This window comes from Leptolyngbya sp. FACHB-261 (genome assembly GCF_014696065.1).
GTDB lineage: Bacteria > Cyanobacteriota > Cyanobacteriia > FACHB-261 > FACHB-261 > FACHB-261.
The window spans coordinates 344,341-402,011 of the sequence record NZ_JACJPL010000027.1 but is presented as its reverse complement, the minus strand read 5'-3'; the positions used below and the strand labels follow the sequence as shown (position 1 = coordinate 402,011).

Annotated in this window: 49 protein-coding genes (2 of these 49 only partly in view); 26 read left to right on the top strand and 23 right to left on the bottom strand. The window is 51.8% G+C overall.

The genetic code is table 11. The features are described from left to right. Window positions 1–1,280, top strand: the 3' portion of a protein-coding gene (locus tag H6F94_RS21470) for a glycosyltransferase family 4 protein (RefSeq protein ID WP_190804287.1). It extends 103 nt beyond the left edge of the window; 1,280 of the gene's 1,383 nt are visible here — the last part of the coding sequence; the start codon falls outside the window, past its left edge; the stop codon is at window positions 1,278–1,280. Between the two features lie 28 nt (window positions 1,281–1,308). On the opposite strand, the gene H6F94_RS21465 is transcribed toward H6F94_RS21470, so the two are convergent. The 7 genes from H6F94_RS21465 to H6F94_RS21435 all read right to left on the bottom strand — a co-directional run bounded on the left by H6F94_RS21465 (window position 1,309) and on the right by H6F94_RS21435 (window position 8,482). Next, the gene (locus H6F94_RS21465; protein WP_190804286.1) at window positions 1,309–2,091 is read right to left on the bottom strand and encodes an ABC transporter permease; all 783 of its coding nucleotides are present in this window, start codon (window positions 2,089–2,091) and stop codon (window positions 1,309–1,311) included. A gap of 172 nt (window positions 2,092–2,263) precedes the next feature. After that, complete coding sequence (locus H6F94_RS21460) at window positions 2,264–3,052, bottom strand: ABC transporter permease (RefSeq protein ID WP_190804285.1); 789 nt, start codon at window positions 3,050–3,052, stop codon at window positions 2,264–2,266. Further along, a complete protein-coding gene (locus H6F94_RS21455; RefSeq protein ID WP_190804284.1) occupies window positions 3,049–4,032 on the bottom strand; it encodes an ABC transporter ATP-binding protein in 984 nt (327 codons plus the stop codon). The genes H6F94_RS21460 and H6F94_RS21455 overlap by 4 nt, the downstream gene beginning before the upstream one ends. A gap of 228 nt (window positions 4,033–4,260) precedes the next feature. After that, window positions 4,261–5,685 carry a type I glutamate--ammonia ligase gene (gene glnA, locus H6F94_RS21450; RefSeq protein ID WP_190804283.1) on the bottom strand — a complete coding sequence of 475 codons (1,425 nt, stop codon included), beginning with the start codon at window positions 5,683–5,685 and terminating at the stop codon, window positions 4,261–4,263. 193 nt (window positions 5,686–5,878) lie between these two features. After that, window positions 5,879–7,603 carry an ABC transporter ATP-binding protein gene (locus H6F94_RS21445; RefSeq protein ID WP_190804282.1) on the bottom strand — a complete coding sequence of 575 codons (1,725 nt, stop codon included), beginning with the start codon at window positions 7,601–7,603 and terminating at the stop codon, window positions 5,879–5,881. Between the two features lie 97 nt (window positions 7,604–7,700). Then, window positions 7,701–7,946 (bottom strand): hypothetical protein, encoded by a 246-nt coding sequence (locus H6F94_RS21440; protein ID WP_190804281.1) that lies wholly within the window; start codon window positions 7,944–7,946, stop codon window positions 7,701–7,703. A 155-nt stretch (window positions 7,947–8,101) separates the two neighbouring features. Then, the gene (locus H6F94_RS21435) at window positions 8,102–8,482 is read right to left on the bottom strand and encodes a hypothetical protein (RefSeq protein WP_199320574.1); all 381 of its coding nucleotides are present in this window, start codon (window positions 8,480–8,482) and stop codon (window positions 8,102–8,104) included. 99 nt (window positions 8,483–8,581) lie between these two features. Here H6F94_RS21435 and H6F94_RS21430 point away from each other — a divergent pair, with 99 nt between their 5' ends. The 5 genes from H6F94_RS21430 (at window position 8,582) to H6F94_RS21410 (ending at window position 14,598) form a co-directional block, all read left to right on the top strand. Beyond that, a complete protein-coding gene (locus H6F94_RS21430; RefSeq protein ID WP_190804280.1) occupies window positions 8,582–10,297 on the top strand; it encodes an FAD-dependent oxidoreductase in 1,716 nt (571 codons plus the stop codon). A gap of 85 nt (window positions 10,298–10,382) precedes the next feature. Beyond that, a complete protein-coding gene (locus H6F94_RS21425; RefSeq protein ID WP_190804279.1) occupies window positions 10,383–11,234 on the top strand; it encodes a DUF3153 domain-containing protein in 852 nt (283 codons plus the stop codon). A gap of 147 nt (window positions 11,235–11,381) precedes the next feature. Further along, window positions 11,382–11,804, top strand: coding sequence for a hypothetical protein (locus H6F94_RS21420; RefSeq protein WP_190804278.1), 423 nt, complete (start codon window positions 11,382–11,384; stop codon window positions 11,802–11,804). Window positions 11,805–11,860: 56 nt separating this feature from the next. After that, window positions 11,861–12,682 carry a thiazole synthase gene (locus H6F94_RS21415; RefSeq protein ID WP_190804277.1) on the top strand — a complete coding sequence of 274 codons (822 nt, stop codon included), beginning with the start codon at window positions 11,861–11,863 and terminating at the stop codon, window positions 12,680–12,682. A 164-nt stretch (window positions 12,683–12,846) separates the two neighbouring features. Further along, window positions 12,847–14,598, top strand: coding sequence for a serine/threonine protein kinase (locus tag H6F94_RS21410; RefSeq protein ID WP_190804276.1), 1,752 nt, complete (start codon window positions 12,847–12,849; stop codon window positions 14,596–14,598). Window positions 14,599–14,643: 45 nt separating this feature from the next. Here the strand turns inward: H6F94_RS21410 and H6F94_RS21405 are convergent, their stop codons facing one another. The 4 genes from H6F94_RS21405 to H6F94_RS21390 form a co-directional block, all read right to left on the bottom strand. Continuing rightward, on the bottom strand, window positions 14,644–15,249 hold the full coding sequence (locus tag H6F94_RS21405) for a PadR family transcriptional regulator (RefSeq protein WP_190804275.1): 606 nt from the start codon (window positions 15,247–15,249) through the stop codon (window positions 14,644–14,646). 145 nt (window positions 15,250–15,394) lie between these two features. Beyond that, window positions 15,395–15,763, bottom strand: a complete 369-nt coding sequence (locus tag H6F94_RS21400; protein WP_190804274.1) for an MGMT family protein — start codon at window positions 15,761–15,763, stop codon at window positions 15,395–15,397. Between the two features lie 55 nt (window positions 15,764–15,818). Further along, complete coding sequence (locus tag H6F94_RS21395) at window positions 15,819–16,370, bottom strand: DUF2808 domain-containing protein (RefSeq protein WP_242041312.1); 552 nt, start codon at window positions 16,368–16,370, stop codon at window positions 15,819–15,821. 289 nt (window positions 16,371–16,659) lie between these two features. Next, the gene (locus H6F94_RS21390; protein WP_190804273.1) at window positions 16,660–16,935 is read right to left on the bottom strand and encodes a hypothetical protein; all 276 of its coding nucleotides are present in this window, start codon (window positions 16,933–16,935) and stop codon (window positions 16,660–16,662) included. 601 nt (window positions 16,936–17,536) lie between these two features. On the opposite strand from H6F94_RS21390, the gene H6F94_RS21385 reads away from it, so the two are divergent. The 5 genes from H6F94_RS21385 to H6F94_RS21365 all read left to right on the top strand — a co-directional run bounded on the left by H6F94_RS21385 (window position 17,537) and on the right by H6F94_RS21365 (window position 22,748). Further along, on the top strand, window positions 17,537–20,626 hold the full coding sequence (locus tag H6F94_RS21385) for a response regulator (protein WP_190804272.1): 3,090 nt from the start codon (window positions 17,537–17,539) through the stop codon (window positions 20,624–20,626). Between the two features lie 133 nt (window positions 20,627–20,759). After that, window positions 20,760–21,533 (top strand): serine O-acetyltransferase, encoded by a 774-nt coding sequence (gene cysE / locus H6F94_RS21380; RefSeq protein WP_242041311.1) that lies wholly within the window; start codon window positions 20,760–20,762, stop codon window positions 21,531–21,533. A gap of 220 nt (window positions 21,534–21,753) precedes the next feature. Then, on the top strand, window positions 21,754–22,026 hold the full coding sequence (locus H6F94_RS21375; RefSeq protein WP_190804271.1) for a hypothetical protein: 273 nt from the start codon (window positions 21,754–21,756) through the stop codon (window positions 22,024–22,026). A 121-nt stretch (window positions 22,027–22,147) separates the two neighbouring features. Beyond that, window positions 22,148–22,369 carry a DUF2949 domain-containing protein gene (locus H6F94_RS21370; RefSeq protein ID WP_199320572.1) on the top strand — a complete coding sequence of 74 codons (222 nt, stop codon included), beginning with the start codon at window positions 22,148–22,150 and terminating at the stop codon, window positions 22,367–22,369. After that, window positions 22,344–22,748: an EVE domain-containing protein gene (locus H6F94_RS21365; protein WP_190804269.1), complete on the top strand. Its 405-nt coding sequence runs from the start codon at window positions 22,344–22,346 to the stop codon at window positions 22,746–22,748. Before H6F94_RS21370 ends, H6F94_RS21365 begins: the two co-directional genes overlap by 26 nt. A gap of 117 nt (window positions 22,749–22,865) precedes the next feature. Here the strand turns inward: H6F94_RS21365 and H6F94_RS21360 are convergent, their stop codons facing one another. The 5 genes from H6F94_RS21360 to H6F94_RS21340 form a co-directional block, all read right to left on the bottom strand. After that, entirely contained in the window at window positions 22,866–23,060 is a 195-nt protein-coding gene (locus H6F94_RS21360) for a hypothetical protein (protein WP_199320571.1), read from the bottom strand. A gap of 247 nt (window positions 23,061–23,307) precedes the next feature. Beyond that, window positions 23,308–24,483 (bottom strand): molybdopterin-synthase adenylyltransferase MoeB, encoded by a 1,176-nt coding sequence (moeB, locus tag H6F94_RS21355; protein WP_190804268.1) that lies wholly within the window; start codon window positions 24,481–24,483, stop codon window positions 23,308–23,310. 39 nt (window positions 24,484–24,522) lie between these two features. After that, on the bottom strand, window positions 24,523–24,987 hold the full coding sequence (locus H6F94_RS21350; RefSeq protein ID WP_190804267.1) for a M67 family metallopeptidase: 465 nt from the start codon (window positions 24,985–24,987) through the stop codon (window positions 24,523–24,525). Between the two features lie 255 nt (window positions 24,988–25,242). Continuing rightward, window positions 25,243–25,677, bottom strand: a complete 435-nt coding sequence (locus H6F94_RS21345; protein ID WP_190804266.1) for a hypothetical protein — start codon at window positions 25,675–25,677, stop codon at window positions 25,243–25,245. Between the two features lie 75 nt (window positions 25,678–25,752). After that, window positions 25,753–26,526, bottom strand: a complete 774-nt coding sequence (locus H6F94_RS21340; RefSeq protein ID WP_190804265.1) for an SDR family oxidoreductase — start codon at window positions 26,524–26,526, stop codon at window positions 25,753–25,755. A gap of 108 nt (window positions 26,527–26,634) precedes the next feature. Between H6F94_RS21340 and pdxH the strand changes: the two genes are divergently transcribed. Continuing rightward, window positions 26,635–27,279, top strand: a complete 645-nt coding sequence (gene pdxH, locus H6F94_RS21335; protein ID WP_190804264.1) for a pyridoxamine 5'-phosphate oxidase — start codon at window positions 26,635–26,637, stop codon at window positions 27,277–27,279. Window positions 27,280–27,373: 94 nt separating this feature from the next. On the opposite strand, the gene H6F94_RS21330 is transcribed toward pdxH, so the two are convergent. Further along, window positions 27,374–28,540, bottom strand: a complete 1,167-nt coding sequence (locus tag H6F94_RS21330) for an MFS transporter (protein WP_190804263.1) — start codon at window positions 28,538–28,540, stop codon at window positions 27,374–27,376. A gap of 149 nt (window positions 28,541–28,689) precedes the next feature. On the opposite strand from H6F94_RS21330, the gene relB reads away from it, so the two are divergent. Further along, window positions 28,690–29,247 (top strand): type II toxin-antitoxin system RelB family anti-toxin, encoded by a 558-nt coding sequence (relB, locus tag H6F94_RS21325; protein ID WP_313949366.1) that lies wholly within the window; start codon window positions 28,690–28,692, stop codon window positions 29,245–29,247. A gap of 19 nt (window positions 29,248–29,266) precedes the next feature. Here relB and H6F94_RS21320 read toward each other — a convergent pair whose 3' ends face one another. The 5 genes from H6F94_RS21320 to H6F94_RS21300 all read right to left on the bottom strand — a co-directional run bounded on the left by H6F94_RS21320 (window position 29,267) and on the right by H6F94_RS21300 (window position 33,885). Continuing rightward, window positions 29,267–29,707, bottom strand: a complete 441-nt coding sequence (locus tag H6F94_RS21320; protein ID WP_190804261.1) for a thiol-disulfide oxidoreductase DCC family protein — start codon at window positions 29,705–29,707, stop codon at window positions 29,267–29,269. Window positions 29,708–29,915: 208 nt separating this feature from the next. Then, window positions 29,916–30,767 carry a thioesterase II family protein gene (locus H6F94_RS21315; RefSeq protein ID WP_190804260.1) on the bottom strand — a complete coding sequence of 284 codons (852 nt, stop codon included), beginning with the start codon at window positions 30,765–30,767 and terminating at the stop codon, window positions 29,916–29,918. Then, window positions 30,764–31,465, bottom strand: coding sequence for a DevA family ABC transporter ATP-binding protein (locus H6F94_RS21310; RefSeq protein ID WP_190804259.1), 702 nt, complete (start codon window positions 31,463–31,465; stop codon window positions 30,764–30,766). Before H6F94_RS21310 ends, H6F94_RS21315 begins: the two co-directional genes overlap by 4 nt. Before the next feature lie 26 nt (window positions 31,466–31,491). After that, window positions 31,492–32,643, bottom strand: coding sequence for an ABC transporter permease DevC (gene devC / locus H6F94_RS21305; RefSeq protein WP_190804258.1), 1,152 nt, complete (start codon window positions 32,641–32,643; stop codon window positions 31,492–31,494). Window positions 32,644–32,679: 36 nt separating this feature from the next. Further along, on the bottom strand, window positions 32,680–33,885 hold the full coding sequence (locus H6F94_RS21300) for an ABC exporter membrane fusion protein (protein ID WP_190804257.1): 1,206 nt from the start codon (window positions 33,883–33,885) through the stop codon (window positions 32,680–32,682). A gap of 1,057 nt (window positions 33,886–34,942) precedes the next feature. Here H6F94_RS21300 and H6F94_RS21295 point away from each other — a divergent pair. The 12 genes from H6F94_RS21295 (at window position 34,943) to H6F94_RS33325 (ending at window position 55,290) form a co-directional block, all read left to right on the top strand. Beyond that, complete coding sequence (locus H6F94_RS21295) at window positions 34,943–36,793, top strand: fatty acyl-AMP ligase (protein ID WP_190804256.1); 1,851 nt, start codon at window positions 34,943–34,945, stop codon at window positions 36,791–36,793. 206 nt (window positions 36,794–36,999) lie between these two features. Beyond that, a complete protein-coding gene (locus H6F94_RS21290; RefSeq protein WP_313949347.1) occupies window positions 37,000–37,845 on the top strand; it encodes a helix-turn-helix domain-containing protein in 846 nt (281 codons plus the stop codon). A gap of 458 nt (window positions 37,846–38,303) precedes the next feature. Continuing rightward, window positions 38,304–38,648 (top strand): acyl carrier protein, encoded by a 345-nt coding sequence (locus tag H6F94_RS21285; RefSeq protein WP_199320570.1) that lies wholly within the window; start codon window positions 38,304–38,306, stop codon window positions 38,646–38,648. Between the two features lie 62 nt (window positions 38,649–38,710). After that, window positions 38,711–40,099: a hypothetical protein gene (locus tag H6F94_RS21280; RefSeq protein ID WP_190804255.1), complete on the top strand. Its 1,389-nt coding sequence runs from the start codon at window positions 38,711–38,713 to the stop codon at window positions 40,097–40,099. A gap of 210 nt (window positions 40,100–40,309) precedes the next feature. Beyond that, window positions 40,310–41,677 (top strand): hypothetical protein, encoded by a 1,368-nt coding sequence (locus H6F94_RS21275; protein ID WP_199320569.1) that lies wholly within the window; start codon window positions 40,310–40,312, stop codon window positions 41,675–41,677. A 62-nt stretch (window positions 41,678–41,739) separates the two neighbouring features. Then, complete coding sequence (locus H6F94_RS21270; RefSeq protein ID WP_190804254.1) at window positions 41,740–47,694, top strand: type I polyketide synthase; 5,955 nt, start codon at window positions 41,740–41,742, stop codon at window positions 47,692–47,694. Between the two features lie 97 nt (window positions 47,695–47,791). Beyond that, entirely contained in the window at window positions 47,792–49,045 is a 1,254-nt protein-coding gene (locus tag H6F94_RS21265; protein ID WP_190804253.1) for a glycosyltransferase, read from the top strand. Window positions 49,046–49,230: 185 nt separating this feature from the next. Then, window positions 49,231–50,058 carry a class I SAM-dependent methyltransferase gene (locus H6F94_RS21260; protein WP_199320568.1) on the top strand — a complete coding sequence of 276 codons (828 nt, stop codon included), beginning with the start codon at window positions 49,231–49,233 and terminating at the stop codon, window positions 50,056–50,058. Between the two features lie 4 nt (window positions 50,059–50,062). Further along, window positions 50,063–51,313: a beta-ketoacyl-ACP synthase II gene (gene fabF, locus H6F94_RS21255; RefSeq protein ID WP_190804252.1), complete on the top strand. Its 1,251-nt coding sequence runs from the start codon at window positions 50,063–50,065 to the stop codon at window positions 51,311–51,313. A gap of 94 nt (window positions 51,314–51,407) precedes the next feature. Next, window positions 51,408–51,941, top strand: a complete 534-nt coding sequence (gene fabZ, locus H6F94_RS21250) for a 3-hydroxyacyl-ACP dehydratase FabZ (protein ID WP_524537855.1) — start codon at window positions 51,408–51,410, stop codon at window positions 51,939–51,941. A gap of 21 nt (window positions 51,942–51,962) precedes the next feature. Continuing rightward, window positions 51,963–52,460, top strand: coding sequence for a hypothetical protein (locus tag H6F94_RS21245; RefSeq protein WP_190804251.1), 498 nt, complete (start codon window positions 51,963–51,965; stop codon window positions 52,458–52,460). A 778-nt stretch (window positions 52,461–53,238) separates the two neighbouring features. Further along, window positions 53,239–55,290: an SBBP repeat-containing protein gene (locus tag H6F94_RS33325; RefSeq protein WP_190804250.1), complete on the top strand. Its 2,052-nt coding sequence runs from the start codon at window positions 53,239–53,241 to the stop codon at window positions 55,288–55,290. Here the strand turns inward: H6F94_RS33325 and H6F94_RS33055 are convergent. Next, window positions 55,284–55,406, bottom strand: coding sequence for a hypothetical protein (locus tag H6F94_RS33055; RefSeq protein ID WP_277878138.1), 123 nt, complete (start codon window positions 55,404–55,406; stop codon window positions 55,284–55,286). The genes H6F94_RS33325 and H6F94_RS33055 overlap by 7 nt on opposite strands. A 535-nt stretch (window positions 55,407–55,941) precedes the next feature. Here H6F94_RS33055 and H6F94_RS33320 point away from each other — a divergent pair. Then, window positions 55,942–57,671: the 5' portion of an SBBP repeat-containing protein gene (locus H6F94_RS33320; RefSeq protein WP_199320567.1), read on the top strand. 340 nt of this gene lie beyond the right edge of the window; the window shows 1,730 of its 2,070 coding nt (coding positions 1–1,730); its start codon is at window positions 55,942–55,944; its stop codon lies off the right edge, out of view.

Here is a 57,671-nt window from a genome sequence, read left to right as displayed (position 1 = left end):
TTCGGGTGATTACGGCGATGCCTAACTATCCCGAGCGTCGTATCTATGAAGATTATCGCGGCAAGCTTTTTAGCACCACTCAACAAAATGGAGTCAAGGTTCAACGCTGCTTCGTCTGGGTGAAACCTCGACCCAGTCTGGTAGATCGACTGCTGTTAGATGGCAGTTTTGTAGTTACTAGCTTTATTCAGGCTCTTAATGGCTGGCGTCCTGATGTCATCTTGACCACAGTACCTCCCCTACCGGTCTGTGTTCCTGCAACGCTGTTGAGCTGGCTCTACCGGGCTCCAGTGGTACTTAGCCTACAAGATATTCTGCCAGAGGCAGCAGTTCAGGTGGGTCTGCTGACCAATAAGACGATGATCCGAGTTTTTGAGGCGTTGGAGCGCTTCGCCTACCGCTCTGCTACAGCTGTCAGTGTGATCTCTGAAGGCTTTGTAGACAACCTGATCGGTAAGCAGGTACCCGAACAAAAGATCACGCTTATCCCCAACTGGGTTGACGTTAACTTCATCCGTCCGCTGCCTCAAGAAGAGAGCCGTTTCCGGCAAACCTACAACTTGGAGAACAAGTTTGTAGTGATGTATTCCGGGAACATTGCTCTAACTCAGGGCTTGAAGACAGTTATCCGAGCAGCCGCTCGTCTCACCCACAAACCAGAGATCGCTTTTGTAATTGTGGGCGAGGGCAAAGCTCTCGCGGAGCTTCAGCGCCTCTGCGAGGAATTTAAGGCAGAGAATGTACTGCTTTTACCCTTCCAGCCACGAGAGCAGCTGCCAGAGATGTTAGCCGCTGCAGATGTTGGCTTGATTGTGCAAAAGCGTAATGTCGTATCTTTCAACATGCCCTCCAAAACTCAGGTTCTCCTGGCAAGCGGGCGGGCGATTATTGCCTCGGTGCCTTTGATGGGCGAGGCTGCACGGGCCGTGCGGCGCAGCCGGGGCGGCATCGTGATCCCGCCAGAAGATCCCGCTGCTCTGGCTGAAGCGGTGTTGTTGCTGCAAAATAACCCCATGCGGTTGGCCGAGCTAGCTCGTGAGGGGCGCGAATTTGCGGTCAATACCTACTCTTTTGAGCAGGCTCTGAGCCGGTACGAGGCGTTGCTGACACGAGTGGCTGCTGGCGAGAAAGCGACAACAGAAGTGGTTCCCTCGGCATCAACCACTATCACCAATCTGGAACTGCCTAGCATTGAGCCTAGCCATGCTGAACTGCCGATCGAGCGCTCTGAGTGGGTGCCAAAGTTTTTGTCGGCCACTCAGGAGAGCAGCGACAGTTGAGCTAGTGCCCATTCTGCCAACAGCAACCCTAACTGGAAGCGCTGGTATAAAAGCGTAGAGCAAATTGCCAGAACCAAGCTGAGGCTAGAAATAACCCCAGAGCGAGTAGGCTAGCGCCAATGATCCAACCTGCTTCAGAGCGCCCCAACATAGCCTCTGCTGGAATTGTGGTTAAAAAAGCCACGGGAATTACAAAGGTAAAAAAGAAGCGGTACGCCGTAGGATAGGCCACCATAGGGAAGCGTCCCGCCTCTAGTAAGCCACGCAAGACTTCGGTGACGTTATAGATTTTGACGAACCAGATGCTGGTTGCGCCCAGCATGAACCACAGGCTGTAAAGACTGATCAGGCCGAATAGCAGCGGCACAGCGCTTAACAAATATGCTTGAGGCGCTAGGCTGAGCTGGGTTCCGGCGTAACCAATCATGACAATGCCAAAAAATAGATCTGGCAGACCCCAGGGAGAGAGGGTGTGGGTTGAGAGCCAGAACTGGCTATTGAGCGGTTTGAGCAGGATGAAGTCGAGGGTGCCCTGCTGCACGTGCTTGACAATTCGGCTCAAGTTTGGGGCCAGAAAAGTATCTGCGAAGCCCTGAAGCGTAGTGAAAATTCCCAGTACCACTAGTGCTTCTTGCCAAGACCAGCCTGAGAAGGTGTAGCCATTGCGATAAAACAAAGACAGAGCAAACAGGCTACCGATCAGGTTACCTAAACTGCTAAGAGCTGCGAAGATGAAGTTCGCTCGGTATTCAAGTTCCGCTGCTAGGGCAGTGGCCCAAAATAGCCGGAGAATGCGCAGGTGACGTCTCATTAACAGAACTCGTACAGTAAAAGTTTGGAATTAAAAATGTTGAATTACTGAGTTGGATTTAAGGGCGTTTTTAGCTTCTAAGGAACGAATCAAACGGTCATCTAGCGACTTTGTTAATGCGCTTTTGATTCACAGCGAGAAGCCAAAAGAACCTAAAATCTCTCCCCAAAGGCTAAGCGCCCATGCCAGAGTAATGCTTTAAACCCTGTCGCCATAGCCAGCGATTGAGCACGAAAAATACGCCCGTCCACGCCAACATAACAAGCAATCCCTGACCAACATTCACAGGTAAACCAACTAGCAAAGAAGCGGGAAAGTTAATCAGGTAAGGGAAGGGTGTCCATTGAATGACATTGCGCACAGCTTGGGGGAAAATCTCTAACGGTGCAATTAAGCCCGAGAGAAATAAATACATTAGAAACCAAAATTCTTCGATAGCACTAGCGCGCTCTGTCCAAAAGGCGAACATCGCCATGGTGTACTGCATGATGAAGCGCATAGTGAATGCCAAACTCACTGCCAAGCAAAAGAGCAGAAAGCCGCTCAAACTGGGTAGCCAGATGGCTTGAGGGTAAAGCACAAAAAAGAAGCCGACCAGGATGATCGCGAAAGGCAAGCGCGCGAAGCGTTCGGCGAAGTGAGACACGAAGTGGTGCCAAGCCGGATCCATCGGTTGCAGTAGGCGAGGCGACAGGCGGCCCTCCACTACTTCCCGCTCAAATTCCCAAACTACCCAAACCACCGAGAACTGCCGTGCTACAAAGGCAGCCAGGAAATAGCGAGCAAAGTCTAGTGGGCCTAGGCCGAAGCGTCCGCCTTGGGCGGCCTCCATCCAGACCCCCATCAAGATGAAGGGCAGCACCCCAGACAGCACCCACAACAGGAGTTCTGCTCGGTACTCGGTCATGTAGGCGTAATAGACCGTACTCAAGACCCGTGCCCTGCGCCAAAAGCTCCTCATGATGCCACCCCCGTCCGAAATACCCGTCCGATCACCTCTTCAATCGGTGGATCCGTTACGGTCAGGTCCAATACCTCTAACTCAGCCAGAATCCGAGAGAGCGTGCGTGTTAATAAATCTCGCTTGATACAGAAGCGCACCGAACGCCCCTCGACGGATTCCAGGTCTCCGTAGGTTAAGAGATCGGCTTTGGCCATAGGCTGGGCCAGCTCAAGCTGAACCTCGCGGTAGGGAGCAAAGCGGTTGAACAGGCTCTCCAAGCTACCGTCATAGATCAGCCGTCCTTCGTGGATCAGCATCACGCGCTGACACAGCGCTGTAATGTCAGCCATGTAGTGGCTGGTTAGTAGAACTGTAGCGCCGTAGCGCTGGTTATACTCGCGTAAGAAATCGCGCACACTCACTTGAGCGTTGACATCCAGCCCCAACGTGGGCTCGTCTAGAAACAACACTGAGGGCTGGTGTAGCAGGGCAGCCAGCAGTTCAGCCTTCATGCGTTCGCCTAGGGAGAGCTTGCGCACAGGCTGGTTGAGCTTACCCGCTAGGCTCAGCATTTCGACCAATTCTCCCACCCGCCGCCGGAAGTCTGAGTCGGGAATGCCGTAAACGGCAGCATTGATTTTTAGAGAGTCAAGAGCGGGCAGATCCCAGATCAGTTGCTGCTTCTGTCCCATGACCAGCGTGATCTTTTGCAGAAACGCAGCTCGACGCTGGAAAGGCACATGCCCAGCCACCTTCACTCGCCCACCGGAGGGATAAATCAAGCCGGTCAGCATCTTCAGCGTGGTGGTTTTGCCCGCGCCATTGGGACCCAAAAAGCCTACAACCTCGCCTGGTTCGATCTGAAACGAGACTCCCTTCACGGCCTCGACTTGTTGGTACTGACGGCGCAGAAAATAGGAGAGGGTACCTGCTAAACCTGGTTCCTTGACTGCAATGGAATAGGCTTTGCGCAAGCCCTCAGCCACAATAATCGACATGCTTTTCCCTTGCTCTTTCCTGAAGTAGATGCAGGTAGATACTCACTCTAAACACTCAGACCCTGAGGTTGAGTTACCTACCAGCTTAAAGACGGATTGAAGTGCCACTCAGAGATTAAAGAATCAGAGATCAAAAAACTGCCCCTGATCCCAGGGGCAGAGATTGTAAGCACAGAACCAAACTGAAACGCAGGACGACCGACTGGCAGTCGGATTAGCGTCGTACTATTAGCAGTCGTAGTACAGAGCGAACTCGTAGGGGTGAGGACGCAGACGCATCGGGTTCACCTCGTTGTCGAGCTTGTACTCGATCCAGGTGTTAATGAAGTCCTCGGTGAAGACGTTGCCCTGGAGCAGGAATTCGTGGTCGGCCCGTAGAGCCTCCAACGCATCTAGTAGAGAGCCAGGAGTGGAGGGCACCTTGGCCAGTTCCTCGGGGGTCAGGTCGTAGATGTCTACGTCCAGAGGCTCACCCGGATGGATCTTGTTCTTGATCCCATCTAGGCCTGCCATCAGCATGGCAGAAAAGGCCAGATAGGGATTGGCGGTGGCGTCGGGGCAACGGAACTCTAGGCGCTTAGCCTTAGGGCTCTTGCCAGACAGGGGAATCCGGATCGAGGCCGAACGGTTGCCCTGAGAATAGGCTAGGTTGACTGGCGCTTCAAACCCAGGCACCAAACGCTTGTAGGAGTTGGTGGTGGGGTTGGTGAAGGCCAGTAGAGCGGGAGCGTGCCGCAGAATGCCGCCGATGTAGTGGAGAGCCATCTCGCTCAGGTCAGCGTAATTGCCTTCCTGGAAGAACAACGGCTGACCATCTTTCCAGATCGACTGGTGCGTGTGCATACCGGAGCCGTTGTCGTTAAACAGTGGCTTGGGCATGAACGTGACCGTCTTACCATAGCGCTTGGCGACGTTCTTGATGCAGTACTTGTAGGTCATCAAGTAGTCGGCAGCCTTGATCAGCTCAGCAAAGCGGAAGCCTAGCTCGCACTGACCACCGGTAGCAACTTCGTGGTGATGCTTTTCAATTGGCACTCCACACTTAGCCATCGTCAGGAGCATCTCGGTGCGGAGGTCCTGGGAAGAATCGGTAGGCGCAACGGGGAAGTAGCCTTCCTTGTAGCGAGGCTTGTAACCTAGGTTGCCACCTGGCTCTTCCCGCCCAGAATTCCAGCGGCCTTCCACTGAGTCGACGATGTAGAAGCCTTGGTGTTCAGTCTGGTCAAACTGAACGTTATCAAAGATGAAAAACTCAGCTTCCGGGCCAACGAAGGCAGTGTCACCAATGCCCGTGGACTTGAGGTAATCGACTGCCTTGGAGGCGATGACGCGGGGGCAACGGCTGTAGGGCTCACCCGTGCGCGGCTCAATAATTGAGCAGATGACGCTTAGGGTTGGCTCTTCCATGAAGGGATCGATCCAGGCCGTGGTCGGGTCCAGGACCATCGACATGTCCGATTCATTGATTGCCTTCCAGCCTCGGATGCTGGAGCCGTCAAAGGGCACGCCATCGGTGAAGGAACTTTCATCGATCTGGTCATAGTAGACCGAGAGGTGTTGCCAGGTGCCTGGCGTATCGATGAACTTCAGATCAATGATTTTGATGCCTTGATCTTTAATCAGACTCAAGATTTCTTGAGGGGTCTGGGCCATGAAATTCTCCTTAATCTCTGGCGCGTGGCGGGTTGACGACAGTTTCCGGTCGTGCCTTGCAAGCTCTGAACCAAGCTGATATCTAAAGCTGTCTGGCCCGCACAGCACCCACTCATCCTAGAGACAGAGCAGAGGCGATTTTGTAGTTTAGAATACCAATTCCGGGGTGAAACTGTTAAATGCCGATACAAAATCACAACTGGAACTGGCGGGCGTGGAACTGAGCGTAACGACCCTCTTGAGCCATCAATTCTTCGTGGTTTCCAGATTCCACCACGTGGCCCCGCTCCAGTACCAGAATGCGGTCAGCGTTGCGCACTGTGGTTAGGCGATGGGCAATCACCAAGACAGTTCGTCCCGGCATTAGGCGGGTCAAGGCTTCTTGCACCAGTGCCTCCGATTCTGCATCCAATGAGGAGGTAGCCTCATCGAGGATCAGAATGCGCGGGTCCAGGAGCACCGCCCGAGCAATGGCGAGGCGTTGACGCTGGCCACCGGAGAGGTTAACGCCCCGTTCGCCCACCCAAGTCTCATAGCTCTGAGGCAAGGCTGAGATGAAGTCGTGAGCATTGGCGATCTGCGCTGCTTCCTGAACTTTTTGCAGGTCGAAGCTGTCCTGACCAAAGGCAATATTTTGCGCGATCGTGCCGGTGAACAAGATTGTTTCCTGGGGCACGATACCGATCTGACGGCGCAGGCTACGTAGGGTCACGCTGCGGACATCGACGCCGTCGATCAGGATCTGACCGGCCTGAGGATCGTAAAAACGCAGGAGCAGATTGACCAGGGTGCTCTTGCCCGCGCCGGAGGAACCGACTAGCGCCACCACTTCGCCTGGCATCACCCGCAAGCTCAGGTTCTCTAAGACGGGCTGACCCAGTGCATAGCTAAAGCCAACCTGACAGAATTCCACCTTGCCAGTAATCGGCGGCAGATCGGGAGCTTGGGGCTGCTCAGTCACAGTGGGCTGAACCTGAAGCAGCTCAATCACCCGATCTGCTGAGGCTTCTGCCTGCTTAAGTTCATTGAAGTTGCTGGTTAGAAGATTAATGGGATCCATCAGCAGGGCAATGCCTGCAATAAAGCCCACAAACTGACTGCCGGTCAGGTTGCCCTGAGCAATTTGCCAACTGCCCAACCAAAACACCAGCAAGGCCCCCATCGCTTCCAAAAAACCCACGACTGGGTACTGAATTGCCTTGACCTGTTCGGCGGAATACTTAGCGCGCCGGTTGCGCTCGGCCTGGTATTTAAAGCGCCGTACCTCATAGTCCTCTGCCGCAAAGGCTCGCACCAACCGCACCCCAGAGAACACTTCGGTGAGCAAGGACGAGAGGTCGGAAATTCGGGACTGGCTGCGGCGTGACAAGGCCAGAAGGCGATTACCAAACCAACCGATTAGCAGACCGATCACCGGTGCCACCAGCAAAGTTGCCAAGGTCAGCTGCCAGTTCAAATAGACCATGTAGGCCAGAACTGCGATCAGTTGCAGTACACAGGGCACGAACTGGTGAAAGAACTTATTGATCACCTCGCCGATCCGGTCCACATCTTCCGTTAGCCGGTAGGACAGGTCGCCCGTTCGCGAGGTTTCAAAATAGTCCAAATTGAGCGTGTGCAGATGGGCGTAAACCCGATTGCGCACATCCATACCAATGCGCAGGGCAGCCTGTGCCATCAGCGAGTCTTGCCCATATTGCAGCAAGCCCCGCACCAGAAACACCAGCACGGTGACTCCTACTAGACGGCTGATCCCCTGTACATCGCCACGGCCCACATAATCGGCAATCAGCTGAGCCAGATGAGCCAGCAGTGGCATTGAGAGGACAAAGCCAATAGTGCAGACCGTCGCCACAGCAATGGTTGCAGTCTGTGGACGAAGATATGCCAGGAGCTGCCAGTAGGTAGAACGCTTCACAGACTCAGTTGCTTGATTTCCTTTTCCCACCCAACGAGTTTAGGGCGAATGGGGAATCTAGTCTGCAAAGGGGGTAGAGGACAAGACCTCAGCCCCACTAATCGTTCCACTCCCCTCGTAGGGGAACGGGTGGGTTAGAGCGGAGTTCGCGGGAGCGATCCCCCTCAAAGCCACCCCCAGTCTGCGATTGGTTTCGTAACCACTGTCGCAGCGCCTGCTCAACTAGCTGTGAGGGGTCATCGCTAAACTCAGCCAGTTCAGCGACTAATTGAGGGTCTAAATCCAGGGAGACCTGGACTCTGCCTGCCGGACCGAATGCGTCTGTCCCACCTGCCGTACTCATAGCTCACCTGTAAAACTTGTCGTGGCAATGTTCCAGTTCGGAACGTTTGGGCGCCATCCTGTCTCAAATGATATCGCGGTCGTTGGCAGCCGTCCGGAGATTAGGGCGTTTCTCTATCTAGAGGCGGATGCCGAACTTAACACCGCGTTTGGAACTTAGGGCTCAAGCATGTCTAAGTCCAGCGCCCGAGAGCCGCCCTGCTCTAGCTGCGTGAGCAGAACATTCAGCTGGTACCACACGAGCAAGGCGATCAAAATCGTGAGGGGAATGGCAACAGCGCAGGCCAGGGTGAAAGTGAAACCAAAAATTTCTAGACCACAAATCAAGAAACCGACGATACCTAGATTGATGCCGATGTAGGGCAGGAGCAGGCGAATGCTACGTAGGTTTGCCAGACTGCGGCTCGATTTACTGCGAGCCCATTCCTGAATGCCAGCTCTGAGCGTGGCCTCAAAGGCTTTACCAGAAGCGAGACCCGCAACGAGCGCAGCTACTAGCAAAAAATAAGGCGGGTCAGGAAGATAGAACACGGTCATTGCCTCGCTGAGGAGAAGGGCGGAGAAGATATAGCCTTAATCCTACAGGGCCATCCCTGGCTCTCGTCCGTATGCAGATTGCCAGTAAGGAAATTCAGCGTGGAGCAAATCTGGGCCGATGTCTTGGTAGTGGGTGGTGGTACAGGCGGCACTGCGGCTGCCCTTCAAGCTGCTCGACGGGGGGCTAACACCGTGTTGGTGAGTGAATTTGCCTGGGCTGGCGGCATGTTGACTGCGGCTGGTGTATCCGCTCCCGATGGCAATGAACTGATGCCTCTGCAAACCGGACTGTGGGGGGCTTTTCTACGGGAGCTAGAGCAACGCCAGCCTGAGGGACTTGACCATGCCTGGGTTAGCTTCTTTACTTACGAGCCTCGGTTAGGAGCTGAGATCTTTGCCGATTGGCTGGCAGCGCTGCCCAACTTACGCTGGCTTCAGGGCGAAACGCCTCTAGCAGTCCTGCGCGAGGACAAGCAGGTGGTTGGGGTGCGCTTCGCCAATCACGAAATCCGGGCGGCAATTACCCTGGATGGTACAGAACTGGGAGATTTACTGGCTTTGGGCGAGGTGCCCCATCGTTGGGGTTGGGAATGGCGAGCGGAATACAACGAGCCCAGTGCGCCGCTTGAACCCTCCGAGCTTACTCAGCGCTACCCGGTTCAGGCTCCCACTTGGGTTGTGGTCTTGCAGGAGTTTGCTGAGCCAGCCCCTGCCATTCCAGCCCCTCCAGGCTATAACCCAGAGCCTTACGCCGAAGCCTGGCAAACGCATGGGCCAGAACGTTTTCTGGACTATGGCCGCTTGCCGGGGCGACGCTTTATGATCAACTGGCCGATCCAGGGCAATGACTACGGCGAGGGGCTCAACCGCTTGCTGGGGTCGCCAGAGGAGCGTCGGGTGTTTAATCAAGAAGCGCAAGCCCACAGCCTCGGGTTTGCCCATTTCATTCAAACTCAGTTGGGGCAAACTGAGTTGGATCGGCGCTATGGTCTAGCAACTGATGCCTTTCCTAGCGGAGCCTTGGCGCTGCATCCTTACTATCGTGAAAGTCGACGGCTGGTGGGCTTAACCACGATCACCGAGCTCGATATTCTGCCACCGCCTAAGCTGCCTACCGATGCCATTGCCTTGGGCAACTATCCTAACGATCATCACTATCCCGGCTTTGACTTGCCGCTCAAGTCCCGCTCCTTGCGTTGGGGCGGGCGTTGGACAGGCTGGCCATTTGCGATTCCTTATCGAGCCTTGGTGCCTGAACGGATCGACGGCTTGCTGGTGTGCGAGAAAAATATCTCGGTTTCGCACATTGCCAACGGTTCAACTCGCTTACAGCCGGTCGTGCTAGGCATTGGGCAGGCAGCGGGCATGGCTGCTGCCTTATGTATCGAGCAGCAGTGTCAGCCGCGTGATCTGTCAGTGCGGTTGCTTCAAGAAGCGCTTGTGACTGAGCCTCAAGCACCAGTGGCCCTGGTTCCCCTATTGGATCTACCGCCCACTCACCCCGATTGGCTGACCTGGCAGCGGCAGTATCTAGATGCCCCTGAGACCTATCCTGCCGATGCCTGTTGCCAACCTGTACCTGCCCCTGTGCCCATTAGCCAGCACAGCCAAACTTGGACGGGGATTGTGCATCAGCGTCCAGACGGCATCTGGCTGGAGAGCCAAGACCTGACCGCTCCTGTGCAGTTAGTGACGCTGTGGCCTGAGGTTCATACTCAGCTCAATACCTGTAAAGAGGGGCAGCCAGTGCAAGTGCAAGGGTTCTTGAATCTCGCTGGGAACTGGCTGCGTCTAGAGTCGCTTCAATTGCTGTAGCTGTAGCTGGGACGGCTAGTTTGACCGGCTAGAACGGCGATCAAAAGGGCATCCGGTATACACTTACCAGGTGTGATCGGCCTTTATGACGGACCCGGTGTACTGGCCGAATTCCCTGGAAGGAGAACTCAGTGTGTCCAGCCGAAGCCTAAAGTCTAATCGCCGCCGCCACAACCCATTGGCTCAGGGATGGCGCTGGCTCAAGCTGACGCCGATTCTGCTGCTGATCCTGTTGAGCTTGCTACTGGGAGGCTGTGTCCAGGCTGACCTGGGCATTGAGTTCTACGGGACGGCGGGCGGCAGGATCGTTGAACATGTGCGTTTGAGCGAACGTCTGATTAACCTCAATGGCAGTAGCGCCCGCCAGCTTTTAGATGATCTGCAAAGCCAGGTGCGTTCGGCCGGAGGTCGCAGTCAGCGCCTGAGTGAGCGTGAGCTGGAATTGACCCTGCCTTTTCGCAATGGTCCTGATCTGAAGGCCAAGTTGGAGCCTCTGTTGGACCGCGCGCTGGCCGGTCTGCTCAGCTCGTCTGGAACCCGCGCTGTTGGCTCGATTGGATCAGTGCCTCGGTCCCATGTGGAGTTGCGCTCGGCTAACTTAATCCTGGCAACGCTTAACCATCTCGACTTTGACTTAGATTTGCGGCAGCTCGGGGTGGCCACGTCAGATGGTGCATTGCTGCTAACGCCAGGAACGTTAGTGGATTTAGAGTTCAAATTGAGCACTCCTTCAGGGGCGCAGAGTGCCCAGTCGGACCAAACTGACTCAGATGGACGTCAGCTTGTTTGGACTCTGACGCCGGGAAGTATGAATCACTTAGAAGCTGACTTCTGGCTTCCCAGCCCGTTGGGGATAGGTGCAGTTGTGATTGCAGGTTTGATGGGTGCCGGATATGCGCTCAAGCGTCGATTAACATCCAATACAGTAGCCGCTTGAGAGAGATCAGCCACTTCAATCACTTCAGTTTTTCTGGCGCTTCAGTTTTTTTGAAGAAAAGCCGAGAAGGGATAGAAGGCTGAACGAGCCTGACTCAACTCAACTGATCAACAGCCCAAGCAATGCCCGTGTGAGGATCCTGGAAGTATGGCGGCTAAGCGTGCAAATCGCAGAAAAAAGCGCGTGCTGGTCAATTGTTGTCACTGTGGCAGCCGTCTATGGCGCTGTCAAAGTGATCGACATCACCTATTTGTAGCCGGTGTTGAACAAATGCAGCAAAAGCTAGGTTTATCGCGCAAAAATGCCTTGCTTTACGCAGCTCAAAACTCGGCTTGGGTGGATCGCAGCCGTTGGATGGAACAATTCTTTTGCCCAGAGCATGGCCACGTCTGGTTGCTGGTCAGTCGGGATGAGAACGGCACTACCACCGCCACCTACCCGCCCCGTGATGTCTGGGCTCAGACCACCGGAACCTTTGACCCGGATCACCCCAATCCAACTGTGGGGGAGTACACCCGCCGGATGAGCCAGGGCACCCACCTAGCCCTAATGCACCGTTATGGCAGCTAATTTGTGCTCAGAATGGAGGTAGCCTCATCTCGTGCGCAAAACGCCACATCATTTCTGTGCAGACTCTAGAAAAAAATACACAGCAAGATACGGCTTTGACCATTGCCGGTCGTAGCTTTACCTCTCGCTTAATGACTGGGACCGGCAAATACCGCAATTTCGACGAGATGCGGGGAGCGCTAACGGCCAGCGGTAGCCAAATCGTGACTGTGGCAGTGCGTCGGGTGCAAACCAGCGCCCCCGGTCACGAGGGCTTAGCGGAAGCACTGGATTGGAGCCACTATTGGCTGTTGCCCAATACCGCAGGCTGCAAAACCGCCGAAGAAGCCGTGCGGGTGGCTCGTTTGGGTCGAGAACTGGCCAAGGTTCTGGGCCAGGAAGACAATAACTTCGTCAAGTTGGAGGTCATCCCGGATGCAAAGTATCTGCTGCCCGACCCGATTGGCACCCTAGAAGCAGCAGAGCAGTTGGTCAAGGAAGGCTTTGCAGTACTGCCCTATATCAACGCAGACCCGCTGCTGGCCAGACGTTTAGAAGAGGCTGGCTGTGTCACGGTCATGCCGTTGGGTTCCCCCATTGGTTCTGGGCAAGGGCTCAACAATGCCGCCAACATTCGTATCATCATCGAGCAAGCAACGGTGCCGGTGGTTGTGGATGCCGGTATTGGGGTGCCTAGTGAAGCTGCGCAGGCGATGGAACTGGGTGCGGATGCGCTGCTGATCAACACTGCCATTGCCCAAGCTCAGGATCCGGCAGCGATGGGTCGAGCCATGGGTCTGGCTTGCGAAGCGGGACGCTTGGCCTATTTGGCAGGGCGGATTCCCGTGAAAACTTACGCCAGTGCCAGTTCGCCCCTATCGGGTACGGTGACGCCGTAGCTCTACCTGGCCATTGCGGGCTCAACCGAACGGTACTCAATTGAACTAGACCGAGGATCCCTTTCCCCAGATTGAGGGATTTTTGGCTGTACGTAGCCATACTATGCGGTGAGTCGCTAATCTATACAGCGGTCTAAGAGGCTCCTACAAGAGCGCTGTTATCTATGCACAGCCTGACCGGCACGACACTGCAAAATGGCAAATACCAGATCGAGCAGGTGCTCGGCTTGGGAGGGTTTGGCATTACTTACCGGGCGCTGCACACCTATCTAGGTCAGACGGTAGTAATCAAAACGCTCAATGCTGTCTTAAGCAGCCATGCGCAAGTCGCCGGGTTTCAGCGCAAATTTCTCGAAGAAGCTCGCCGTCTGGCGAGGTGTTTCCATCCCAACATCGTCCGGGTCAGTGACTTCTTCGAGGAGAATGGCCAGTCCTTCATGGTGATGGACTACATTCCGGGTCCAACGCTTGAAGCGGTCGTGCAAGAGAAAGGCCCTTTGTCGGAGGCCGATGCAATTCACTACGTCCGGCAGATTGGCTCTGCCTTGAGCGCAATTCATGCGCAGGGAATGCTACACCGGGATGTAAAGCCGCAAAATATTCTGCTGCATCAGGTGACTCAGGATGTTGTCCTGATCGACTTTGGCATCGCCCGCGAATTTACGCCTGGAGTGACTCAGACTCAAACCAGTGCTCTATCTGAGGGTTATGCGCCTCCTGAGCAATATGTACCACAGGCTCGCCGGACCCCGGCCCTGGATATTTACGGCTTGGCAGCGACGCTGTATTTTTTGGTGACAGCGAAAGTCCCGCCGCCTGCCACGCTGCGCACGCAGATACCCTTGTCTGCCCCCAGCGACTTGCAACCCCAGTTGAGCCCTCAGCTGAACCATGCGGTTCTGCGAGGGATGCAATTGGCGGCTGAGACCAGACCGCAGCAGGTCAAAGACTGGTTGGCACTTTTGAGCCCATTGGCTGGAGTCACTTCTTCTGTGACGGTGCCGGTAGCCTTGGCCCAACCTCGTCCGCCGTCCGTGCCTGTCAGCTCTCAAACACCTACTCCAGCAGCTCAACTCGCTTCCCAGTCGACAATTTCCCAGGTGTCGCCTCAGAAGACTCGGGTCATCGCTCAACTCAATACTGTTCCTAGCCAGCAGACTCGGCAACAGAGTGGGCGAGCTGTCTGGATTGGGCTGGGGGTGCTGAGTGCTGTAGTGCTGGGGTCGGGCTTAGCCGTTCTATCAAGCCGTTCGCCTGAGCCTGAGCCGGTGGCTGAAGCCCCAGTGGTAACACAACCTTCGGTCTCTGCGCCTGTGGCTGAGCCGGAACCTGAGCCATCTGCTCCGGTAGAAGCTCCAGCGGCAGAGTTGCCCCCAGCTGAACCAGCCCAGCCGGAACCGCCAGAACCGTCGCCCTCGCCAGAGGCTACCGCTTCTAGCCCACCGCCAGAACCTAGCCCAACCGCTGAACCGGCTGAACCAATCAAGACAACGAGCAATGCAACGGGCAGCATTGCTCCCTTTCCTACCGGGACTGCCCGCGACCAAGTCCGCCAAGCTCTGGGCCGTCCTAGCCAGACTTTTAGGCGAGGCAGTTGGCCCAATACGACAGCTGACTTGTTTGAGGTGATTCCCAATCAGTTAACTCTGGCATATCTCTACGACCGCAATACGCTACAGGTCAGGCAGAGTGAAGCTTCCTTTGGCAACGGCGTAAACATGGAACAGATGCAGTCGGCTCTGACCCAAATGCTGGGCTCGACCCCTTCGTCTAGTGTCCTCAATGCTTTAGAGGCTGTGAAGGCTCGCCAGCGCAAGTCCTACCGTTTCAGGGCTGGCGGCAAACTAGAAGGAGTGATTCAGCGTAATCCTCAAGGCCGCCTTTACATTGCTGTTTGGGAAGCAGACCTGCACTGAGTTGCGGCTTTCCTAGGGTGACTTAGGCGCGGAGGGGTGGCCTTCTCACTCCTCCTGAGCAAGGAGAGCGTAGATCTCGCGTTTGGCTCGCTCTAGAATTGCGCGGGCTTCGCCAATCCGCTCTGGATTGCCGCCGCGAGCCGTTTGCATCACCGCTGCGGATAGTTCCATTGCCGTATTGCGCAGGTCGATCAGGTCGCGGGATTTATCTGCTTTTTGCTGGTCGAAACTTGGGTCTCTTCGCCCACCAGTCTGCTGATTCCGTTCAGCCAGTAATTGCCGACCGCTCTCGGTCACGGTATAAACGCGCTTGCCACCAACCTGCTCACTGGTGAGATAACCGCCTTCTTCAAGCATTTGCAGGGTTGGGTAAACGGAGCCTGGACTGGGCTTATAGAAGCCGCCATGTTGCGTTTCTAAGGCTTTGATCAGCTCATAGCCGTGCCGGGGCTGCTCGATCAGTAAGTCGAGCAGGCTGAATTTGATATCACCCCGGCGGGCACGCGGCTCCTCGCCCCAACCACCAAAACGCTTGGCGTGACGCCCATGACGTCCGTGACCATGACCACCGCCTTCATGCCAAAACGGTCCCCCCTGCCCAAAACCTTCCCAGGCCACTGCTAGAAAGCGGGGATGAAAATGTCCAAACATAGCTAGTTCTTTATGACCTACTTCAGCTTCTTCTAATAAACGATATATCGCGATATATCGTCAAGACTGGAATCCGAGCTGAGGTTAGGGGACAAGTTGTCAGGAAGTAGCTAGAACTGTCTCTGGAGCCGGTCCTTGGAGATGGTTAAAGACGGCTCTTAGAGCCGCCCTCTTGGCTTTGCTCAGTCGCTAGCTCACTGAGGGGGAGAGGCTGCCAGCCGTAGTGACGCAAATCAATGCGGCCATTGGGGTTGAATTGAATGCCTTCTTCCTCCAACAACAGCCGTTGTATATCGTCGGAGCCGTGCCGTAGGGCTGAGTAGGAAATTTCGCCACGGCTATTCACTACTCGCTGCCAGGGGACATCTGCCCCCGGCGCTACCCGGAATAGGGCGTAACCGACTTGCCGAGCATGACCTGGTAGTCCGGCGAGGGTGGCAATCTGACCGTAGGTGGCGACTTTGCCCAATGGAATCAGCCGAACCACGGCATAAATCTGCTCGTAGGCGCTCACCGTCTGCCACCCTCGTAACGGACTTACAACGGCTCTACTCTAGGCTTCGCTGGGCCTAGCCGCCATCTGGACTTGCGAAATTGAGGCGACTGTAGCCCAAAAACTGCCCTAAGCCGTTCTCGCCCACTGGAAAAGCGGTGACGCCAAATAGATAGGTGCCGCCATAGCGGGGATTGCGAGCTTGAAGGGCAACGGTTACTGTACTGCCGGGGCGTACGGGCGGATCGAATACTAGTGTCACCTCGTTAGCTGTGGGTCGAGGGCCGCCAACACTGGCGAGCGAGAGCATGGGGCTACCCCGGAAGCTGCTGCCTACAAAGGCGCGGCTGGCTTCTGGCTCAAACGCGATGTTTTCCACATTTTGGCGCTGGGTGATTGTGACTGCCTGCATCGATTCCCCTGCGTTTTCAGGCAGAGTAATCGTGAAGTGATAGATCGTGCCCGGTAGCGACGCCTGGACCGAACTAGCCCCAGCCCGAACCACTTGCGGTGGTTCGTTAAAGGCAACCTGACCATTGCTGAGGCGAACGGCCCCTACGGGTAAGGCCAACAGCGAAGCGGGTAACAGAACACTCAGTAGTAATTCCAGCCTTATATTTATAGACATTGTTTTGTCTCTAAACAGCTTAGAAATGACAACGAAATGGCAGTGCATTAAACGGCATGTTCGGAACATTCACAGATGTTGCTAAGCCTTACTTCAGAGTTGGCTCTTAAAAACTGGCTCCAGAAGTTGGCTCCAGAAATTGGCCTTGAAGAAATGCCTTTGAATGAATTGGCATGCAGAAATTGGCCCTTAGAGCTTAGTCCTTAAGAAGGGACAGTCCCGAGGGGGTCAGGATAAGGGGCAATCATCCTGACCCTGTTTGAGCGCACTTTAAGCAATCACTGGCCAGTTAGCGCCCAGCCTCAACAGCATGGATCAAGATTCGATTGGTTCTAGAGGCGGGAAGTGCAACATTAGCCCGCGATCGAATACTCTGGGCAACTCCTGGTGTGAACGATTGCGCAGCGACAACGGTTCCGGTTGTCATACCGGTTCTCGAAGCTGTAATTCGTGTCTGAGCACCCGCTTGTTGAATGGGACGGAAACCATCGCGAGCCAGTGCGGCAGGGGCATTGGCAAATAAGACTAGCGCTAAGCTAATGGGCACAAACGTTATTCTGGACATGGTTTTAAACTCCAGATCTAAATAGAGAAGTGCAAACTTCGGCTCAAACTCTGAGCAAAACACAGAAAAACTAAGCCCCAAGATGGGCGTAACCTCACTGTTCTAGAACGGTTTTAAACGCAAACAATCGAGCAAGACTGTCTGCGACCAGGCTCGAACAAAGCTGATCTTCTATGCCAGACGGAGCACAGAAGATCAAATATTGACCTTCCTAAATCCATGCTCCCAGTTTGGATTTGTTGTATAAGATACCGTACTAAACTTGCTGCTTGTGTCTTTGCAACTCTTTTTTACATGGCCTGTGGTTTGATATTGAGTTTTTTAAGGATTTGCCTTAAGTATTCGCAAAATATTCGCACTGTTCTGCACAGTGATGGCCCAAAAACGCGGTTGCAGAATTGTAGTGCCTAGCCCTATGAAATCTCTCAACCTGAGCTATTTCAGGAGGGATGCGAAAGCGTTAAATTGAACTGTTCTGCACAATCAATGATTCAATCAACTAGTTAAGATTAATGTCGGTCAAGCGTGTGTGGGGTGAAGTCGAGAAGTGGCAGGTGGACTGACGGGCAGAACACGGGCAGGCAGGACACTGACAGGCAGAATGCAGGGGCGGCCCCGGAGCCTAACCTTAGCCACTAAGCTAGTCGCCGGTGGGGTCGGAATTCTGTCTTTGATGTTGCTGAGTGGCCTGCTCAGTCAACGCTTGCTGCTAAGTGAATTGCAACAGCAACAGCAGTTCTACCGCAATAGCGAAGCGCTAGATGAAGCGCTGGACGAAGTGTTGCGGGGCATGCTGAATCAAGAGACCGGCTATCGAGGTTATGTAATTGCCCAAGATGCGGCCTTTCTAGAACCCTTTGAGGAGGGGCGTCAGCAATATCTAGAGGGACTGACGTTGAGCCGCCGGGTTGCTTCTGAGACTGATGGCAAGACAGCTGAACTGCTCAACGCGATTAACGCAGTCGAGCACGCCGGAAACGACTGGTACAACAGTTCGGCTCGGCCTATGGTTGAGCTGGTCCGCTCCGGCAACCAACGAGCTGCCCTGCAACAATTTGCCTCCGTCCAAGGCAAAGCTCGCTTCGACCGTTTTCGGCTGGTTCATACCCAGGCGCTGAACCTGAGTAATCAGAATTTGCGTCGTTTAGAGCAAACAGCCCAATTGCGTCAGCAACGATTACAACTCCTTACTGAGTTGTGTTGGGGAGGAGGATTTCTTCTAGCCGGTGGTTTAGGCGTATTGCTGGTTAGTAGTGTGCGTCGTCCATTGCAGGAGCTAGAGCGCAGCGCTCAGGCCGTTGCAGATGGCGACCTTTCAGTGCGCGCCCAAGTTTACCGGGATGATGAACTGGGCCAGTTTACGCAGCAGTTCAACGCCATGCTTAGCCAGATAGAAGCACAGCGCTTGCAACTGGCTGAGCGAGATGTTCAGGCAATTGTGCAGGCAGTCGGCGAAGTTTTAATTGCTGAACAAGATCTAGAACCACTATTGCGTCAAGCGCTAGCAACCCTGTGTGAGCAAACTCGTCGTCGGGCTGGTGCCATTTACTTGTGGTCAGGAACGGCTCAGCAGTTGCAATTGCGCTCAACTTACGGTTTGAACCCAGACAGCCTACAGAAGACCTACAATGCTGGCGAAGGTTTGGCAGGCATGGCTCTAGGGCAAGCTTGTTTTCTAGAAGGCGACGAAGCGTCGGCTCTGGTCTACCCGACCTTAGATGGCTCAGCGATTCTGCGTTACCAAGCGGCCTGGCCGTTGCGCATCAGTGATCGGCTAGTCGGTATGCTCCTGGTCGCGGGCTTAGTTCCTCTCAGTGCTCGGGATCGGAATGCTCTGGCCTCAATTGCTGATCAGTTGGCGATTGCAATCGAAAACGCTTTAAGCTTTGGGACCATTCGGCAGCAGCAGCAGGAACTCCAGGCCCGTGAGCAAGAACTCGCGGCCCAGAACGAAGAACTAGAGGCTCAGCGCTCGGAGCTAGAGTTTGTCAATGCAGAAATGGAAGCTCAGCAGCAGCGCTTAGAGCGGCTGAACTATGAACTGCTGGAGTCAGACCGCCACAAGGATGAGTTTTTGGCCAATATGAGCCATGAACTGCGGACCCCCCTTAACGCCATTATTGGCTTCTCACAGCTGCTACTGCGCCGTGAAGATGTGCGCAGCCTGCACCAAGTAAGCGATCAGCTAGAGCGCATTCTGCGCAATGGCCGTCAACAGCTCAGCCTGGTCAACGACATCTTAGATCTTGCTCGCATCCGAGCCGGTCAGATAGAGCTTCAAGCTGAGCCAATCAATCTGCGAGAGTTGGTCGAGCAGACAGTGAGTGGTCTGAGCGGGCTTGCCAGTGATCGCGGCCTAAGCTTGCTGATCGATTCTCCTGAGCCCTTAGGTGAGCTGATCGCTGATCCTGAGCGTCTACGCCAGATTCTCACCAACCTACTGTCCAATGCAATTAAGTACACCGATCAGGGGCAGATTACGTTACGGCTGAGACGGCATCCAGCAGGCTCGGTCTTAGCAGGCTCGGTCCAAGACGGCTCGACTGCACCAGTTGCCGTACAGGACAGTGACCAACTTGAGATTGCTGTGATCGACACTGGGGTTGGCATCCCCCTCGATCAGCAACCCCTGGTGTTTGAAGCCTTCCGACGAGTCAATCAACATCCGGGCCAACGCGGTGGTGGTACTGGCCTCGGTTTGGCGATCACCAGCCGTCTGGTACAGCAGATGGGTGGCAACATCCGGTTAGAAAGCACGCCTGGTCAGGGTTCCACCTTTACGGTGACTTTGCCCTGCCGTCCCCCTGCTCCTAGTCTCGTCTCTGGCCCTGCCTCTGGTTCTGCCCCTGGTCCTGATCGCTTTAGCGAGGCGGTCTCTGCTCCACTAAGCTTAGTCAATGCTTTGGCGTTGGCTGACGGTGGGCCTGTACGCTCTTCTAACGCTGATGGAACGCGCACGGTTCTGCTCATTGAGCCGAATCCTCAGGTCCGGGCTGCGGTGGCCGAACGGTTAGCCGGACAAGCCTATCGGCTACTAACCGCTGCTGACGGCTTAGAAGGTGTTGAAATTGCTCGACGCCAGCGGCCCGATGTAATTGTGTTGGAGGTGGCTCTCCCTGAGGGGCAGTTCTGGCAGGTGCTGTTTGAGCTGAAGTGTCATCCAGCCACTGTAGAGATCCCGCTAGTATTGCAAGGGCTGTCTGGTGAGCGTGGCTTATTGATTCCACTAGGCCTATCGTCCTATCTCACCAAACCAGTGGGCAGCGAGAGCCTGCTTCAGATGCTGCAAAACCAAGGGCTACCGCCGCAGGAGGGCAGCGACATTCTGGTTGTGGATGACGAGCCCGATATTCGCCAATGGTTGCTGGACCTGCTGCTGGCGGAGGGTTACCAAGTGCGCACCGCTGAGAATGGTGAAGTTGCCCTGCGCGAACTGGAGCGGTCTCTGCCTCGCCTGGTGATTCTGGATCTGATGATGCCGGGGCTCGATGGCTTTCAAGTGTTGCAGCAATTGCGCTCGATGCCCGGTGGCAGTCGCGATCTAGTGCGCGTGATTATCCTCAGCTCTTTAGAGCCAAATATTGCCGCACGCCGTCGTCTTGAGCAGGAAACTGAGCTGATTCTGCAAAAAGGTGACCTTAGCCCAGATTCCCTGCTAGAACGCCTAGAGCAAATTTTGGCGCGGTCTTAGTCTGAGAGGCAAAAAGGCAAACGGCCAGCCAACCCAAAAAGCCAACCTAAAGATCCGGCCAAAAGAGTCAATTGCAGTTGGGCATCAGGTCAATCAAGCAGGACCAGGGAAGCTAGGATGGTAAACGGTGGTCATGCAAGCGAACCAGATGCCTCCCTTGTTTAGCGCCCTTCGGGCTGACTTCAAAGCAATTTTTGAGCGCGATCCAGCTGCTCGCAACTGGCTAGAGGTACTGTTCTGTTATCCAGGCTTGCAGGCGCTGGCGCTTCACCGAATGGCCCATTGGCTCTTCAGTGGAAATGTTCCCTTTTTGCCCCGCCTGATCTCTCATGTGGCCCGCTTTCTAACGGGCATTGAGATTCACCCCGGTGCTCAAATCGGCCAGGGTGTAGTGATTGACCACGGCATGGGTGTGGTGATCGGCGAGACGGCGATTATTGGCAATTACGCCCTGATCTATCAAGGCGTTACCTTGGGCGGTACTGGTAAAGAAACTGGCAAGCGCCATCCCACCCTCGGTGAGAATGTGGTGGTCGGGGCAGGTGCCAAGGTGCTGGGCAACATTCAAGTCGGCAACAATGTGCGCATTGGCGCTGGCTCCGTGGTGCTGCGCAGTGTTCCTTCCGATTGCACGGTGGTGGGTGTGCCGGGCCGGGTTGTTTACCGGGCCGGTGAGCGAGTCGGTCCCCTAGAGCACGGCACGATTCCCGACCCTGAAGCAGACGTAATTCGGGTGTTGGTAGACCGGCTTGAGCAGTTGGAGGCGCAGATGCGTAAACTGCAAGGTTCTGCAGAGGACCCAGAAGAGGTTTCTGCTGAGTCTGAGCTTGTGACTGTTGGCAGCCCAGCCCGTTGTCGCCTTGAAGAAAAGGTGATTGAGGAGTTCTTAGGCGGCGCAGGTATTTAGATATTTAAAGCCTCCAGCGCTTGCCCAAGTTTCTTGAGCAAGCGCTGAGCTTCAAGACTGTTTCTTGATAGCTCAAGGTTTACAAACTGAAGCTTTAAAAAACCGCGCCACTGGCAGTCTCGTGTTTGAGATCACAAGACTGCGGTGATTACCGTTGGTCCCAGTTGCCTTTGCACCCCTCAGGATGGAGAGCATTGGTTATACGGGGGCAATGCCGACTATGGCAACTATTCAAGGGCTAGTTTTAGACGCTTTACGCACTGAGCAATTGGAGCCCTGGGCGCAACAAGAAATCAACTTATTGCTCCAGGAAAGCCCAATTACCGCTGCTGATCTGCTCGCGCTGAATACTCTACTGATCGCCTTGTCCTGCGGCCAGATTAATGCAGAGAGTGGCTGTCCAATTCTAAAAGCTTGGACCGCTGCTTCAACTCAATCGACCACTTTGAAAAGTGCCACATTAGCGTATAGTGCTTGCAGCACCTTGGCGTAGAGTGTGTCCACTCACAGGTAGAGCTGCCCCCCTCTATCCCTGAGTCAACTCCGGCAGCCAACTGTTTAACCTTCTAGACCTTAACCTTATGATTGCTCTTCCACCAGCTAACGACTCCATAGTGCCTAACGTTTCTGATGAACCCCCCCGTCCTCTCAGCCGTATTGAGCAGTCACTGTTACGGCGTGGAATTTTGACTCAGGAACAGATCTACCGCGCCCGCGAAATCCAGCAGGCATGGTTAGGCCCTCTGCCGATGGTACTGTGGCAGTTGGGCTGGATTGATACGCCCATTCTGGAATCATTGCTCGATCTTAATGAAGCGCTGGCTACTGAAAACTGAGCCCGACGACTATAACTTTGCCGATTTGCTGCGAGATGGACGCACGGTATGGGATGGCGTCGGCAATAATCTGGCTCTTAAATATATGCGCCTAGTGGCTCCGGGTGATCTCGCCTTCATCTACCACACTGGCAAGCAAAAAGCGATTACTGGTATCGCCCGTATTGAAACAGAAGCCTATCCAGACCCAAAGCTGGCAGACCCTCGCTTTGTAGTCTTTGACATTACTCCTATTGAAGCCTTAGCTAAGCCAGTGACGCTGGCGACCTTTAAGCAATTGCCTGAGTTTGCTGAATTTCCTTTAGTCAAGTTGTCTCGGCTCTCAGCAATGCCTGTTCAGGAAGACGAGTGGCAACGCATTTTAGAGTTAGCCAGTTGAAGGAGCTTGGCAAGGCCAAGCCAGTCCCTATATCTCGTAAATATATACGCATGCTGTTGCCCCTAATGAAGATTGCTTGTCTGCATTAGGGGATGACTTTATAGTTGTAAATTATTTCTAATAACTTTCTTCGCCAGCCACCTGGTCACTCTCAAGTTCGACAGATTGCGCGAGGGAAGCATCGCGAATAGCCTGCCACTGGCAGAACAGATCAGAGCCGTTGAGGTCACTGACTCTATAGCTTTGAATAGCAGATTCTAGCTCTTGAGGTGTTTTGGGAATGGGAACCGTACAGATTAATTCGGCCATCATCCTTCTCCCTATCGCTGAAATGCGTACTTTTGTGAGCTTATGAAGCGATTGTACGAGGCCCATGACGCAAACTGTAGCTAAAGTTACAATTTGTGAGCCTGATTGATACCTCTGCTTTCACTCGGGTGCGAAGCTCTAGCCTAAGCCGCTACCAAAATAGCCTAAACCGCAGCACCTCCTCTAGAGAAGTAATGCGATTTAGGCTGATGAAGCTGCTACTACCTGTCCCGTTGAGAATTAACCGAAATTAGTAGGTCGGTACATTGGGGTCAACTTCCTGGCTCCAGGCGGTGATGCCGCCTTTAACATTGATGCCTTCAAGGCCAGCTTGCTTGAGAATGCCTAGGGCCTTGGCAGAGCGACCTCCCATTTTGCAGTGGGCGATTAGCTTGTGACCGTTCACCAGCTCACGAACCTGGTCAACACCATTGCCATTCTCGATGTCAGGCAGGGGAACCAGCACCGCGCCAGGGATGCGAGCGATTTCGTACTCGTTGGGATTGCGGACATCGATCAACACGTAGTCATCGGCACCGCTATCGAGCAGCGTTTTGAGTTCTTGCACAGTCATTTCTGACAGAGTGGCTTGACTCGCTGCTTCAGCAGCCTTAGCTTGCGGAATGCCGCAGAACTGCTCGTAGTCGATGAGCTTTTCAATCACGGGTCGAACTGGGTTAGGACGCAGCTTGAGTTCGCGGAATTTCATTTCCAAAGCGTTGTAGAGCAGCAGCCGCCCACTCAGCGTATTGCCCTTGCCCAACAAGATCTTGACGGTTTCGGTGGCTTGAATCACGCCGATAATGCCGGGCAGAATGCCCAAGACCCCGCCTTCGGCGCAGGAGGGCACCAATCCAGGTGGCGGTGGCTCGGGATAGAGGTCGCGGTAGTTGGGTCCCTCTTGATAGTTGAAGACGGTTGCTTGTCCCTCAAAGCGGTAGATAGAACCGTAGACATTGGGCTTACCGAGCAGGACGCAGGCGTCGTTGACTAGATAGCGGGTTGGAAAGTTATCGGTGCCATCGACCACGATGTCGTAAGGCTCCATAATGCGCAGGGCGTTCTCTGAGGTGAAACGTTCCTCATAGAGATCAACCTGGCAGTAAGGATTGATGTCTAGAATGCGGTTTTTCGCTGACTGAATTTTTGGTTTGCCTACGGCAGCCGTGCCATGAATAATCTGGCGTTGCAGGTTGGAGGCGTCAACCACGTCAAAATCTACCAGGCCAATGCGACCGACACCGGCGGCAGCTAGATAAAGCAACAGGGGCGAACCCAATCCGCCGGAGCCAATGCAGAGAACACTACCAGCCTTTAGGCGCTTTTGGCCTTCGACGCCGACTTCCGGCAGAATCAAGTGACGCGAGTAACGCTCGTAGTCGTCACGAGTCAGTTCAATCGAATCGAGGTCAGGATTTAGAGTCATAGAGCAGTTGCTTCTAAAGAAGAAATTTAGGCGGCCAAGCTAGAGGGGCTGAGTCTGCAAGATTGCTTCAGGCACGAAGGTCTGTTGATCGCTGAGAGTCCAACTATAGATCTCACGAGCTTGTCCGGTTTGAACTGAAACAATGACATAGGAGCATCGCGGCCAAGCGTACTCCCGGTCAAACTCTGAGGGCACAGCTGGGTGGTCCGGGTGGGAGTGATAGACTCCAACGATCTCCAGACCGTTGGTACGAGCATGCCGTTGAGCCATCAGGATCTCACTGGCATCAATTAGGAACCGTTCAGTTGGGGACGCGCCATCGTCCAGAGGATTGTCGGCACTATTCTCCCAAGCATTGCGGGTAGGCCAAAGTGAAACCAATTCTCGATGTTCGCCCTTAAACACTCCTCTGCCCAACATCAGCCCGCAACACTCATTGGGGTAAGTCTGCTGAGCATGGACACAAATCTGGTTGAGCTGTTGGGCTGACAGAACGAGGACCATAGAGCAGTCCGCCGACACCAAAGAATCACGCGGGTGAGAATTGATACGAACTTGATCGCCCTTGTTGAAAATTCAACCGAGGCAACAATCAACTGTGCGTGTGAAGGTAACACGCCTATCAAGACCAGTCAAATAAAGCCGACTAAAAAAGTCGGCTTTAAGAAACTTAAACTTAGAAGCTCACTTCTTCGCGGAACCCCTGAGTGCTGACGTCTTCTACGGGCAAGTGCCCAGGGGTTTAAACAGGTTCTCTATCTAATAGATGTAAATGCCGCCCGTGGTGTCGATGTTGAAGGTGCGGTCGCTGGCTAAATCACTAATTGAGATCACCCGAACCGTAACTAGATTGTTCTGGACCGAGATGTTGTATCTCAAGCCTTGCTCGGGCAGCTCGTCAGCCGGGTTGATGTTCATGAAAGCGGGTAGGGGCAGGCGTGGCACATTGACACTGGCCCCCGGTGGTAGAACTCGAATGTCTCGCGACTCAGTCAGGCCATACTCCAAAGGCGCAGCTGTTTGGTTGACTAGTCGGACCTGCACGGGCTGACGGGGATTAACTCGGGCTAGGGGTTGCCAAAAGCCGGGCTGGTAGGTTTGTGCTGGGAAATCTTGGGCGGGGGCCGGACTTGTCAAACCAATCAGCCCAGTTCCCGCTAGCACCAAAGCTAAGAGACAGCCTTGTCGAGTCATTGCGTCAAACCCAATCGCTCATCTGAATGTATTGACTCTGCTGGATTGCTGAGGTTCCTGCTCTAACCGTGGGTCCTAGCTGCGTCGATGCACCATCGTGGGACTAGGCTGAGCAGTGGGCATGACCAACACCTCGCTGATATTGACATGAGCCGGACGGGTGGCACAGAAGAAAACCACATCGGCAATGTCGCCCGCTGTGAGAGGCGTGGTGTTTTGATAAACCGTAGCAGCTCGCTCAGCATCGCCGTGGAAACGGACCTGACTAAACTCAGTTTCTACCATGCCAGGATCAACCGAGCTAACGCGTATAGGCGTGCCGAATAGGTCTTGTTTGAGCCCCTCGGAGATGGCCCGAACCGCAGCTTTGGTGCCGCAATAAACGTTGCCTTTGGGATAGGTTTGATGCCCCGCAACTGAGCCAATATTGATCACATGCCCGTGACCTCGTTCAACCATGCCTGGCACCAGAAAACGAGTCATGTAAAGCAGACCCTTGATATTGGTATCGATCATTTCCTCCCAGTCTTGAATGTTGCCTTCCTGCAAGTTGTCTAAACCGCGACTTAGACCGGCATTGTTAACTAAAATATCAACACTGGACCATTCTGGTGGTAGGTCTTGTAGAACGGTTTCAACTTGCGCTCGATCACTAACATCTAGGCTTAATAAATGAATTGGAACGCCGAATTCCTTATCGATTTCTGCCGCCAGTTGTTGTAATCGCTCTTGTCTCCGGGCCGCTAAAATTAGCTTGGCACCTGCTTGGGCAAAAGCTTGAGCGCAGGCTGCACCAATGCCACTGCTAGCCCCTGTAATCAGAACGATTTGGTTTTTGACAGAAACCACCTAGCTACCTCTCAGCTCGATTGCTCAGTGTTGATTGTACCTGTTGCCTCCCGGGGCAGCTTACAATCAACCAATGAAACATCAGGTAACGATCAGGCGTTGGCAGAAATGAATACCTCTATTGCCGATCTGCGTAAGGATTATACTCTGCTAGGGCTCAGTGAAAGCGATGTAGCAGCGAATCCTTTTCAGCAGTTTCAGAAGTGGTTTGACCAGGCGATTGAGGCTCAATTGCTAGAACCGAATGCCATGACTTTAGCAACAGCGACGCCGGAGGGTAGGCCCTCAGCGCGGGTTGTACTACTTAAAGGTTTTGACGAGCGGGGCTTCATCTTTTACACTAACTACAACAGCCACAAAGGTCAGGAGCTGGCTCAAAATCCTTGGGCTGCCTTGGTGTTTCTATGGACAGATCTAGAACGACAAGTTCGCGTTGAAGGTCGAGTTGAGAAGGTGTCAGACGAAGAATCTGATCACTATTTTCACAGTCGGCCTCCTGGCAGCCGTTTGGGAGCTTGGACTTCGGATCAAAGCCAGGTGATTAGCGGTCGTGACGTTCTAGAGCAGCGTTTAGAGGGGCTTAAGCAACAGTACCAAGACCAAGAAATTCCTCGTCCATCGCATTGGGGTGGCTACCGAGTTATTCCCGACCTAATTGAATTTTGGCAGGGCCGTCCTAGTCGTTTGCATGACCGCTTACAGTACCGGCTATGCAATGATGGCAATTGGCAAATCGAGCGGCTATCACCCTAACGAAAAGCTCTGTTGGCTACCCAGTAGATCCTGCTGCAGAACTGCGATTTCTGGAAGATCACCATGCAAGCTAACTGGTGGACTTGATGCCACATTAGCGTTCTAATTGGCGTTCCAAAACACGATCCGATGGTTCTGATTTGGACTTCAATGCCAGCACGAAATTAACAGCAATAATCACGGCACCGAAGCTTAGCAGCGCTGCCATGGTGCCAATTCGATCAGCTAGAAAACCAATGACAATACTAGGCAAACCAAAGCCTAAATAAGCGCACAAAAAATAGCCAGATACAGCCCGAGCGCGCTGAGACTCACCCAAGCGAACGACCTCGGCTAACCCTCCCAGGTAAGTGAAGCCATAACAGGCAGACCCTGCCACAGCAGCGCCTAACAGCACTAGTCCTAACCAGCCCAGCCCAGCCCCAGCGATCAACAGACCGTAGCCCAGCGGCACCAGGACAAAACCAACGCGCTGTGCCTGTTGCGCTGAGAGACGGCGAGCGAGAGGTTGCACCACAACCCCAGTGCCATTGACCAGAAACAGGGCCGGTCCAGCCCAAGCCAGTAGATGATACTGGTTCAGCTGAGTCGGTACGACCGCGATGACTAGCCCGGTCACAGCCCAAGCTGCACCAATGGCAATCCCCGGTTTCACCGTACCCCTGGGAAAGGCAGGCAGCCGCAGTAGGGCACCGCCGACTGGCTGGCGAGCAGGCAAGCGCAGCAGCAGCACCGTGCAGAGCAGCGTCAGCAGTAGAACTAGCCAGTAACTCGGGGGTACCAAGGTCTGGCTGGCCACTAACGCTGCGCTGGTTAAGAGTGCGCCACTGCCAAAGCCCAGTGAGGTCACCACTGCCACATAACCTGCTGCCTGGCTTGAACGGTCAGTCATAAGTTCTGCTAGGTAAGCGGTGCCAGCGCCTACGCTCAAGCCCACGCCTACACCCTGCAAAACTCGCGCTAGCAAGAGGGTGTGAATATTGGGGCTCAGGATCATCAAGGCCGTTGCCAGCATCGCCGCTACCAGACCGGCCAGCACCACAGGTTTACGCCCCAGACGGTCAGAAATACCGCCCAACAGGATTAGCACCGGCAACAAGCCGACCACATAGGCGGCAAACACAACTGCTGTCAAGCCATTGCCAAAGCCTGCAGCTTCAGCATAAGTGTGGTAGAGAGGCACTTCTAAATTGACCGCAGCCGTAACCAGAAACAGTGAGGCCGCAATGACGAGTTCAGCGGTGAGTTCAGGTCGGCGCATGACGTTTGTTCGAGTTCCTTCCAACCCACCACCTGGGCAGGGCGTTGAAAGCCACTCTCCTCTATAGAAGAATTAATCCACAATAACAGAACAAAGGTGGGGCTCTAGCGACCGACAATAACTACAGACGTGAACGATGAGGTAGCTCTCTGGACCTGGGTCAGAATATTCGCGCTTGGCGTAGTCGTCTGGGCCTCACCTTGGAAGCTCTGGCTGAACAAACGGGTGTCAGCCGCGCCATGCTCTCAGACATTGAACGAGGACTAAAGAATCCAACGATTAAGGTGGTTTCCCAAATTGCCGAGGGGCTGGGCTGCACGGTGTCTCAACTGATCGGCGAGCAGACGACAGACCCAGTGGTGCTGGTTCGCAAGGCAGAACGCCAGCGCCTAGTCGATCCTGAGACAGAGGTAGAGCGGTCTCTGCTAGCTCCAAGTCTGGTTCGACGGGGCCTTGAGTTAGTCTGGTATCAAGTTCCACCCGGTCGCAGTACAGGCGTGTTTCCTGCCCATCGCCCCGGTGTGGTCGAACATATCACCGTGCTTCAGGGACAGTTGCATTGCTCGCTGGCTGGGCGAACGGAAGTTTTAGAAGTAGGGGACTCTATTTTCTTTCCAGCGAATATTGCCCACAGTTTCCACAATCCCGGCTCTGAGCCTTGCCATTACTTGCTGCTGATCGACTCCAGTCAGGCAAGCTCGGGATAGAGTCACCTCTCGCTGGTAACTACTTCGGCTGCTTCTGGGCCTCAGTCGAGAAGTATGACTGGCAAGCTGTATCACAGGCTGGGTATAGCGGTTGATAAGTGGTCGAGCGTTTGCCGAACAGCGTGTAACGATTGTCGCGGACCTGCTCATACACCCGATCACCGGCCCACTTCAAGCCAGGCAAGGCTCGATAGGCCGCGACAAATACAGCGCCCAGAGGCAGCAGTTGTCCAATTTCTTCAGCGGCATCACTGCCCTGCCAGCGTTGCGTGGGATCTTCCGCGTTCAGCAGAATGATGCCGAGCTCGCAATCTTGGGATGTGATGCCAAAGCGCTGAAGGTTGTCCTGGTCTTGCATGGGGATGTACTGAAAGCGCTCACCCCGGTCAAGGGATTCCAGGAGTTGCACCAGCGTCACACAGAGATTGCAATTACCGTCGTAGATGACGTTGTAAGTCATAAAAACCAGAGCAGAGCTGTTCTCTAGTTTATTGGGAAACCCATTTTATTGGGAAATCTTGAAAACTAGCGAGCTATCCTCGGGCCCAAATACTTGGCTCAAACATGTGGCCAAAGTAATTAGCCCAAAGCACTTGGCCCAGAGGACTTGACCCAGAGCAATAGTAAGAAACAAGAAGGGTCAGCTGACAGATATCTTCTGCAAGCTACTAGCTGATATTCGTATCTACAAAATTTATATCCACAAAATCTGTACTCTCAACATTGGTATCACTCTTGGCGTCCTCAACATTGACACTTAGGCTTCGCTGTAGCAGTTGATTTAGCTCCTGTGACAGCTTGAGCAGAAGTTCTTGATTGCTGTAGAGAAAAAAGTGATCGCCGGGAAGCATCTGTAGGGAGAAAGAAGCGTAGGTTTGCTTGCTCCAATCCAGAAGGAGATCATGGGTTTCCTCCACGTCCTCTAGTCCACCAAAGGCGGAAATAGAGCAATCTAGAGGCGGCTGGCTTTGGTAGTGATAGGTGCCACAAAGCGAGAAATCAGCTCGTAAGACCGGTAGGAAGAGTTGCATCAACTCAGAGTTCTCTAGCACTGCCTTGGGGGTTCCATTCAAGTAGCGCAGTTCCTCCAGAAATTCGGGCTCAGGCAGAGTATGCAACAAAGGATTGCGGTCAGGGATTTGAGGGGCGCGACGACCTGAGACGAACAGATGAACTGGGCCTGGCTGTTGCTGAGCACGGAGCTGACGAGCTACTTCGAAGCTTAGCAATGCGCCCAAACTGTGGCCAAAAAAAGCAAATGGGATATCTGAATAGGGCTGAAGGGCAGGAGTTAATGCTTGAACCAGGGGCGGGATTTGGGTAAATAGTGCTTCTTTAAAGCGGCTTTCTCGACCCGGTAGTTGAATCCCGCAAACTTCGATTTCGGGGGGCAAGCTATTGGGCCAGGTCCGAAAAACCGAGGCGCTACTGCCGACATGCGGAAAGCAGAACAGGCGCAGTCGGGCCTCTGGATTAGGCTTAAAGCACTTGATCCAGGCATCAGTAAGGGGTGTTGTCATCCGGTTACTCGTTCGGCTGTAACCAGTTGGCCATCTTCCATATGAACAATCCGGTCAGCAACATCTAGGATCCGATTGTCGTGAGTCACCATGAGTACAGCACACCCCTGTTCTTTGACTAATTGCTGCATGATTTGTACCACGTCTCGGCCTGATTTGCTGTCTAACGCCGCCGTAGGTTCATCGGCTAAAACCAGTCTGGGATGACCGACTAGAGCCCGCGCAATCGCAACCCGCTGTTTTTGTCCACCCGATAGATTTTCCGGATAGTAATCCATGCGGTTGGCTAAGCCCACTGCCTCTAGGGCTGCTTCTGATTTACGACGTGCTTCTATGCTGGGAACATTGGCGTGCAGCTTGATCGACATCTGTACATTCTGTCGAGCCGTCAAAGAGCGCAACAGATTGTGAGCTTGAAAAATATAACCAATATGACGGCGGATGTTCATGAGTTGAACCTCATTAGCGCCCCGAAGCTCTTGGTCAAACACTTTGAGGCTACCTTCGGTAAGGGTGCGTAATCCGCCGATCAACGTCAACAGGGTCGTTTTTCCAGAGCCAGAGGGCCCGGATAAGATTACAATCTCCCCAGCGTGAATCTCCAGGTTGATATTAGATAAGGTTCGCTTGCGTAAAGCGCCCTGACCAAAGTAATGATTGAGATATCGGATGGCAACAACGGGCTCGTCGTACGTCATGCTGCCTCAATTGAACGAGAATAAGCCTAAAAAATATCAGCTGGATCAGCTTTGCGTAGCCTGCGCACAGCGACTAGACCAGAGATAGCGCACATCAGAATCGTCAGAACCAGAACTAGTGCGGCTCGATCTGGCACCATACCAACTGGTAGAAAAGTAGCCCCTTTGATTACATCATAAAGACCTAGAGAGAGGGCAAAGCCAGGGACAAACCCTAAAACTGCGAGTATGATTGCTTCTTGAAAAACAACTAGCTCTAAGTACAGATTCTTGTACCCCATCGCTTTTAAGGTGGCGTATTCTGCCAGGTGGTCAGAAACATCAGTGTAGAGAATTTGATAGACAATTACCGTGCCAACAATGAACCCCATTGCTGCCCCTAGCGTAAAAATAAAGCCGATAGCAGTACTGGTCTTCCAGTAAGTTTTTTCAAAATCGATAAAGCCTTGATGCGTAAAAATTTTAATATCCTTAGGAAGCTCGGCCTCCATCTGCTGGAGGGTACTCTCAACATCCACTCCTGGTTTTAGTTGAATCAAGCCAATATCAATTTCGCCCTGTTTGCGATCAGGAAATAACCGGAGAAAGTTTGAATCACTTGTGATGATATTGCCATCGGCTCCAAAAGAAGGCCCAAGTCTAAATAAGCCGACCACATTGACTCTTTTGCCGCCTAGCTCGGTGACTACAGGTTGTCCCTGCTCGAAGGCTGTGGTAACTGCTCCATATTCAGCCCGAGAATCTCGATCAAACAGGATGTTTTCCTTGAGCTTCAGCTTGTCCGAGCTCTGCTCGACTTCTAATGATTGGAAGCCTAAGTTGGCTAGCTCAAATCCATAAACATAGATGGCTCTAAAATTGCCGTTGTCGGGGTTACGCCAATCCCTAAATCCAACATAAACAGAGCTAATGGATTCAACACCCTCAAAGCCCAAAGTCTGGTACAAACGACGCCAGGAAAAAGGCTTCATATAAGCTAGAGACTTAGAACGAACGCTGATTAAAACTAAGTCCCCTCGTAGATTCTCGTGGAGTCGGGTGGCGCTATTGTAGAGTGCGGCTTGAAACCCAAACTGTAGAAACATGAGAATGACAGCAAAGGCAATGCCTGCCAGAGCAATCAGGAGCCGAGTTTTCTCTCGGCTGAGTTGCAGCCACGCTAAAGGAATGTCAAACATCGTCGTCCTCAGCAATTCAGGCAGAAGATATGCCCGTTAGGAACCAATCACAACGTTGACCTGTAGGTTGGTTAAAGTTGAAACTTTCTGGCTATCCGCAGCATTGAGACGGATTTTGACCTCAATCACTCTGCTGTCGACATTCGCGGTTGGGTCAGTGCTGAGTACGTCTTGTGAGTTAACCTGTAGGCCAATTTGGGTGATGGTGCCCTGTAACTGATCTGCGAAAGCAGTGCCCGTGATGGTCGCGACTTGACCGATTCTGAGCTTGCTGATATCCGACTCGTATACCTCGGCCACCACGTTCATTTGCTTGGTCTGCCCTAAAGCCAGGATGCCTTGATCGCTAATGGCCTCTCCCGGATGAGTGTAGATTTTAAGAATCCGTCCGTTGATTGGAGCGCGGACCAAGGCTAAATCCAGCTCGGCTTGCGCTTTGGTAACGTTAGCGATCGTCCGATCAATATCCGCTTGGGCTGCTTGTACATCGGTGGGCCGGACCTCTGCTAGTTGGGTCAGGGTTGCTTGAGCTGCCTTGATTTGCTGCTGAACAGTCAGGTTGATCCGACCGCGCTGGGCTCTAGCTTCACTGAGCTGCTTTTGAGCCGTTTGCATCGTGAGTTGCTTGCTATCTAGCTGGGAGGCGGTGACAGCTCCTGCTTGAAACAAAGTGCGATAACGCTGATACTCAACTCGACCGTTGCTCAGTTCTGCCTCCAAACGAGCAATTGTTTGATCTTGGGCGCTGAGCTGGCCTATCAGGTCAGCCTCTAAACTGGCAATAGTGGCTTTTTGTGCTTCAAGTTCACCCAGTTTTGCTCCAGCTCTGACCTGCGCTAGATTAGCTTGAGCAACTTTGACTTGTTCTTGGGCAAGTTTTAACGCAGCTTTGAGATTTTCGTGATTGTCTAGAACCGCGACCACTTGTCCCGCTTTAACTTGCTCGCCTTCCTTGACCAACAGCTTGTCGACTCGGCTAGCTCCTAAGGCACTAAGAACATTAGGCGCAGATAAATGGAGCACTTCTCCTTCTGGTTTTAAGTAGCCTAAAGCAGAGACAGCTTTGCCTGATGAGGCAGCAACTGCAAGCTTAGCGGAGTCAACTGAGCCGCGTTGGGAACGCAAGACATACAGTAGAGAAACTCCACCAAGGGCTAAGGCGGCGATAACCGCAGCGGTGATAGCCCACCGTCCTGAGGACTTTAAGAGTGGCTTATCGTCCGAGACAAAATCAGGTTTCATAGTTTGCTGACGGAGTCCTTAAAGCCTGTGAAACTCCACTGTTAGCAGCAGTGCCTTGATGGAGAGCCATAACCCTGAGCAGGTTTTCTCCTCACTCATCAGTTCGACATCGTGTCACCAAACTACAGAAATTTCAATGGCTGTTGCCTTCCGGCTCGTCTACCCTCGCTACAGCTTTTAATCAGAAATGTCTTGCACAGCGTCTTGTACAGCCTGATTTTAGCTCACTTCTTTCTGCCTCCTCCGCCCGAAACTAAAAACTAAGAGTAAAAAGCCCGAACCACCTTACAGGTTATTAAACACGATTGCAATGAACATTTTTTGGAAGCGACTAACAATTCTTTCGATCTTTAATGATTGCTTTCGTTTTGGCTGAGTCAATGGCTTGTTTTAAGAACTAGTTTTTTAGAACTTCACAAAACCTTGACATGCACTAAACAGACTGAAAAAGCTAGGGCAGGACTTCAATACCAACGTGCTCATTAAAGATATAGTTCAGGAAAACGCTATGCCTTCATAGAATCTTCATCAAAGCTGATGAAGTGAGAACGAAACTTTAACGTAGCATTTAGTTGTTGCGGCAGAAACCCGGATAAAACGAATCTTAGGATTTAAAAAATCCTTCCGAAATTGAGAACAGTAGCATCGAGTTTGTTGATGATTTACTGCTCTTTATCGGTTTCCCCGGATTAAGAGATGCACAACTCCTGCCTCTAGAGAAGAGATTTACCGTTTATGGGCTCAGCTTTATGAACTCGGCTTGATTAAGGCTTCAGATTAGTCTTCTGGGTCGTTTATCTGAGGAAGATGTATCTATAATCACGTTGGCAAGAATTATGTTGGCAAGACTATGCCTTTAGGCAGATGCTGATTGAGAGGAATGGACGGGCAGCCATTTTCTTCTATATAAAGGGTTCTTTTCTGACCCATAAGTTCAGATAGTTTTAAGGCTCCAACAATGGATGATCTTTGAATTGAGTGGTGTTAAGCGTTAAGCTAAACCGTCATCAATTTGCGGGAATTACTTCAGCTAAGATACGTTGACCAGGAGCGTAAAATGGCTAATTGTCCCACTGATGCGATCGGGATCAGGCCCAAAGTTTCAACCTTAGTCGAGTTGCTGGCCGATAAAGCGCAGGCTCAGCCTAATCAGCTGGCCTATATCTTTTTGCAGGACGGCGAAACAGAAGCAGGTCGCTTGACCTATCAAGAATTGGACCGTCAGGCTCGGGTAATTGCTGCCAAGCTTCAAAGCTTGAGGCTTAGCGGTTCCCGTGCCTTATTGCTTTATCCCTCTGGGCTAGAGTTTATTGCTGCCTTCTTGGGCTGTTTGTACGCGGGTGTTGTTGCTGTCCCTGCCTACCCACCGCGACGCAACCAGAGTTTGTCGCGGCTGCAAGCGATCATGGCGGATGCAAGGGCGGCGGTAGCGCTAACGACAACCCCACTGTTGGGTGACATTGAAGAACGCTTTGCTGAAGATCCAGAACTCTCTCCGCTGAGTTGGTTGGCAACGGATAATCTTGATCCTGGCTTAGCAGGAACCTGGCAGCAACCAGACATCCAGGCAGATACATTGGCTTTTCTCCAGTACACCTCCGGCTCTACAGGAACGCCGAAGGGAGTCATGGTTAGCCACGGCAATCTGCTGCACAACTCAGCCCTAATCCACCAAAGCTTTGCCGATACCCCCGAAAGCCAAGGCGTGAGCTGGTTACCGCCCTATCATGATATGGGCTTAATCGGAGGCGTCCTGCAACCTCTATACGTTGGGGCTCCAATGGTTTTAATGCCAGCAGTGGCATTTATGCAGAAGCCAATCCGTTGGCTACAAGCAATTTCTCGCTACAAAGCAACGACGAGTGGGGGACCGAATTTTGCCTATGACCTTTGTCTACGCAAGATTACGCCTGAGCAGTTAGCAACTCTTGACCTCAGTAGCTGGGAAGTGGCTTTTACCGGGGCTGAGCCCGTTCGTGCTGAAACCCTAACTCAGTTTGCTGAAACTTTTGCCGCTTGTGGTTTCCGACGCGAGGCTTTTCACCCTTGCTACGGTATGGCTGAAACCACACTGATTGTCTCTGGCGGCGTGAGAACCGCGCCAACCGTCTTCCAGCAAGTTGACAGTGCTGCGCTTGAGCAGAACCGGGTCGTTACCACAGCGCGTGAGGGTGAGGGAACCCGGACCATTGTTGGTTGTGGCCAGAACTTACTAGACCAGCAAATCCTAATCGTTGATCCTGAATCCCGTCTCCCCCGTGCTGACAATCAGGTAGGAGAGATTTGGGTATCCGGAGCGAGCGTGGCTCAAGGGTACTGGCAGAAACCAGAGCTAACGCAGCAGACCTTCCAAGCTTATTTAGCCAATACGGTTGAGGGTGAAACGGGCCAAATAGGACCGTTCTTGCGCACTGGAGATTTAGGCTTTCTGCAGGACGGTGAGCTATTCATCACGGGTCGCATCAAAGATTTGATGATCATTCGGGGTCAAAATCATTATCCTCAGGACATTGAACTAACCGTCGAGAAAAGTCATCCTGCACTACGCGTGAGTTCTGGGGCCGCGTTTACCGTGGAGGCTAAGGGTGAAGAACGGCTAGTCGTGGTCCAAGAAGTGGAACGCAGCTATTTGCGCAAGCTAGATGTGAACCAAGTCGTTGGCAATATCCGACAGGCTGTGGCAGCGAATCATGCCCTACAGGTTTATGCTGCTGTGCTCGTTAAGACGGGTAGTATTCCTAAGACTTCGAGCGGTAAAATTCAGCGCCATGCCTGCCGTTCTGGGTTTCTAAATGGAACTTTGAATGTGGTGGAAGACTGGAGCGAAAATCCCCAAACCAAAGTCAAGTTCCTGCATCTTCAAGCCGAGATCGAATCTGTGTTGCAGAAGCTATCGACCAGTAAATAGCTCTACTCCAAAATCAGTCTAGCCAACACCAGATGCAGCATTGGCAAGTAGAAGTGTCAAAGCTGAAATACGACTTCGATCTCCAGTGTAAAAACTTGGGTCTGACACTTCTCTGCCATTGACTGTCTCACAGCTACTTGTAGCTAGTGGAGTAGAAAAAGTTATCTTCCTCATTTTCTATAGGGATGCAAATGAGAGGCGGGAAGGTGAAGAAGATTCTGGTGATTGAGGAGCAAGCACAGACTCGGAGCCTTTTTATAAAGGGTCTTAGCGCCAGAGGTTTCTATACGATCAGCGCTGAGAATGGCCAAGTCGGTATTCAACGAGCGCAGGAACAACTACCCGATATCATCATCTGTGGCATTATGATGCCGGACTTGGATGGTTACAGTGTTCTGACAACCCTACGTCAGAATCCAGCTACAGCAGTGATTCCTTTTATTGTTGTCACGGCTAAAGTTGCACGAACCCATCTGCGTAAAGCTATGGAACTGGGCGCAGATGACTATATCACCAAGCCTTGTACATTAGAGGAACTGCTGAAAGCAATTGCAGCCCAGTTAGAAAAGCAAACTGTGCTTCGGCAGTGGTACGTTGCGCAATCAGGACAGGAACCAGAGCCATCCTCAGCCGGTTCAAGAGTTCCTGATATGGCAGTCTGTGATACAGCGACATTAGTAGCCACTTCTCCATCAATCCCTCCGTCAATTTTCTCAACTGCCCCTCAGTTGAGTAAGGTGTTTCACTTTATTGAGGCCAATTATCACCAACCCATTACTCTCGGCGATGTAGCCCAAGCAGTGGGCTATTCCCCCGCCTACTTAACTAGTTTGGTGCGACGTCAAACTGGTCATACTGTGCAGCGTTGGATCATTGAGCATCGCATGTCAGCTGCCCGTTCTTTGCTGCTCGAAACCGACCAAGTTGTAGCACAGATTGCTGCTAAGGTCGGCTACCACCACACCGTTCATTTCTTTCGTCAATTTCGTCAATTTCATGGCACAACTCCTCAAGCTTGGAGAAGCGCACATCGTAAAACTAACTGCTCTTAATAAGAGCAAAAGACAAGAGCAAAAGAATTGTTAGTTTAGTCGAAAGATCCTTCATTGAAACTGGATTTTTATTTCGTAAAATTAATAGTGAGCAACTCATTTTCCACCCAGCAAAATGAGGGCAAAGCCAGTATGCGCAAGAGCCTTTTGAATAGGCCATCTCTCTCGATGTCTAAAGATTCAAGTGCTAAGGGTTCAAGTGCAAAATCCTGGCTGATTCTAGATTGATGCAAAATCGATGCTCACTGAATAAAATGCCGTCAAATAGGCAAGCTAACGATGCTGTAATCATCGAGTTTTCTGATTTTGAACAGTGCAATATGCATTGATTCAGTGAGAGAAAAGCTCAGTCCGAGCCTTATCGCTACCCTGCTAGTAGTGTAGTCAATCTAAAGTTGATGTGCACTTTAAAAGCTTGAGGGTGGTGTCTAGAAAACTGCCAGTTTAGTTTTAGGTAAATGATGGAAATCCAAAACTCTCAAGTGTTGACGTCTCCGGCTATCGAGAGCGATAAAATCAAAGCTAAGGAAGAAGGTGCTGTATCCCGAGAACTGTCTACAGCTGCAGAAATCCAAGCCTGGATTGTTGCCTACTTAGCAGAACTACTGGAAATTGAGCCAGATGAAGTCAATGTCACAATTCCCTTTGACCGCTACGGCTTAGACTCCGCAACTGCCGTCGGGTTGACTGGAGATTTAGAAGATTGGTTGGGTAAGAGACTCGATCCGACCCTACTGTACGACTATCCCACCGTTGAAACTTTCTCCCAGCATTTGGCTGAGGAATTGAGAGCTAAGGCTTAAGCCCTCGCTAGAGCTAAGCAACCGACATTTGCCTTCAACTTGCGTAATCCCAGGAGAACTTTATGGTAGATACTGTCAAAGCCCCGGCTCTTTCAGCCGAGTCAAGGTTGAAGAAGCACGTTAAGCTGTCGGATATTAACTACCGTCGCAATACCGAGTCTGACTTTACTGAGAAGATTGAGGCACTGGATCGAAACTTCGACTACCAGAGCAACAGCGAGCACTATTGGGGCGAGCCTGAACTGTCGCTACTCTATGGAACACCTCTTTATGAAGAGGCTTCTCCTAGTCAAAGACTGGCGCTGAATCACCTCTATTGGGCCACCCAGTATAACCAAACGGCTGCCACTGAGGCTAATGCTGTCCTTTACAACCAGGTGACGGCTGGTGTCTTCTCAGCTGTAGGCGGCTACGATTCGCTGTGCAAAGAGCTAGACCTAGAAACGGACCAAGAGCGTGACCATATTCATGCTTTTCACACAATCGGCTACAAGACGAAACGGGCCTTGCTGGGTAAGAGTGGCTTTAATGCTTCTATCCAAGGTAAAGGGTCTCAATTAGCCAAGAAGAGTTCAGCCAAACCAGGCTCTGGGCAGCGCTCTCAATTGTTCAGCTTTGGCTGGAATAGTTCGCCTCTGTCCACCTTTCAAGACTACGCCTTTCGCTTCGTCACCAACAATGTATTCCTCAGAAATCAAGCGCACTGCTACTCGGAGTATTTGAGAGACTTAGAGCACAAAGGCGAAGCCATTCCTGCTCAAACAACCGGTTTGATGGGCCACTTGGGTCCCCGGCCTGTACTGCAATTCTTCACCTTAAACTGCGGTAGCTCTCCCTTTCTGGCCTGCGTGTTTTATGTGGCACGCTTTATGGCCAACATGCTGATCAAAAACTATGAATACCGCTACTCCCACTACTACAAAGAACTGGAGAGGCGCGGTGAATTTATCCCCGCACCCATTGCGGTTTCCCATTTTCATCTTATGGATGAGGCTTTCCACACGACCACCTCTCAGCTCATTTCTCAAGAGTTGTATAGAGACTTTCCGAAGCCCAGTGCCTATGAGAAATTGGTTGCTAACTTGACGATCTACCGGGCTCAGAGTGTGGGTCTCAGTGGTCTTTCCGGCGGCTTGCCTGCGATCTTCCGCAATGACTCTGACTTCATGCTGTCGTTTTATCAACTGCTGCAGTCGCCTGTATTTGGCATGTCACCTGAGGAATCCTTGCAGTGGGTCGAAAAGTCCTTGTGCCACGAAAACGAAGGCTTTCACGTGACTTACAAGTATCACCAGCGCCTACTAGCAGAACTGCGCCGGATGTTTGAGGACATTGAGTACCTGTGGCCGGTCAACCGTGAAATGCGGCTGATGGCTGGAGGGGGGTCAATTGAGAAAGCCCTCCAGAACAACATTAAGTCCTTCGAGCAGTTCTCTCGCTCGGTTGCTTAGAGCTAATCGTTCAGATACAGATTAGGTTAGGTGAGAGACTGAATTTCTGTGCCTAGAAAAATTAGACAACTGATTTCTCCAGTTCAGCCTGTCGCCTAGAGCCGTTGATTTCTAAAGCAAGTTGCGCCTCTATTGCAAGCTGAATCAAGAGGAATGCAACTTGATGTCGAGTGAAAACCGATCGGGTGTAATCCTAGGAGAAATATCGTGGTGGATACTGCTCAATTTTTGGATGCAGAAAGCCAGTCTCAAGCCTTGCCTGGTCAATCAGAAGATAAGTCGCTGAAGCTGATCGAGAACAACTATCGCAATAATCTTGATTCCAACTACACTGAAAAGATTGAGGAGTTAGATAAAAGCTTCAAGTACAGTGACAACAGCCATTGTTACTGGAGCGAGCCTGAGCTATCTCTGCTCTATGGCACTCCACTCTATGCGGAAGCTTCTCCTGCCCAAAAACTAGCTCTCAATCATCTGTTCTGGGTTTCGCAGTACAACTACACAGCACTGAGTGAAGCCGAAGTCGTTCACTACAACCACATAACTGCAGGCTCTTTCTTGGCAATGGGCGGTGAGTACCAGGCGCTAGCTAAACAGCTAGAGCATGAGGCTTTACAGGAACGCAGTCATATTCATGCCTTTTACAGAGTTAACTATCAAACTATGACCGCTCTGTTGGGTAAGCAAGCCTTTAGCAAGCCCTCCGAAAAGAAGCTACAGCAACCTAAAGGCAGTGGTTCTCAGTTGCCGACTTATCAATACTACGCTCTACGCTCGCTCAGCAAGCTCATGCTGAAGAACAAGGAGCAGTACCATTCTCAGTACCTCAAGGACTTTGAGGAGAAAAACAAGCTCTCAACGCTCACCAATGGCTTCTTTCATGGTCGTGGCATCGTACCTCAGTCTCTAATTCGCTTTTTTGCCTTTAACTGGGGAAGCTCGCCCTTTTTAGCGAGTCAATACTACACAGTGCGTTACATGGCTAATATGCTGCTCAAGCATGTAGAGCACGGCATATTCCTGTACTTCAAGAAATTACAGAAACAAGATGAATTTGTGCCGGTACCAACAGCGATTTCTCACTATCATTTTCTAGACGAAGCTTTTCATACGACGACTTCCTTGTTCCTAGGCCGGGAGCTGCACCAGCACGTTCCGAAACCGACAGCTTACGAAAAAGCAGTAGTCAATATGACAGTTTATATGGCTCAAAAAGGCAACTTTAATGGGGTCTCTGGCGTTGTTAATAAACGCTGCTTCGGTGACGATAAGGCACTAATGACTGACCTCTATAAATTGCTTCAGAGCCCTTTGTTTGGCATGTCGTCTCCGGATGCTCTTGCCTGGATGCAGAAGTGCCTGTGCCAAGAACATGAAGGCTTTCATATCAATCTCAATGCCTACAAACGCTTGCTCACAGAGTTGCGACGGGCATTCGTTGATATGGATTACCTGTGGCCAGTTAACCGGGAAATGCGCGTTATGGCTTCAGGCGGGTCAGTGAGCCAAGCGATTCAAAGCAACATCAAGCTCTTTGATCAGTTCTCTATTGAGCAGTTGTCTAGAGCTGCCGCCTAAAAGTTGCGATTGGCCGATTGGCAGGCGCAGTGTCAGAAGTAGTTACCGTTAGAGGCTTGGACGTGGAACCTATCGCAGTTATCGGCCTTGGTTGTCGTTTTCCCGGTGCTAAAGATCCAGAGTCCTTCTGGCAACTCTTACGCGACGGTGTAGATGCGATCACAGAGGTGCCAAAAGAGCGATGGGATATTGACGCCTATTATGACCCGGCACCCGGAACACCGGGCAAAATGAGCACCCGTTGGGGCGGCTTTATAGAGCGGGTCGATCAGTTTGAGCCCAGCTTTTTCGGGATTTCTCCCCGGGAAGTAGAGCGCATGGATCCTCAGCAAAGACTGGTTCTAGAAGTCGCCTGGGAAGCTCTGGAGAATGCTGGTCTGGCCCCAGACAAAATAGCGGGCACTCCAGCAGGTGTCTTTATGGCAATTGGCAACTACGACTATTGCCGATTGCTCACCCAAGACCTAAATCTGGTCAATGCCTACGATGGCACCGGCAACACGCTCTGCATTGCGGCCAATCGCCTGTCCTACATCCTGAATCTGCGTGGGCCGAGTGTGGTGATTGAAACCGCCTGCTCGTCGTCTTTAGTGGCATTGCATTATGCCTGCCAGAGTTTGCAGAGCGGTGAATCAAGCTTATGCCTAGTGGGTGGGGTCAGTTTGATGCTGTCACCAGAGCCCACGATCACCTACTCGCACGCGCACATGATGGCCTCTGATGGTCGCTGCAAGACCTTCGATGCCAGTGCAGACGGCTACGTTCGCGGGGAAGGCTGCGGCGTGGTTGTTCTCAAGCGTCTCTCGGATGCCCTCAAAGACAAAGACAATGTTCTGGCTGTTGTCAAAGGTACAGCAGTCAACCAAGATGGCTTGAGTAACGGGCTGACGGCTCCCAATGGCCCTTCCCAACAGGCCGTGGTTCGCCAAGCTCTGCAAAATGCTGGTGTCACCCCAGATCAGATCAGTTACATCGAGGCCCACGGCACGGGCACCTCGCTGGGCGATCCGATCGAAGTCAAGTCGCTCAAAGCGGTGTTGATGCAGGATCGCAAGCCCGATCAACCTTGTTGGTTGGGTTCGGTCAAAACCAATATTGGTCACCTGGAAGCGGCCTCTGGCATGGCTGGCTTAATCAAGGTTGTGCTTGCGCTGCAACACCAGGAAATCCCACCCCACCTGCATCTGAAGCAACTCAACTCCCTGATTTCTCTAGACGGTACGACCTTTGAGATTCCCAGCCAGCGTCAGCCTTGGTCCGTTGGAGAGGCGCAGCGTTTAGCTGGAATCAGCGCCTTTGGCTTTGGCGGCACCAACTGCCACGCCATCCTAGAAGAAGCGCCTGAAGTTGCACCTGAGCTAGCGCCTGAAGACCGCCCCTATCACCTGCTAATGCTCTCTGCCAAGACCGAGAATGCGCTGAAGGAATTGGCTCAGCGATACGCTGACTTCTGCGCCGCTCATCCAGAAGCATCCCTGGCGGATATTTGCTTCACGGCCAACACAACCCGCGCCCAGTTCGATCATCGCCTGGCGGTTGTGGCTGAATCGGGTGTCCAACTTCGGGAACAGCTTGAGGCTTTTGCGGCTGGACGTGAACCTGGTGGGCTCGTGACCGGTCAGGCCAATAACAAAAAGCGCTCCAAAATAGCCTTTCTATTTACCGGTCAGGGTTCACAGTTTGTGGGCATGGGACACCAGCTTTACGAAACCCAACCGGTTTTCCGTCAGGCTCTCGACCGTTGCGACGCAATTCTGCGGCCTTATCTGCAAAAGCCCTTGCTCGCAGTTCTGTATCCAGAAGGAACTGACACACAAGCATCGGCAAAGAACGGCTCCCTCTCAACTCCGGGTCTCCTAGGCGAAACCGCTTATACGCAACCCGCCCTATTTGCCCTGGAATATGCGCTCTTTCAGCTCTGGAAATCCTGGGGCATTGAACCCACGATTGTCATGGGCCATAGCGTCGGTGAATATGTGGCTGCCTGTGTGGCTGGGGTCTTCAGCCTGGAAGATGGCTTGAAATTGATTGCCGAACGGGGGCGTTTGATGCAAGCCCTGCCTGCCGGTGGCGAAATGGTGGCGGTGTTCGCTAGTGAAGCTCAAGTTACCGCAGCAATTCAAGCGGTAACTGCTCAGCTATCTGAGGCTCAGGCAGTTTCAATTGCAGCGATCAATGGCCCTCAAAGCGTAGTGATTTCGGGTCAAAGTGAGGCCGTTCAGGCTGTACTTTCCGCGCTGAAAGCAGAAGGAATCAAAGCGAAGAAATTGCAGGTTTCCCATGCATTTCACTCGCCTTTGATGGAACCCATGCTGTCTGCTTTTAAGCAAGTAGCTGCCAGTGTGGTCTATGCTGCGCCGCGCACCAAACTAATTTCTAATGTCACTGGGGCATTGGCTACAGCTGAAATTACAACGCCGGAATATTGGTGCGACCACGTGCGCTCGCCGGTCAGATTTGCAGACAGCATGCAAGCCTTGCAGCAGCAGAAATACGAAATCTTTGTAGAAATCGGGCCTAGGCCAACCTTGTTGGGCATGGGGCGTTACTGTTTGCCAGATGGGGTGGGTGTGTGGCTACCCAGTTTGTACCCTGGGCAAGCCGACTGGCAGCAAATGCTTCAGAGCTTGGGGGCTCTGTATGTGCGGGGTGCGGCTGTTGATTGGGCCAGTCTTGACCAAGATGCCCCCCGGCGTCGCTTACAACTGCCGACCTATCCGTTCCAGCGACAGCGCTACTGGGTGGAGTTTGCTGAAAACGGTCAGGCCACAACCTCGCCTACGACCCAAAATTCAGGTCAAGATTCTGGCATTCAAACGCCGATTATGAACCTGATCAAGCAGGGGGATACTCAGCAGTTAGCCCAGCAGCTAGAAACAACGGGAGAACTTTCAGAGCTTGAGTTAAAAGCGCTGCCCAAATTGCTAGAACTTCTGATAAAGCAAAATCAGCAGCAACTAACCACAGCATCTGTTAAAGAGGCTCTCAAAGATTGGCTTTATGAAATCGAGTGGCAAGCTAAGCCAAGCCAGCTAAAAAACGCGTCAGAGAATGGTGCGGTTCAACCGGGTAGTTGGCTGCTCTTGGCTGACAAAGGCGGTGTTGGTCAGGCTCTCTCTGAGCTTCTGAAAGCACAAGGGCACTCTTGCATTTTGGTCGATGCTCAAGCGGCCGATAAAACTGATTTTGAACGTCTATTCCAGGAAGATTTAGCAACTCTTGACCTGCCTTTGCAGGGCGTGATTCACCTGTGGAGCCTAGACGCGGCAGCTGAATTGAGCGTCTCTACTCTGGAACAGGCTCAGGCTCTGGGAGTGGGTAGTGCTCTGCGTTTACTGCAAGCTCTAGCCAAGCGGCCTAATGAAACGCGGTTTAGTCAAATTGCTCAACCTCGCCTGTGGTTTGTGACGCGAGGGGTGGTAACGGTTGGTTCCTCCCGTCCCGATGTGGCTCAATCGCCGCTCTGGGGCCTGGGTAAAGTTGTTGCGCTAGAACACCCAGAATTCTGGGGCGGCATGGTTGATTTAGCGCCTTCTATTCCTCAAACGACTGATAATCAAATCACAGGCGGAGTCACTACGAGTGAGGCAGCCCATCTCTTAACTGAACTCACTCATGCTCAAGGAGAAGACCACTTAGCATTCAGAGCTGGACAGCGCTATGTCGCCCGCCTGGTACGCAAGCAACTGCCAAATTCAACGGGGGTAACCTTTAGCGCCGAGGGCAGCTACCTCGTTACTGGTGGCTTGGGTGCTTTGGGACTCAAGGTGGCGCAGTGGATGGTGGCGCAGGGGGCACGGCAATTAGTGCTCACTAGCCGTCGTGGTGCTTCTGCTGAAGTGCAAGCCACCTTAAGCCAGTTAGAAAAGGCTGGAGCCAGGGTACTGGTCGCTCAGGCTGATGTCGCCAGCGAGGGGGACATGGTCAAGCTTCTGGAGACGATTCAGACCTCAATGTCGCCCTTGCGAGGCATTGTCCACGCAGCAGGTGTGCCTGGCTACGAAGCGCTCAAAGACATGGCTCCTGATACCCTTAATGCGGTACTTCGTCCCAAGGTGGTTGGGACCTGGCTCCTGCATCAACTGACGCAAGGCCTGAAGCTAGACTTCTTCGTGAGTTTCTCCTCGATCTCGTCGGTGTGGGGTTCGAAGGGACAAGCGCATTATGCAGCGGCAAACTATTTTCTCGATGGCTTAGCCCACTATCGCCACAGCCTTGGTTTGCCCGCGCTGAGTGTCAATTGGGGACCTTGGGCGGGCGGTGGCATGGCCCTGGAAGAATTCCAAGTCTGGTTGACCCGCATGGGGGTCGAAGCCTTGCAACCAGAACAAGCCACTGCCGCTTTGGGCTACTTGCTGGGAGCCGGCTGTGCCCAGGCAACGGTGGCGAATGTTGATTGGAGTTTGTTCAAAGGGCTCTACGAAGCCAGAGGCAAACGATCACTGCTAGAACAGGTCGAGGGACAGACCCACAAGGCCATTGCAACGACATCAGAGGCAGCGCCACGGTCGGAAATGCTGCAACGGTTGGAAGCAGTTCCCGCACAAGAACGGCAAGCCTTGCTCACAACGCATTTGCAAACTGAAGCTGCTAAAGTTCTGAAGCTCGCCCAATTACCAGACCCGCAGCAAAGTCTGTTTGACCTGGGCATGGATTCGCTCATGGCTGTTGAGTTAGTGAGCTTAATTCGCACTCAGTTAGGGGCAGAATTGCCTATCTCTGAGTTCATGCAAGCATCTAGCATTGCCGCCCTGACTGCTCTGCTGTTAAAGCAATTTGCGCCAGATATTACCCCAATAGAGGTAGTTACCCAGGTTCTGAATCTCCATGACGAAGCTGTTCTAGAGGCTGCCATTCGCCCTGAATCTGCCCAAGCCATACCAACAAAAGTCAATTCGATTTTGTTGACGGGCGCAACTGGCTTTTTAGGGGCCTTTTTGCTGAACGGGCTGCTTGAGCAGACCAAGGCAGAGGTTTACTGTCTGGTGCGGGCTGCTGATGCTGGCGCAGGCATGCAAAAAATCCAGAAGAATCTAAGTTCTTATGGCCTATGGCAAAGTCAGCACCGGTTTAGAATTATTCCGGTTGTTGGTGATTTAGCGAAACCTCGACTAGGTCTTTCAACAGAACAGTTTGACGAGCTAGCCCACAAGATCGATGTGATTTATCACAACGGGGCAGTTTTGAATTTTGTGTACCCCTACTCGACCTTGAAGCCCACCAACGTTTTGGGCACCCAGGAAATCCTCAGGTTGGCTTGCCAGTCTAAAGTTAAGCCGCTCCACTATGTGTCGACCGACGCTGTTTTTGATTCTTCTGCTTATTACGGCAGGGAAGTTTTAGAATCAGAGCCGATTTTGCACACGGACGGTATAGACCTGGGTTACACCCAGACGAAGTGGGTAGCAGAGAAGTTGGTGACTGTTGCTCGTGAGCGAGGATTACCAGTTGCAATCTACAGACCACCCCTGATTGCTGGAGACAGCCAAACTGGGCTCTGGAACACCGATGACTTCACCTGTCGCTTCCTGAAGGGCTGCATTCAGATGGGCAGCATGCCCAACATGAACTGCGGTATTACTCTAGTTCCCGTAGACTACGTCAGCCGAGCTATTGTCCAGCTATCGCAGCAGCAGGAGTCGTTGGGCAAGTCCTTTCACTTGAATAATCCTAATTTCTCTAGCTGGGCTGAGGTGACCGGGTGGATTAATGAGCTGGGCTATCCGATTCGAGAAATTGATTATGAAGACTGGGAAATAGAACTGAGTAAAACCTTGGGTTCCGGCGATAATGCCCTCAGCGGTCTCTTGCCTTTCTTCCTACGTCGGTGGTCTGATGAACAGCTCACTTTTGCAGGGCTAGGACAGCGAAGAGTAAAGTTAAACTGCCAGCAAACTGTAGCTCAACTTGTCGGTAGTTCGGTCAGCTGTCCTCGGGTCGACGCCAAGTTACTAAAGACCTACTTCTCGTACTTGGTTCGCAGTGGATTCTTGGAAGCTCCGCTAGTGCGAGCGTAACGGTCAGTTGCCTGAACGTCAGTTAATGGCTCGGCATCCTACAGATTTCTGATTGCTTTGAGTTGTTTGATTTGAGTTGTTAGCAGGGTTAAACTCAATGGGATCTCCTAAAACCTACACCCTAGCTTTTCTGGTAACAGGCTTTCCTCCAGATGTGAGTGGTGTTTCGCATTTTAATTGGGAACGCGCTCAATGGTTTGCTAAACAAGAAAACTACCGTGTAGTTGTATTTGCTCCTGATTGGCAAAACGCCTCAGGTTCATCATTGGCGAAGTCAGATTTAGATGGAAAGCTGATTATTGAACGTTATCCCTCGAAGCCGTGGGCTCCCTACAAGTTGACCCATGTGCCTCGATTTCGTGCAGCCCGCCAGATCAGAGAAAAACTTGCTGAATATCAGCCAGACTTAATTGTGATTACAGATGTCGAGCGCTACTTCTTATTGGGAACCTGGCAGCTACCTGGCAGACGTTACGCAAAACAACACAACATTCCCTACATCGCTGAATACCATACGGATCTCTACAATTTTTCAGCCGCTTATCCAGGCTGGCAGTGGTTGCGAAACCTAGCTCGCAGTTCTCAAGTAGCTAGTTATCTGTACCGACAGATTGACACGACAATCTGCGCGAGCGCATCTGCAAGCCAGAGCTGTCAGGAGTTAGGAATTGACAACGTCCAGACTATTCCATTCCTAGGTATCGACGTTTCTACCTATCATCCGAGCCGTCGAAACCGTGAGCATTTGAAGGCCTGGTTAAGTGCCGAGGAAAAAGATAACCGGGTTTTGCTATTTTTAGGGCGTTTGGGATTTGAGAAGCGCGTCGATTTGCTGATCCAGGCATTTGCCAAATTAAAGCGTCGCGATCCCAGATACTCTTTGATCATTGCAGGAGATGGACCTGACAACGTTGTTAACCAATTAAGACGTCTTGCTGAGTCAGTTGCTGATGTCCACTTTACAGGTTTTCTGCTTGGTGATACGAAGGCGAATGTCTTGGCCTCCTGCGATGTATTTTGTAGTCCCTCGCCCTATGAAACCTTTGGGCGTACTGTAGTCGAGGCAATGGCATCTGGTATCCCGATCGTAACTGTTGATAGCGGTGCTGTTTCTGAGTATGTCCTCGACGGAGTTAATGGTTATCTGGTTCCTCCTAATGATGTTGAAGGTTTGGCAACTGGTATTCAAAGGGCCTTGGTTAGTGACAATACAGACATTCTTCAGAGGGCTGAGCAAGGTGCGAAACAATTCTCTCTTGAGCAAGGCTGTCAAAATCTGAGCAACTACTATCAAAGCTTATTAGGCATAAATAAGGATGACAAAAACTTGGCCCGTTTGAGCAGGCGGTGAACGCTGGTTGCCTTCTTCAATCTCTAATTATGGTCAGAAAAATAGACATGGTGAAGCTCGGTCAAAACTTGGATTCTCTGACTGCTTCTGCTTCATCTTTAACTGAAAGCCTAGAGAAACCTGAGCAACGGCTCGAGTGCCTCATTTGTAATTCTCATGTTGATCCAGGCGATAGATCTCAATTCGTGACATTTCCTTGTAATATAAGAGCCTTTAAAGATCAGACTTTCGATGTTTGGCGTTGCCCGAGTTGCTCGGTCATCCATTGCCTGGATGTTGTCGATCTTCCCCATTACTATGCTAAATACCCATTTGCTCAGGCTGGCCTGACAACACCACTGCGTCTTTGCTATCAGAACTTAAAGCGACAGCTCATAAAACACGGTTTTTCTAAAGACAATTCACTCCTGGATTATGGCTGTGCAAACGGCTTGTTTGTGCAGTATTTAAGGCAAAGCGGATTCGCTCACTGTCACGGCTATGATCCTTATGCCTCGCCAGAAGGTTTTGGCAATCCGGCTGCTCTCCAAGAAGGGCCGTTCGATTACATTCTGCTTCAGGATGTGGTTGAGCATGTCGAAAATCCCAGTGCTCTCTTGGCTGAGCTAGATGCTCTTCTTGCTCCTGGTGGTTATATCTTGATCGGCACACCCAATGCAGAAAATATCGATCTAAATCAGGCTAATATCTCTGATTATTACAACTCGATCCATGTTCCCTACCACCTGCATGTCTACACTCGTGAAGCTATCGAGTCCCTAGGCCGTAGTCAGAGCTGGGAGCCTGTAGATTTCTTCGATCGGCCCTATCACGATACGCTCTGGTTTGGCCTGAATAGCCGTGCCTGGAACGAATACCAATGCCTTTCGGATGGGACGCTTGACGTTATTTTTGAACCTGTCAATTTTTGGAGAGCTCTGACCTCCTACAGATTCCTGTTCTACGCCATCTTCGGTTATTGGCTGAGTGCTCGAACGGAGATGGCCATCATGTTCCGTAAAACTGGAGTTTAAACGAATGGCCCCTGAACTAAAGCGAGTGGTCGTCACCGGTCTGGGAGCAATTACTCCCCTGGGAAACACGGTCTCAGAATATTGGAAGGGCCTGGTTCAGGGGCAGAGTGGTATTGGACCCATCACCTTATTTGAGGACTCGCGGATCGCCTGTCAGATTGCAGGAGAAGTGAAGAACTTCGACCCCTGCGATTACTTGAATCGCAAAGATGCAAAGCGCATGGACCGCTTCGCTCAATTTGGGGTTTGCGCTAGCAAACAAGCGATTGCAGATGCTGGTATCGAGATTAATGATCTCAATGCTCACCAAGTCGGGATTGTTATTGGTAGTGGTGTCGGTGGTATCAAGGTTTTAGAAGACCAGCAAGAAATTTACCTCACGCGTGGTCCTGACCGTTGCAGCCCTTTTATGATTCCGATGATGATCGCTAATATGGCTGCGGGGTTAACCGCTATTCACACCGGAGCAAAAGGACCAAATTTCTGTACAGTAACAGCTTGTGCTGCCGGCTCGAATGCCGTGGGAGAAGCCCTGCGTTTAATTCAGCGAGGTGCGGCTCAAATCATGATTTGTGGAGGTACGGAAGCGGCAGTTACTCCCTTGTCTATGGCTGGATTTGCAGCTGCTAAAGCATTATCAACTCGCAATGATCAGCCAACTCGTGCCTCTCGTCCCTTTGATCGAGACCGAGATGGTTTTGTGATGGGAGAGGGGGCTGGCATTCTGATTTTGGAGGAGCTAGAGCATGCTTTGAACCGTGGAGCTCACATTTATGCCGAAATTGTTGGCTATGGCATGACTTGTGATGCGTACCATATGACTGCGCCTACTCCTGGTGGTAGAGGCGCTGCTACTGCGATGGAATTAGCACTCAAAGACGCAGGTCTGTTTCCTAACCAGGTCAGCTATATCAATGCTCATGGTACGAGTACCCCCGCTAATGACATCACAGAAACCTCAGCGATCAAGCTAGCTTTGGGGCAGCATGCTTCACAAGTCGCTATTAGTTCTACTAAATCGATGACTGGTCATCTTTTGGGCGGCTCCGGGGGAATCGAGGCAATTGCAACTGTAATGGCTGTCGTTAAGGATACGGTCCCTCCAACTATCAATTTGGACAACCCTGATGCAGGTTGTGACCTGGATTATGTGCCTCACCATAGCCGTAGCCAACAGGTGGAAGTTGCTCTATCCAATTCTTTTGGCTTTGGTGGTCACAACGTTACTCTCGCGTTCAGAAAATTTGAGGGCTAGCTGTGGACCTCTTCTGAGCGCTCCTTAGCAGTATTTCAATCAAAATCAAAAACTCTGAATCACAAACTCAGGATTAAAAGAGGCGAATTGAACCGTGTCAAAATCAACCTTGCTTGATACCAACTCAGTTAGTTCTCCTACGACCGAGATTGAGGATCATTCGTCTGAATCTGCTGCTTTACAAGCACCCCCGTCCACTTTTAGCATTCAAGATCTTCAAAAGCTATTACCCCATCGCTATCCCTTTCTTTTAGTCGACCGAATTCTCGAATATGTACCAGGTAAACGAGCAGTTGGTTTGAAGAATATCACCTTCAATGAACCTCAATTTCAGGGTCATTTTCCAGGGCAACCGATTATGCCGGGAGTGCTAATTGTGGAAGCTATGGCTCAGGTTGGTGGCGTGGTCCTAACGCAGATGTTAGACTCCCAAGAAGGGCTATTTCTATTTGCGGGCATCGATAAAGTTCGCTTCCGTCGCCAAGTGGTGCCTGGCGATCAGTTAGTAATGACCGTAGAACTATTGTGTGTCAAGCAGCGCCGCTTCGGCAAAATGCAAGCACGGGCTGAAGTGGATGGCAAGCTAGTAACTGAAGGCGAACTGACTTTTTCTATGTTGGTGGGCTAACCAAAAAACAGATGAGGAAAAATGGGACTTGTAAAGCAGTGCTCCATTGGGTTAATTGCCACATTGAGCCTTAGCTTTAGCTTTGGCTGGATACAGAAAACCTCAGCCGCCGAAAGCCGTTGTCAGGGGGCTAGTTGCAAGGATAAAAATCCAGTAGAGTACGGCTGTGATGCCGATGGGAGCTTTGTGGAGCAGGTCATCACGACCGTTTATCGTTGGCAAGATTCCTGGCAGCCTCAACAAATCATTATTGAGAAAACATATTCGAAATCCTGCAATGCTACTTGGACTAGAGCTTATATTCCAAGTGAGACGTTTCTCTTTATTAGAGACCAAGCCCCGATCAATGGCAGTGAACAAATTCATGGTCTGTTTCAAGCCAATGGGACAGGCTACTTTTGGTCAAATAGCAACATGGCCCCTGGGCGCAGTGTTAATCAAGCTTGTGTCGCGTTGCAGAGTATTCCTCTGCCAGGCTTAGGCTATTTGTACGACCGTCATTGCACAAGCTTCAACTAATACCAACTCACTTTTTAACTGCTACAAATCAGAACCCCTCCCAACCTCTCCTTGCCAAGGAGAGGTTGGGAGGGGTTCTGATTTGTTACTCTCGTTTAGGGAATCGGTATAAAAGTGTTGAACTTAGCCCATTAAACCTGCTAAAATCCCATATGCCTCAACGTCTATAGAAGTTAAGACATGGGCTTGTAGCGTCGCCAAGTGCTATTGCGTCAATTGCTATTGCATGACCATCTTCAGGATTTCTCTGTTATAAACGGAAGCTCTATAAAAGCTTTACTGACAAAGTAGCCAAGCTTATGTGATGCGCTGGATTCCTTTAAAGCGCTTGATGCGTTCTGTGGAGCTGCTTCACCAACCGAACCTCGGTACTTGAGCTTCAGCTAGGTAGGTCCTCAGTATAATTTTTAGATGAAGATACTGAGCTGAGGTAGACATCCCTTAGATTCAAGTGCCAGGATTCGCCCATAAAGCGGTTTCCAAAGGCTACTGGGATTACAGGCTAAGTAGTCTCATCAAAACCTTTGCATCTCTTAAGACGAGCATCTACGCGACACCTCAGCTTGCGCTGACTGGGTATGTTTGGGACCTGCCTAGGCTATGCGCCTGATTTGCATCTCTTAAGACGAGCATCTACACAACACCCTAACCGTGACGTTGAGGAATGCACTGTGCATTTCTACGGCATCACGCGTCTTGAGCTGTAGCGACGTAAAACCCAAAGCCGATCTGGAGCCGCTTTTACGACCAATTCTCTGCTTGTGGAGAGCAACTTAAAGTGGCTGAACAGGTATTTGCCCTGCAAACTTACACTCCTAACAGCGATGTCGCTGCTGCCTTTAACCTAGGTCAAATTCAGATTATTTATGGTCGTACTGGTAACGACGCTCTTCTAGGCTATCAACCAGTTAGCAAACCTGGTCAAACCCAAATCGAGATTTTTCTCGGTGATGTGGCTGTCGAGGATCCGGCTTTGCGTCAGTGGAGCGACACCTTTATTCTAGGTGATTCAAACCAGTCTTACTATGGCAATGGTGATGCTAATATCCTTGGTCTAAACGATTTTGGCCTTGTAACTGACTTTAACCCGGCACTAGATACTATCCAGCTCTACGGTAACGCGAGCAACTATCAGCTCGTTGACGTTGGCCTTGGCTCTGCAATTCTTCAGCAGAATCAAGACGGTGCTGATGTTGTCGGCTTTTTGCTCGGCAACACAAATTTGAGCCTAGACAGTAACTATTTTAATTATCGAGGGACCACACCACCTCCTGGGCCAACCGTGCCTAAGGCTCAGCAACTGGGAACCCCCCGTTTTGACTTGACACCTGCCACGACCACAGACACCTCGGGCAATGTCTATATTGCCGGAGCGACAAACGGCTCCCTAGGTGGTGCTAATAATGGGGATTCTCGTGATGCGGTAGTTGCTAAGTACGATAACCAGGGCAATCTGCTGTTTACCAAACAGTTCGGTACCGACGAGTTCGATCAAATCTTTGCCATTGACACCGATGCTCAAGGTAACTTCTACGTTGCTGGCAATACTGAAGGTGATCTAGGCGGAGCCGAGCAAGGAGCTATTGGCGATGCCTTTGTTGCCAAATTCGACAGCAATGGTAACCAGCAGTGGATTGAAACGTTGAGCAATGGCCTATCTGATAGCGCCTATTCCATTGATGTGGATGGCAGTGGCACAGTTTATCTATCCGGTGCAACGGTTAGGCCTGTCGAGGGAGAGCCGGTTGTACCAGTCGGTTTTCAAACTAATTTCTGGACCAGTAAGTTCGATACGAACGGTAATCAGCAGTGGTTTACCGAGATTGGCACTCCCGCTAGTTTTGACGAGTCTTATGGGGTGACTGTCGGTAATGATGGCAGCATTTATGCAACTGGCTGGACTCTAGGTGGCGATGTAGCCGCGGAGAACAAAGGCCTTTACGATGGTCTGGTTGCTAAGTTTGAAAGTAGTACTGGCCAGGTAGAGTTTGTCCGACAGTTCGGCACTCCGGACTATGAATGGTCGTGGAGTGTTGATACTGACAGCCAGGGCAATGTTTATGCAACCGGCTGGACTTTAGGCCAATTAGGCGACGAGAACCCTGGCTCCTACGACGCCTTTTTAACCAAGTTTGACGCCCTTGGTAACCAACTGTGGATTCAACAGTTTGGTTCTGACGGGGATGATGAAGCCTTCGACTTAGTCATCGATTCCCAAGACAACCTCTTCATCACCGGTTATACCAACGGCAGCTTTGGCGGACCTAACCTTGGGTCTTTTGATCCCTGGGTTGCTAGATATGACGTCAATGGAAATCAGGTATGGCTTCAACAATTTGGCACTCCTGATTACGATCAAGCCTACAGTATTACCAGCGATAACGTCGGCAACCTCTACGTTACAGGTATCACTCAGGGTTCTTTAGGTGGCCTCAATGCTGGCTCTTTCGATAGCTGGGTCGCTAAGCTCGATGTATCCTCTGGTAACTTGCTGAACTTCGGTGGCACTGCACAGACGGCTGATCGCTCAGCCTCTGTCCCCATTAGCAAGTCGGCAACTCAACAGCTCAATGCCCAGCAGAAAGGCTTGCTTGAAAACTTCTTCGAGCAGTTTGTTACTGGCACACTGGGCCTAAGTGGTGGTAGTGGTGGACCCAACGGAACAGGTTTGGAGAAATTAGTTACAGATCCTTATGCTCCACCGCCAACTTCTGTGCCTGAGCCCTCTGCTGGCTTGGGTCTATTGGCGCTTGCAGCCTTCTCCTGCGTTAGCAGAAAACTGAGAGCTCGCTCCAAAGCTTCGGGCAAGGCGAGACTGCCAGTTCAGTAACACAGAACTAGCCCTGGTAATACAGGCGTTGCCTGCTTCAAGTAGGTCTGCTCAAGCAGTAGACCTACTTGAAATGCGTAGGTGTCTTTGGGGTGCCACTGAATCAATAAGGCCATTTTGCAAGCCTTCGGGGCTATTTTCTAGTCTCTGGAAGTTCTGCAAAGTCTTTACAGGTAAAAATCTATACTTTTGGTCACGCAGCTGTCTAAGAGCTGTCTGTGATCGCGGCTACAGACGTTGAGCTCAGCATTCTGCCAATAGGTAGATGCTCAATCTATGTAATTTCTCCGTAAAGATACTCAGGCGCCTATCGACATTCCCCTAGTGTCAATGGCAGGATGCGCACAGAAAGCGGCTTTCAGGGGCTTACGGGATTTCAGGGTAAGTAACCTTGCTGAATCGCATCTCTTAAGACGAGCATCTACGCAACACTTCCAGCCGCGCTGCCAGAGGAATGCCCTCAGCGTTCTCAAGGCCATGCGCCTGATTTGCATCTCTTAAGACAAGCATCTACATAACACCCGGTCGCGCTACTAGGAAATGGACTGAGCATTTCCGTGAGCGTCTGCATTCTGAGGGATAGCACCGTATTCGGAGCCCACCTGAGGCCGCTTTTACTGTCAATTTTTTGCTATAGGAGATCGGCACAAAGTGGCTGAGCAGTTATTCACGGTTCAAATTTACACACCTAATAGCGACCTCGCTGCAGGGACTCAGATAAGCCAAGTAATTGCAGCGCGTACTGGCAACGATACCTTGCTGGGTTATCAACCCATAAGTGGTGTTCCAAATCTGCCCCAAATCGATCTTTTCATTGGTGATGTAACCATTGAGGATCCAGCTTCTCGCCAATGGAGCGATACCTTTGTATTCGGTGATTATCAGCAAGCCTACTACGATAACGGCAACCCGCAAATCCTCGGCTTAAACGATTTTGGTTTCGTTGGTGATTTCAATCCTGCCCAGGATTTCATCCAGCTCAATGGCAATGCCAACAACTACCAATTATTGGATGTTGGAGTTGGCTCAGCAATTCTCCAGCAGGACCAAAATGGTGTTGATGTTGTCGGTTTCTTGCTAGGTAATTCCAATCTAAATCTGGCTAGTAACTACTTCAAGTTTGAGGGCAATACTCCTCCACCAGGGCCAGTGGTCCCGAAGGCTCAGCAACAGGGAACTGCTGGTTTTGATATCTCTGTTCGCGCGGCTACCGACACCTCAGGCAATGTCTACACGGCTGGGGGAACCACGGGCTCTATTGGCAAAACCAACAGCGGGCTTTCTCGTGATGGCTTAGTGACCAAGTATGACAGCCAGGGCAATGTGCTGTTCACCAAGCAGATTGGCACCTCAAGTTTTGACACAGTCTCCAATATCGCCACTGATGCTCAAGGTAACTTCTATGTATCGGGAATTACCGCAGGCAACTTAGAGGGAACCAAACAAGCAGAAAGCACTGATGCCTTCGTTGCCAAGTACGACAGCAGTGGCAACCAGGTGTGGCTGGAGCAGTTTGGGCAGAATGTTATCTTTCAAGCCTTCGGCCTTGATGTTGATGCCGGTGGCAATGTTTATGTATCGGGATTAGATGTCAGAGCATCTGAAGATCTTGCCACTGATAACTTGTGGGTGAGCAAGTTTGACACGAATGGTAGCCAGCAATGGTTCACCGAAGTGGGTAGTGTAGACAATGATTTTGATGAATCCTACGATGTTACTGTCAGTAGCGATGGCAGCGTTTACGCTACGGGCTGGACTTTGGGCGATTTGCCTCGAATCGACTCGCCAGGTAGTTTCCAAAATGCTGGCTTGTACGACAACTACATTGCCAAGTTCGACAATGCCACCGGTCAAGCGCAGTGGGTGAAGCAGTATGGAACTCCCGATTACGAATGGTCGTGGGGTGTTGACACCGATAGCCAGGGCAATGTCTATACGGCTGGCTGGACCTTAGGCACCTTAGGTGATGAGAATAAAGGTTCCTATGATGTCTACCTGACCAAATATGACAGCGAAGGTAATCAGCTATGGGTGAAGCAGTTTGGTAGTGCTGCTGATGATGAAGGTTTTGATATCTTCATCGACCAATCTGACAACATCTTCCTGACTGGCTATACCAACGGCAACCTTGAAGGGATTAATGCTGGCTCCTTCGATGCCTTCGTAACCCGGTTCGACACAGCTGGGAACCAGATATGGCTGCAACAGTTTGGCACCTCTAAGTTTGATCAGGCTTATGGGGTCACCAGCGATGCTTTTGGCAACCTTTATGTCACAGGTGTAACGGGTGGCTCTTTGGGCTCCCTCAATGCTGGGTCTTTCGATGCTTGGACTGCCAAGCTTGATGCCACCTCAGGAAGCTTGAAAGACTTTAGCGGTAA

Bases quoted from the DNA above. Each gene is read 5' to 3' on its own strand.
- H6F94_RS21300 (WP_190804257.1), bottom strand. From the start codon at position 33,885: ATGAAACCTGATTTTGTCTCGGACGATAAGCCACTCTTAAAGTCCTCA.
- H6F94_RS21465 (WP_190804286.1), bottom strand. From the start codon at position 2,091: ATGAGACGTCACCTGCGCATTCTCCGGCTATTTTGGGCCACTGCCCTA.
- H6F94_RS21420 (WP_190804278.1), top strand. From the start codon at position 11,382: ATGGCGGCTAAGCGTGCAAATCGCAGAAAAAAGCGCGTGCTGGTCAAT.
- H6F94_RS33055 (WP_277878138.1), bottom strand. From the start codon at position 55,406: ATGGCCTTATTGATTCAGTGGCACCCCAAAGACACCTACGCATTTCAA.
- H6F94_RS21285 (WP_199320570.1), top strand. From the start codon at position 38,304: ATGATGGAAATCCAAAACTCTCAAGTGTTGACGTCTCCGGCTATCGAG.
- H6F94_RS21405 (WP_190804275.1), bottom strand. From the start codon at position 15,249: ATGTTTGGACATTTTCATCCCCGCTTTCTAGCAGTGGCCTGGGAAGGT.
- devC (WP_190804258.1), bottom strand. From the start codon at position 32,643: ATGTTTGACATTCCTTTAGCGTGGCTGCAACTCAGCCGAGAGAAAACT.
- H6F94_RS21395 (WP_242041312.1), bottom strand. From the start codon at position 16,370: ATGTCTATAAATATAAGGCTGGAATTACTACTGAGTGTTCTGTTACCC.
- H6F94_RS21315 (WP_190804260.1), bottom strand. From the start codon at position 30,767: ATGACAACACCCCTTACTGATGCCTGGATCAAGTGCTTTAAGCCTAAT.
- H6F94_RS21265 (WP_190804253.1), top strand. From the start codon at position 47,792: ATGGGATCTCCTAAAACCTACACCCTAGCTTTTCTGGTAACAGGCTTT.
- H6F94_RS21280 (WP_190804255.1), top strand. From the start codon at position 38,711: ATGGTAGATACTGTCAAAGCCCCGGCTCTTTCAGCCGAGTCAAGGTTG.
- H6F94_RS21460 (WP_190804285.1), bottom strand. From the start codon at position 3,052: ATGAGGAGCTTTTGGCGCAGGGCACGGGTCTTGAGTACGGTCTATTAC.
- H6F94_RS21330 (WP_190804263.1), bottom strand. From the start codon at position 28,540: ATGCGCCGACCTGAACTCACCGCTGAACTCGTCATTGCGGCCTCACTG.
- H6F94_RS21410 (WP_190804276.1), top strand. From the start codon at position 12,847: ATGCACAGCCTGACCGGCACGACACTGCAAAATGGCAAATACCAGATC.
- H6F94_RS21310 (WP_190804259.1), bottom strand. From the start codon at position 31,465: ATGACGTACGACGAGCCCGTTGTTGCCATCCGATATCTCAATCATTAC.
- H6F94_RS21350 (WP_190804267.1), bottom strand. From the start codon at position 24,987: ATGGTCCTCGTTCTGTCAGCCCAACAGCTCAACCAGATTTGTGTCCAT.
- fabF (WP_190804252.1), top strand. From the start codon at position 50,063: ATGGCCCCTGAACTAAAGCGAGTGGTCGTCACCGGTCTGGGAGCAATT.
- H6F94_RS21425 (WP_190804279.1), top strand. From the start codon at position 10,383: ATGACGGACCCGGTGTACTGGCCGAATTCCCTGGAAGGAGAACTCAGT.
- H6F94_RS21360 (WP_199320571.1), bottom strand. From the start codon at position 23,060: ATGATGGCCGAATTAATCTGTACGGTTCCCATTCCCAAAACACCTCAA.
- cysE (WP_242041311.1), top strand. From the start codon at position 20,760: ATGCAAGCGAACCAGATGCCTCCCTTGTTTAGCGCCCTTCGGGCTGAC.
- H6F94_RS21435 (WP_199320574.1), bottom strand. From the start codon at position 8,482: ATGACCGTGTTCTATCTTCCTGACCCGCCTTATTTTTTGCTAGTAGCT.
- H6F94_RS21295 (WP_190804256.1), top strand. From the start codon at position 34,943: ATGGCTAATTGTCCCACTGATGCGATCGGGATCAGGCCCAAAGTTTCA.
- H6F94_RS21345 (WP_190804266.1), bottom strand. From the start codon at position 25,677: ATGACTCGACAAGGCTGTCTCTTAGCTTTGGTGCTAGCGGGAACTGGG.
- moeB (WP_190804268.1), bottom strand. From the start codon at position 24,483: ATGACTCTAAATCCTGACCTCGATTCGATTGAACTGACTCGTGACGAC.
- glnA (WP_190804283.1), bottom strand. From the start codon at position 5,685: ATGGCCCAGACCCCTCAAGAAATCTTGAGTCTGATTAAAGATCAAGGC.
- H6F94_RS21455 (WP_190804284.1), bottom strand. From the start codon at position 4,032: ATGTCGATTATTGTGGCTGAGGGCTTGCGCAAAGCCTATTCCATTGCA.
- H6F94_RS21365 (WP_190804269.1), top strand. From the start codon at position 22,344: ATGAAGCGCTGGCTACTGAAAACTGAGCCCGACGACTATAACTTTGCC.
- H6F94_RS21385 (WP_190804272.1), top strand. From the start codon at position 17,537: ATGCAGGGGCGGCCCCGGAGCCTAACCTTAGCCACTAAGCTAGTCGCC.
- H6F94_RS21245 (WP_190804251.1), top strand. From the start codon at position 51,963: ATGGGACTTGTAAAGCAGTGCTCCATTGGGTTAATTGCCACATTGAGC.
- H6F94_RS21440 (WP_190804281.1), bottom strand. From the start codon at position 7,946: ATGAGTACGGCAGGTGGGACAGACGCATTCGGTCCGGCAGGCAGAGTC.
- H6F94_RS21375 (WP_190804271.1), top strand. From the start codon at position 21,754: ATGGCAACTATTCAAGGGCTAGTTTTAGACGCTTTACGCACTGAGCAA.
- H6F94_RS21390 (WP_190804273.1), bottom strand. From the start codon at position 16,935: ATGTCCAGAATAACGTTTGTGCCCATTAGCTTAGCGCTAGTCTTATTT.
- pdxH (WP_190804264.1), top strand. From the start codon at position 26,635: ATGAATACCTCTATTGCCGATCTGCGTAAGGATTATACTCTGCTAGGG.
- H6F94_RS21320 (WP_190804261.1), bottom strand. From the start codon at position 29,707: ATGACTTACAACGTCATCTACGACGGTAATTGCAATCTCTGTGTGACG.